The sequence below is a fragment of the Streptomyces sp. NPDC001492 genome (genome assembly GCF_053597275.1).
Window position 1 is genome coordinate 114,395 of the sequence record NZ_JBSFHW010000014.1, and the last position, 55,503, is coordinate 169,897.

Annotated in this window: 66 protein-coding genes and 2 pseudogenes (1 of these 68 running past the window's edge); 55 read left to right on the top strand and 13 right to left on the bottom strand. The window is 67.2% G+C overall.

The genetic code is table 11. From position 1 onward, the window contains the following. Positions 1 to 257: the 5' portion of a pore-forming ESAT-6 family protein gene (locus tag ACWC1K_RS19710; protein WP_351480855.1), read on the bottom strand. It extends 52 nt beyond the left edge of the window; the window shows 257 of its 309 coding nt (coding positions 1-257); it begins with the start codon at positions 255 to 257; its stop codon lies off the left edge, out of view. Between the two features lie 23 nt (positions 258 to 280). Continuing rightward, on the bottom strand, positions 281 to 610 hold the full coding sequence (locus ACWC1K_RS19715) for a hypothetical protein (protein WP_450832873.1): 330 nt from the start codon (positions 608 to 610) through the stop codon (positions 281 to 283). Between the two features lie 747 nt (positions 611 to 1,357). Here ACWC1K_RS19715 and ACWC1K_RS19720 point away from each other — a divergent pair. Then, positions 1,358 to 2,020: an HNH endonuclease family protein gene (locus tag ACWC1K_RS19720; RefSeq protein WP_450832874.1), complete on the top strand. Its 663-nt coding sequence runs from the start codon at positions 1,358 to 1,360 to the stop codon at positions 2,018 to 2,020. Between the two features lie 20 nt (positions 2,021 to 2,040). After that, positions 2,041 to 2,283, top strand: coding sequence for a hypothetical protein (locus ACWC1K_RS19725; RefSeq protein ID WP_450832876.1), 243 nt, complete (start codon positions 2,041 to 2,043; stop codon positions 2,281 to 2,283). Between the two features lie 60 nt (positions 2,284 to 2,343). On the opposite strand, the gene ACWC1K_RS19730 is transcribed toward ACWC1K_RS19725, so the two are convergent. Further along, a complete protein-coding gene (locus tag ACWC1K_RS19730) occupies positions 2,344 to 2,943 on the bottom strand; it encodes a hypothetical protein (RefSeq protein ID WP_450832877.1) in 600 nt (199 codons plus the stop codon). A gap of 650 nt (positions 2,944 to 3,593) precedes the next feature. Between ACWC1K_RS19730 and ACWC1K_RS19735 the strand changes: the two genes are divergently transcribed. From ACWC1K_RS19735 to ACWC1K_RS19745, 3 genes are read left to right on the top strand one after another with little or no spacing between them, the layout of a single operon-like run. Then, positions 3,594 to 3,794: a hypothetical protein gene (locus ACWC1K_RS19735; protein ID WP_450832879.1), complete on the top strand. Its 201-nt coding sequence runs from the start codon at positions 3,594 to 3,596 to the stop codon at positions 3,792 to 3,794. A gap of 38 nt (positions 3,795 to 3,832) precedes the next feature. Beyond that, positions 3,833 to 4,378, top strand: a complete 546-nt coding sequence (locus ACWC1K_RS19740) for an RNA polymerase sigma factor (RefSeq protein ID WP_351480862.1) — start codon at positions 3,833 to 3,835, stop codon at positions 4,376 to 4,378. 6 nt (positions 4,379 to 4,384) lie between these two features. Further along, a complete protein-coding gene (locus ACWC1K_RS19745; protein ID WP_450832880.1) occupies positions 4,385 to 5,125 on the top strand; it encodes a hypothetical protein in 741 nt (246 codons plus the stop codon). A gap of 275 nt (positions 5,126 to 5,400) precedes the next feature. Here the strand turns inward: ACWC1K_RS19745 and ACWC1K_RS19750 are convergent, their stop codons facing one another. From ACWC1K_RS19750 to ACWC1K_RS19760, 3 genes are all read right to left on the bottom strand, one after another. Further along, entirely contained in the window at positions 5,401 to 5,928 is a 528-nt protein-coding gene (locus tag ACWC1K_RS19750; RefSeq protein WP_450832882.1) for a hypothetical protein, read from the bottom strand. A 13-nt stretch (positions 5,929 to 5,941) separates the two neighbouring features. Further along, on the bottom strand, positions 5,942 to 7,228 hold the full coding sequence (locus tag ACWC1K_RS19755; RefSeq protein ID WP_450832884.1) for a NucA/NucB deoxyribonuclease domain-containing protein: 1,287 nt from the start codon (positions 7,226 to 7,228) through the stop codon (positions 5,942 to 5,944). A gap of 64 nt (positions 7,229 to 7,292) precedes the next feature. Further along, entirely contained in the window at positions 7,293 to 8,447 is a 1,155-nt protein-coding gene (locus tag ACWC1K_RS19760; protein ID WP_450832886.1) for a hypothetical protein, read from the bottom strand. A 368-nt stretch (positions 8,448 to 8,815) separates the two neighbouring features. Here ACWC1K_RS19760 and ACWC1K_RS19765 point away from each other — a divergent pair, with 368 nt between their 5' ends. Genes ACWC1K_RS19765 through ACWC1K_RS19790 form a run of 6 tightly spaced genes read left to right on the top strand, consistent with a single transcriptional unit; the run spans position 8,816 to position 11,657 of the window. After that, positions 8,816 to 9,184, top strand: a complete 369-nt coding sequence (locus tag ACWC1K_RS19765) for a hypothetical protein (protein ID WP_450832888.1) — start codon at positions 8,816 to 8,818, stop codon at positions 9,182 to 9,184. Beyond that, the gene (locus ACWC1K_RS19770) at positions 9,177 to 9,599 is read left to right on the top strand and encodes a DUF6093 family protein (RefSeq protein ID WP_351480877.1); all 423 of its coding nucleotides are present in this window, start codon (positions 9,177 to 9,179) and stop codon (positions 9,597 to 9,599) included. The genes ACWC1K_RS19765 and ACWC1K_RS19770 overlap by 8 nt, the downstream gene beginning before the upstream one ends. Next, positions 9,596 to 9,997 carry an HK97 gp10 family phage protein gene (locus ACWC1K_RS19775; RefSeq protein ID WP_450832890.1) on the top strand — a complete coding sequence of 134 codons (402 nt, stop codon included), beginning with the start codon at positions 9,596 to 9,598 and terminating at the stop codon, positions 9,995 to 9,997. Before ACWC1K_RS19770 ends, ACWC1K_RS19775 begins: the two co-directional genes overlap by 4 nt. After that, positions 9,994 to 10,233 carry a hypothetical protein gene (locus tag ACWC1K_RS19780; protein WP_450832892.1) on the top strand — a complete coding sequence of 80 codons (240 nt, stop codon included), beginning with the start codon at positions 9,994 to 9,996 and terminating at the stop codon, positions 10,231 to 10,233. The genes ACWC1K_RS19775 and ACWC1K_RS19780 overlap by 4 nt, the downstream gene beginning before the upstream one ends. Then, entirely contained in the window at positions 10,230 to 10,754 is a 525-nt protein-coding gene (locus tag ACWC1K_RS19785) for a hypothetical protein (RefSeq protein WP_450832894.1), read from the top strand. The genes ACWC1K_RS19780 and ACWC1K_RS19785 overlap by 4 nt, the downstream gene beginning before the upstream one ends. Positions 10,755 to 10,775: 21 nt before the next feature. Next, entirely contained in the window at positions 10,776 to 11,657 is an 882-nt protein-coding gene (locus ACWC1K_RS19790; RefSeq protein ID WP_450832896.1) for a GNAT family N-acetyltransferase, read from the top strand. 14 nt (positions 11,658 to 11,671) lie between these two features. Here the strand turns inward: ACWC1K_RS19790 and ACWC1K_RS19795 are convergent, their stop codons facing one another. Further along, the gene (locus tag ACWC1K_RS19795) at positions 11,672 to 12,751 is read right to left on the bottom strand and encodes a CBS domain-containing protein (RefSeq protein WP_351480887.1); all 1,080 of its coding nucleotides are present in this window, start codon (positions 12,749 to 12,751) and stop codon (positions 11,672 to 11,674) included. A 280-nt stretch (positions 12,752 to 13,031) separates the two neighbouring features. On the opposite strand from ACWC1K_RS19795, the gene ACWC1K_RS19800 reads away from it, so the two are divergent. The 9 genes from ACWC1K_RS19800 (at position 13,032) to ACWC1K_RS19840 (ending at position 26,070) form a co-directional block, all read left to right on the top strand. Beyond that, complete coding sequence (locus tag ACWC1K_RS19800; RefSeq protein WP_200682388.1) at positions 13,032 to 13,529, top strand: phage tail tube protein; 498 nt, start codon at positions 13,032 to 13,034, stop codon at positions 13,527 to 13,529. 5 nt (positions 13,530 to 13,534) lie between these two features. After that, on the top strand, positions 13,535 to 14,122 hold the full coding sequence (locus ACWC1K_RS19805; protein WP_450832898.1) for a hypothetical protein: 588 nt from the start codon (positions 13,535 to 13,537) through the stop codon (positions 14,120 to 14,122). 143 nt (positions 14,123 to 14,265) lie between these two features. Further along, a complete protein-coding gene (locus ACWC1K_RS19810) occupies positions 14,266 to 14,454 on the top strand; it encodes a hypothetical protein (protein ID WP_450832900.1) in 189 nt (62 codons plus the stop codon). 63 nt (positions 14,455 to 14,517) lie between these two features. Continuing rightward, positions 14,518 to 19,482, top strand: a complete 4,965-nt coding sequence (locus tag ACWC1K_RS19815; RefSeq protein ID WP_450832901.1) for a phage tail tape measure protein — start codon at positions 14,518 to 14,520, stop codon at positions 19,480 to 19,482. Further along, entirely contained in the window at positions 19,479 to 20,390 is a 912-nt protein-coding gene (locus ACWC1K_RS19820) for a hypothetical protein (RefSeq protein WP_450832903.1), read from the top strand. Before ACWC1K_RS19815 ends, ACWC1K_RS19820 begins: the two co-directional genes overlap by 4 nt. 62 nt (positions 20,391 to 20,452) lie before the next feature. Beyond that, positions 20,453 to 21,319, top strand: coding sequence for a hypothetical protein (locus ACWC1K_RS19825; RefSeq protein WP_450832905.1), 867 nt, complete (start codon positions 20,453 to 20,455; stop codon positions 21,317 to 21,319). 6 nt (positions 21,320 to 21,325) lie between these two features. Beyond that, complete coding sequence (locus ACWC1K_RS19830; RefSeq protein ID WP_450832907.1) at positions 21,326 to 22,420, top strand: hypothetical protein; 1,095 nt, start codon at positions 21,326 to 21,328, stop codon at positions 22,418 to 22,420. 15 nt (positions 22,421 to 22,435) lie between these two features. Beyond that, on the top strand, positions 22,436 to 24,721 hold the full coding sequence (locus ACWC1K_RS19835; RefSeq protein ID WP_450832908.1) for a hypothetical protein: 2,286 nt from the start codon (positions 22,436 to 22,438) through the stop codon (positions 24,719 to 24,721). Positions 24,722 to 24,741: 20 nt separating this feature from the next. Then, positions 24,742 to 26,070, top strand: coding sequence for a glycoside hydrolase family 6 protein (locus tag ACWC1K_RS19840; RefSeq protein WP_450832909.1), 1,329 nt, complete (start codon positions 24,742 to 24,744; stop codon positions 26,068 to 26,070). 119 nt (positions 26,071 to 26,189) lie between these two features. Here the strand turns inward: ACWC1K_RS19840 and ACWC1K_RS19845 are convergent, their stop codons facing one another. Beyond that, positions 26,190 to 26,576 (bottom strand): rodlin, encoded by a 387-nt coding sequence (locus ACWC1K_RS19845; RefSeq protein ID WP_450832911.1) that lies wholly within the window; start codon positions 26,574 to 26,576, stop codon positions 26,190 to 26,192. A gap of 360 nt (positions 26,577 to 26,936) precedes the next feature. After that, positions 26,937 to 27,614: a hypothetical protein gene (locus tag ACWC1K_RS19850; RefSeq protein ID WP_450832913.1), complete on the bottom strand. Its 678-nt coding sequence runs from the start codon at positions 27,612 to 27,614 to the stop codon at positions 26,937 to 26,939. Between the two features lie 463 nt (positions 27,615 to 28,077). Here ACWC1K_RS19850 and ACWC1K_RS19855 point away from each other — a divergent pair. Next, a pseudogene (locus ACWC1K_RS19855) lies at positions 28,078 to 28,372 on the top strand (hypothetical protein); the annotation flags it as partial. Positions 28,373 to 28,398: 26 nt separating this feature from the next. On the opposite strand, the gene ACWC1K_RS19860 reads toward ACWC1K_RS19855, so the two are convergent. Further along, entirely contained in the window at positions 28,399 to 29,082 is a 684-nt protein-coding gene (locus ACWC1K_RS19860) for an alpha/beta fold hydrolase (RefSeq protein ID WP_450832915.1), read from the bottom strand. 167 nt (positions 29,083 to 29,249) lie between these two features. Beyond that, positions 29,250 to 29,993 carry a hypothetical protein gene (locus ACWC1K_RS19865; RefSeq protein WP_450832916.1) on the bottom strand — a complete coding sequence of 248 codons (744 nt, stop codon included), beginning with the start codon at positions 29,991 to 29,993 and terminating at the stop codon, positions 29,250 to 29,252. Positions 29,994 to 30,015: 22 nt separating this feature from the next. Between ACWC1K_RS19865 and ACWC1K_RS19870 the strand changes: the two genes are divergently transcribed. The 32 genes and pseudogenes from ACWC1K_RS19870 (at position 30,016) to ACWC1K_RS20025 (ending at position 51,915) form a co-directional block, all read left to right on the top strand. Beyond that, positions 30,016 to 30,375 (top strand): hypothetical protein, encoded by a 360-nt coding sequence (locus ACWC1K_RS19870; RefSeq protein ID WP_450832918.1) that lies wholly within the window; start codon positions 30,016 to 30,018, stop codon positions 30,373 to 30,375. 57 nt (positions 30,376 to 30,432) lie between these two features. Then, a pseudogene (locus tag ACWC1K_RS19875) lies at positions 30,433 to 31,122 on the top strand (N-acetylmuramoyl-L-alanine amidase); the annotation flags it as partial. Between the two features lie 108 nt (positions 31,123 to 31,230). After that, positions 31,231 to 31,488, top strand: coding sequence for a peptidoglycan-binding domain-containing protein (locus ACWC1K_RS19880; RefSeq protein ID WP_450833022.1), 258 nt, complete (start codon positions 31,231 to 31,233; stop codon positions 31,486 to 31,488). Between the two features lie 5 nt (positions 31,489 to 31,493). Continuing rightward, a complete protein-coding gene (locus ACWC1K_RS19885; protein WP_450832919.1) occupies positions 31,494 to 31,709 on the top strand; it encodes a hypothetical protein in 216 nt (71 codons plus the stop codon). A 106-nt stretch (positions 31,710 to 31,815) separates the two neighbouring features. Continuing rightward, complete coding sequence (locus ACWC1K_RS19890) at positions 31,816 to 32,157, top strand: histone-like nucleoid-structuring protein Lsr2 (protein ID WP_450832921.1); 342 nt, start codon at positions 31,816 to 31,818, stop codon at positions 32,155 to 32,157. A 325-nt stretch (positions 32,158 to 32,482) separates the two neighbouring features. Continuing rightward, positions 32,483 to 32,983 (top strand): ATP-binding protein, encoded by a 501-nt coding sequence (locus tag ACWC1K_RS19895; RefSeq protein WP_450832922.1) that lies wholly within the window; start codon positions 32,483 to 32,485, stop codon positions 32,981 to 32,983. Positions 32,984 to 33,172: 189 nt separating this feature from the next. Further along, complete coding sequence (locus ACWC1K_RS19900; protein WP_450832924.1) at positions 33,173 to 33,736, top strand: hypothetical protein; 564 nt, start codon at positions 33,173 to 33,175, stop codon at positions 33,734 to 33,736. Positions 33,737 to 33,895: 159 nt separating this feature from the next. Continuing rightward, positions 33,896 to 34,234, top strand: a complete 339-nt coding sequence (locus tag ACWC1K_RS19905) for a hypothetical protein (RefSeq protein WP_200682368.1) — start codon at positions 33,896 to 33,898, stop codon at positions 34,232 to 34,234. A gap of 55 nt (positions 34,235 to 34,289) precedes the next feature. After that, positions 34,290 to 35,393, top strand: coding sequence for an AAA family ATPase (locus ACWC1K_RS19910; protein ID WP_450832926.1), 1,104 nt, complete (start codon positions 34,290 to 34,292; stop codon positions 35,391 to 35,393). A 149-nt stretch (positions 35,394 to 35,542) separates the two neighbouring features. Then, a complete protein-coding gene (locus ACWC1K_RS19915; RefSeq protein ID WP_450832928.1) occupies positions 35,543 to 36,604 on the top strand; it encodes a PD-(D/E)XK nuclease family protein in 1,062 nt (353 codons plus the stop codon). A 91-nt stretch (positions 36,605 to 36,695) separates the two neighbouring features. Further along, positions 36,696 to 37,580, top strand: coding sequence for a hypothetical protein (locus ACWC1K_RS19920; protein WP_450832929.1), 885 nt, complete (start codon positions 36,696 to 36,698; stop codon positions 37,578 to 37,580). A gap of 106 nt (positions 37,581 to 37,686) precedes the next feature. Then, positions 37,687 to 38,031 carry a hypothetical protein gene (locus ACWC1K_RS19925; protein ID WP_450832931.1) on the top strand — a complete coding sequence of 115 codons (345 nt, stop codon included), beginning with the start codon at positions 37,687 to 37,689 and terminating at the stop codon, positions 38,029 to 38,031. 65 nt (positions 38,032 to 38,096) lie between these two features. Beyond that, positions 38,097 to 38,525, top strand: coding sequence for a hypothetical protein (locus ACWC1K_RS19930; protein ID WP_450832932.1), 429 nt, complete (start codon positions 38,097 to 38,099; stop codon positions 38,523 to 38,525). 23 nt (positions 38,526 to 38,548) lie between these two features. Continuing rightward, the gene (locus ACWC1K_RS19935) at positions 38,549 to 39,046 is read left to right on the top strand and encodes a hypothetical protein (RefSeq protein WP_450832933.1); all 498 of its coding nucleotides are present in this window, start codon (positions 38,549 to 38,551) and stop codon (positions 39,044 to 39,046) included. A gap of 30 nt (positions 39,047 to 39,076) precedes the next feature. Then, positions 39,077 to 39,541 carry a hypothetical protein gene (locus tag ACWC1K_RS19940; protein ID WP_450832935.1) on the top strand — a complete coding sequence of 155 codons (465 nt, stop codon included), beginning with the start codon at positions 39,077 to 39,079 and terminating at the stop codon, positions 39,539 to 39,541. A gap of 146 nt (positions 39,542 to 39,687) precedes the next feature. Further along, positions 39,688 to 40,035 carry a hypothetical protein gene (locus tag ACWC1K_RS19945; protein WP_450832936.1) on the top strand — a complete coding sequence of 116 codons (348 nt, stop codon included), beginning with the start codon at positions 39,688 to 39,690 and terminating at the stop codon, positions 40,033 to 40,035. Between the two features lie 80 nt (positions 40,036 to 40,115). Beyond that, on the top strand, positions 40,116 to 40,424 hold the full coding sequence (locus ACWC1K_RS19950) for a hypothetical protein (RefSeq protein ID WP_450832937.1): 309 nt from the start codon (positions 40,116 to 40,118) through the stop codon (positions 40,422 to 40,424). A 77-nt stretch (positions 40,425 to 40,501) separates the two neighbouring features. Then, entirely contained in the window at positions 40,502 to 40,852 is a 351-nt protein-coding gene (locus ACWC1K_RS19955; protein WP_450832939.1) for a hypothetical protein, read from the top strand. A 200-nt stretch (positions 40,853 to 41,052) separates the two neighbouring features. Continuing rightward, complete coding sequence (locus ACWC1K_RS19960) at positions 41,053 to 41,730, top strand: hypothetical protein (RefSeq protein WP_450832940.1); 678 nt, start codon at positions 41,053 to 41,055, stop codon at positions 41,728 to 41,730. After that, complete coding sequence (locus tag ACWC1K_RS19965) at positions 41,727 to 41,900, top strand: hypothetical protein (RefSeq protein ID WP_450832941.1); 174 nt, start codon at positions 41,727 to 41,729, stop codon at positions 41,898 to 41,900. Before ACWC1K_RS19960 ends, ACWC1K_RS19965 begins: the two co-directional genes overlap by 4 nt. Positions 41,901 to 42,011: 111 nt before the next feature. Next, on the top strand, positions 42,012 to 42,413 hold the full coding sequence (locus ACWC1K_RS19970; protein ID WP_450832943.1) for a hypothetical protein: 402 nt from the start codon (positions 42,012 to 42,014) through the stop codon (positions 42,411 to 42,413). Positions 42,414 to 42,630: 217 nt separating this feature from the next. Then, the gene (locus ACWC1K_RS19975; protein ID WP_450832945.1) at positions 42,631 to 43,425 is read left to right on the top strand and encodes a hypothetical protein; all 795 of its coding nucleotides are present in this window, start codon (positions 42,631 to 42,633) and stop codon (positions 43,423 to 43,425) included. Beyond that, the gene (locus ACWC1K_RS19980) at positions 43,422 to 43,970 is read left to right on the top strand and encodes a hypothetical protein (protein ID WP_450832946.1); all 549 of its coding nucleotides are present in this window, start codon (positions 43,422 to 43,424) and stop codon (positions 43,968 to 43,970) included. The genes ACWC1K_RS19975 and ACWC1K_RS19980 overlap by 4 nt, the downstream gene beginning before the upstream one ends. Before the next feature lie 26 nt (positions 43,971 to 43,996). Further along, on the top strand, positions 43,997 to 44,467 hold the full coding sequence (locus ACWC1K_RS19985; protein ID WP_450832948.1) for a hypothetical protein: 471 nt from the start codon (positions 43,997 to 43,999) through the stop codon (positions 44,465 to 44,467). Between the two features lie 62 nt (positions 44,468 to 44,529). After that, complete coding sequence (locus ACWC1K_RS19990; RefSeq protein WP_450832949.1) at positions 44,530 to 45,099, top strand: hypothetical protein; 570 nt, start codon at positions 44,530 to 44,532, stop codon at positions 45,097 to 45,099. A gap of 174 nt (positions 45,100 to 45,273) precedes the next feature. Continuing rightward, positions 45,274 to 46,353 (top strand): N-6 DNA methylase, encoded by a 1,080-nt coding sequence (locus ACWC1K_RS19995; RefSeq protein WP_450832950.1) that lies wholly within the window; start codon positions 45,274 to 45,276, stop codon positions 46,351 to 46,353. A 109-nt stretch (positions 46,354 to 46,462) separates the two neighbouring features. Further along, on the top strand, positions 46,463 to 46,834 hold the full coding sequence (locus ACWC1K_RS20000; RefSeq protein ID WP_450832951.1) for a hypothetical protein: 372 nt from the start codon (positions 46,463 to 46,465) through the stop codon (positions 46,832 to 46,834). A gap of 61 nt (positions 46,835 to 46,895) precedes the next feature. Next, positions 46,896 to 47,522 carry a hypothetical protein gene (locus tag ACWC1K_RS20005; RefSeq protein ID WP_450832953.1) on the top strand — a complete coding sequence of 209 codons (627 nt, stop codon included), beginning with the start codon at positions 46,896 to 46,898 and terminating at the stop codon, positions 47,520 to 47,522. 71 nt (positions 47,523 to 47,593) lie between these two features. Next, a complete protein-coding gene (locus ACWC1K_RS20010; protein ID WP_450832954.1) occupies positions 47,594 to 49,216 on the top strand; it encodes a ParB/RepB/Spo0J family partition protein in 1,623 nt (540 codons plus the stop codon). Between the two features lie 90 nt (positions 49,217 to 49,306). Further along, a complete protein-coding gene (locus tag ACWC1K_RS20015) occupies positions 49,307 to 49,909 on the top strand; it encodes a hypothetical protein (protein ID WP_450832956.1) in 603 nt (200 codons plus the stop codon). Positions 49,910 to 49,925: 16 nt separating this feature from the next. Continuing rightward, entirely contained in the window at positions 49,926 to 50,741 is an 816-nt protein-coding gene (locus ACWC1K_RS20020; protein ID WP_450832957.1) for a hypothetical protein, read from the top strand. Between the two features lie 430 nt (positions 50,742 to 51,171). Beyond that, complete coding sequence (locus ACWC1K_RS20025) at positions 51,172 to 51,915, top strand: YgjP-like metallopeptidase domain-containing protein (RefSeq protein WP_450832959.1); 744 nt, start codon at positions 51,172 to 51,174, stop codon at positions 51,913 to 51,915. 30 nt (positions 51,916 to 51,945) lie between these two features. On the opposite strand, the gene ACWC1K_RS20030 is transcribed toward ACWC1K_RS20025, so the two are convergent. Then, complete coding sequence (locus tag ACWC1K_RS20030; protein ID WP_450832961.1) at positions 51,946 to 52,617, bottom strand: hypothetical protein; 672 nt, start codon at positions 52,615 to 52,617, stop codon at positions 51,946 to 51,948. Between the two features lie 460 nt (positions 52,618 to 53,077). On the opposite strand from ACWC1K_RS20030, the gene ACWC1K_RS20035 reads away from it, so the two are divergent. After that, on the top strand, positions 53,078 to 53,665 hold the full coding sequence (locus tag ACWC1K_RS20035) for an HNH endonuclease (RefSeq protein ID WP_450832962.1): 588 nt from the start codon (positions 53,078 to 53,080) through the stop codon (positions 53,663 to 53,665). 56 nt (positions 53,666 to 53,721) lie between these two features. Here the strand turns inward: ACWC1K_RS20035 and ACWC1K_RS20040 are convergent, their stop codons facing one another. Then, positions 53,722 to 54,615, bottom strand: a complete 894-nt coding sequence (locus ACWC1K_RS20040) for an IS982 family transposase (protein WP_450832964.1) — start codon at positions 54,613 to 54,615, stop codon at positions 53,722 to 53,724. A 63-nt stretch (positions 54,616 to 54,678) separates the two neighbouring features. Between ACWC1K_RS20040 and ACWC1K_RS20045 the strand changes: the two genes are divergently transcribed. Continuing rightward, positions 54,679 to 55,179: an N-acetyltransferase family protein gene (locus ACWC1K_RS20045; RefSeq protein ID WP_450832966.1), complete on the top strand. Its 501-nt coding sequence runs from the start codon at positions 54,679 to 54,681 to the stop codon at positions 55,177 to 55,179. Positions 55,180 to 55,503 lie beyond the last annotated feature (324 nt).

Consider the following 55,503-nt stretch of genomic DNA (forward strand, 5'->3'; position numbering starts at 1 on the left):
GTTGCGTCGTTCTGCTCCAGCGTGGTGCGCACGAGCTGAATGATGTTGCGCACCTCGTTGGCCGCCTTGTTCCAGCGGACTTCCTTGCCGTGGTACTCGTCCGAGACTCCGTCGGCCTGGAAGTCCGCCATGGCGGCCTTCACCGCACGGTCGCGCTCGCCGAGCACGGTCTCCAGCCGACCGATGATCCCCTGAAGACTGCTCTGTACGTCGGCGGAGGCGCCGGTGTCGTAGGAGCGACGGTCCAGATTGGCCATGCTGCTCACATCCCCCTTGTGGTTCAGCCGTGGAAGCGGGCCGCGTCGAAGTTCGCGGCGCTCATCGTCTTGTGCGCGTTGTCGGACTGTTCCTGATCGCCGGTGGCGAACCCTGTGTCCATCCCGGACTGGCCGCCCAGGATCGACGACAGCGACCCGTTCAACGCGGTAGTGATTTCATCTGCGTGCAGCTTGAACGAGTCGAACATGGCCTTGCCCTCGCCGTTGAACTTTCCCTCCAACGGCTGCGCCGCGGCGATCAACTGCTGGATCAGCGTGCCAAGATCGTCACTCGACCCGATCGTGCTCTTGGTCAGAGTGGCAAGCGTCGTTGACCCCATGTCGAATTTCATGGAGATGTCCCCCGCACCTGTAGTCCAGATCGTCGACATGCGAGACGTCGCAGCGCGCTCGGACGCCACTCGCGTCACATGCCCAAGTGCCCATCGTCACCTACGAGGAGTTGCTGACGCAACGCCCAACGTGTGGAGTGGCTTGATTCACAAGCCTTCGCTGCCGAACGGGCGGTGGTGATGTGGCCGTCTCTTCCGGTCGGCCGGATGAGTAGCCACACTGTGGCCAACTGCGCCGCGCAGAGTGCCCAACCATGCCGCCGCCGTTGCGTGCTCACGTGCGAACCAAGCTGAACCCGACTTGATCCGGTCGTGGGGGCGTGTCCGGGAGGAAGCCCGGCGATCCCAACCGGCGCCGTCTCTGGAGCCGGAGGATGCCGGTTCGTCTGCGGGAAGTCCTGATGGCCAGTGAAGTCGGTCCGCTGGGCGCCTGCCCGGATGCGAGGCGGAATTGGGCAGAGGAGACAACGGGCAAGGCTGTCATGTCCGGTGAAAAGGCGTTCCCAATGCTCGGGGTGGCCCACACCTGCTTGCTGGACCTCGCGGCCACAGGCCACCTGGCCTGCGGTCGGGTGTCGGATTGCAGGGCCCAGCCGATGAGCCGTGGAGGGCGTTGACCTTGCACGGGCGAGCGGCATGTCGCGGGCGGCCGGAATACCGTTTCTGCGGTGATGATGTCCCGCCATCTGGGTGGGCTCGTTGCGTTCCGGGCTGGTGGGGTGCGGGCTGACCGATATGAACGCGGGCGTGATCAAGCACCTGTCGCGCAGTACGACCGCGTTTTCCCTCGCCGTCGTCGCTCTCGCCAGCCCCGCCTCTGCCTCGCCCACTGTCCTCAGCCCACCGGCGGCGTCACTCCAGATGCCCGCGCCGCCGGCGGCAGCGGTCGCGGTCGACGAGCTACAGACCCTCACCGTCGAGGCCCCTCATCCGATGACCGGCTACAGCCGGGCCAAATTCCCGCACTGGGCGGCGCAGTTCGGTAAGTGCGACACCCGCGAGGTCGTATTGGCCCGCGATGGCGTCGACGTCAAGCAGGACGAGGAATGCCGTGCGGTCTCCGGGACCTGGCTGAGCCGGTACGACAACAAGTCGTTCGCTTCCGCCAGCCAGATCGACGTTGACCACATGGTGCCATTGGCCAACGCTTGGCGCTCCGGGGCCGACACGTGGACCACGTCCAAGCGCAAGCAGTTCGCGAACGACCTGGAGCATTCACAGCTCATCGCGGTCTCAGCGGCGTCGAACCGGTCGAAGGGCGACCAGTCGCCAGATCAGTGGGCGCCGCCGAACGGTGCCTACTGGTGCACCTACAGCCGGGCCTGGACACATGTGAAGTCGCTCTACGGTCTCTCCGTCACCGGCAAGGAGAAGTCTGCCCTGCAGAAAATGCTGGGCACCTGTCTGTGAGCCAACGGCTGGAGTCCACCGTGACGGCAGGACCGGGCGGGGCGCTGACGGTCGAGGTCGGGATCATCACCGGTGACCTCACCATCGTCACCACCGCCCTGCCGCAAGGCCGCGCGACCGTCGCGGTCCAGTACCTGGGCGCCGAGGAGTGGTACACACTCACCGGCAGCCCCACACCCCTGCCTGACGGTGGGCTGGACGCCCTGCACGCCGCAGTGCTGGACCAAGTACGCGGCGGTCAAAACGCGGAAGTACCACGCTGAACTCGACAGCCACGGCCCCGGATCAGCAGGTTGGTCCGCGGCCGTGCGCCTCCCGCCTCATCACTTCCCGCTGGCATCCCCACAATCCGGCGCCGGGGTCTCCTTCGGCGCGCCAGTCAGGGTCACCTCTACGCCGTGGTACGGAGGTTTGTACTTGTCCGTCTCCTTTGCCGTGACCAATCGGCCGTTGAAGCGGGCCCAGATGCGGCCGTCGCGGTCGCCGAACGCCAAGAACGGCTCCGTGACATACATGGGCCGACTGGGCAGCTTTAACGGCTCGTTTTGCGAATGGGTGCGTATCCGCAGTTGGCCGGTCTCGATGGTCTGGAGTGAGCACGGCGGCAGGGCGTCAAACCTGATGCCGACGCTTGCCATTGTGTCGTGCTGCGACTCTTCCTTCGCGAAGATGCGCAGTTGGAACCTGACTACGGCGCCATTAACCGGGTCGGGCGACCTGTTCATCACGTGCAGAACAGGTCTTGCGGTGCCTGCACCCTCGAACCAGAACGAGACCTGCATCGCCTGACTGCGCGCCTCCCGCTCGGAGTCCTCTCGCGACTGCTCGAGTTGATCCTGCGACGTCAGAGCGCCGTAGTACGTCGCGACGCCGGTGAATGCCAGGCTTCCGATACCGGCGACAACCGTTAGCACTGTCCCCATGGCCACCCAGGGAACCCGCTGCCACCACCGTCGCGGACGCCCTCTGCGGGCCCTGACGCGACTCAAGGTGGTTCGCTGCCTCGTGAGTCGTGACTGGACACGCCTCAATAAATGATCCGCCACAATGCTCCCTTGTCTCGGCAGGACCATAGACGCTCGGTCGGCTCAACTGCCCGTCAGGTATCACGTGCTGGTCCTCCGCCGTTACGCCGAGGCCACGCCGCCGGCCTGCGGGATGGCCTGCACGACCTACAGTCAGCTGGCGCCCCCTCTGTCCAAGGCTGGAGTGCGCTGTCGAGTTCATTGCCAAACTGGAGACCGCCGACCTGCAAGATCTGCCCGGTCGCGCTCGAATTGTGGGCTGCGTCATACCGATGAGCTCCGTGCGGTCGGGGCGTCTGCCAGGGAATCGCCAGACGCGAAGCAGGACCCTGCAGCTCAGCCGCCAGTCCCGAAGGGAAGGCGGTTTGCAGGCAGCCTGCCTCTCGAACTCGCTTTAAGTCACCGGAAGTTGACTCTCCGAGAGAATCTCGCGAAGCCGTTGCACGATCGGGCTCGTCGATCGGTTTGCTGATCCCGAGAGCGACAGGGCTCTCCGGTGCCCCACGAGGGGGACACGGCACCGCCCGCTGACGATAAGGATCATCGCCGTGAATGACGTAGCCGGCCTCTCGCTGGCCCTCTCGGTGGTCACCGCGCTGCGCGTGTTCGCCCCGGCCGCCCGGACGCTGGTGCGCCGCCTGCTCGGCGCCACGGTGCGGATCGGAGCCGAGTCCCTCGCCGAACGGCGCGCAGCTCGCATTACTCCAATCACCCCGCAGCATGTCAACGAGAACGGGGACAGCCAGTGACCGGTCCGCAGCTCCCACCGCAGCGCGTGGTCCGTGCGATGACGACCGAATTGCCCACGGCCTTCTGGGCGTTCCACAACCTCTACCACCGGCCTTATCTCGAATACGCACATATCCAGCTCGGCGATGAGCGTTCAGCCGGGGAGCTCGTCCACGCCACGTTCATGGACTTGGCCCTGAACTGGCCGGACATGATGGAGGACGCCAACCACGAGGCGTATGCGTGGGCACTGTTGCGCGAGCGCATCGCCGACGAGCTCCGTCTTCAGGGCCGTGTCCCGGCCACCGTGGAGACCGCGGTGTTCGCCCGCGTCAACCGCGCCGCACTGGAGTCCGTTCGCGATCAGCTCGCCGACATGGAGAGCGCCCTGGGCCTGTACGCGGCCATCTCACGGCTACCCGAGCGGCAATTCGACGTCATGGTGCTTCTCTACGTGCTCGGCTATCCCACCGAGCAGACTGCCCACATTCTGGGGGTGACCCCGGCGACCGTCCGCTCGCAGGCACGGCACGCCAAGAGGAAGCTGGCCAAGGACCTGGATCTGACCGTCGATCTGACGGCGGACCGCGACGACGTGGAGTGACCACCCATGCGACTAAAGTCCCTCGAAGAGGCCCTTGCCGACGCTCGTGTCCTGCGCGGCGAGTACGACGCCTACGATGCGGCCAGAGCGCGTCACCGTATCGCCAAGGAGGCCGCCCAATCGCGCTGGGAAAGGCTCCTCGAAATGAGGCTCCCGCGAGTCCTGGCGCAGCGCCGCTGCCGCGACAACCCCCTCGCACCTCGCGTCGACGACGCGGCACGACGTCGTATCCCCCGCCACGCCGAGGCTGCCCGGGACCTGCGCGAGCTTTCCCAACTCGTCATCCACGACGAGGAGGCGTCGGCCTACGTCGCCCGCTTCGTCAACGACCGCCGCATCGAACCGGACGGAGCCCTGATTTTCGCTTGCCTTCTCGATCTCGCACAGCAAGAGGAGGGGGCACAGTTCTGGTGGCAATTCGCCGCGGGCGCCGGCAGCGCCACCTCGGCATACTGCCTATACCTCATGCACCTTCGTCGGGGCGAACTGCGCGACGCCGAGCACTGGGCAGAGCAAGTCGAACAGCTCGACTCCGGCGCCAGCCAGTACCGTCCTCGCGTACTTCAACTGACGACCTGGCACACGGAGACGCCAGCCAGGGGCCTCGGACTGTCGGAACTGCCGAGTGCGGCGCTGCGGGACGCGATCGACCATCTCGGCAAGGGGTGCGACGAAGACTATGGCCTCGTGCCACAGCCTGATCCGGCACTCGCCGAACGGCTGGAGGAGTTCGCCGCGGCCAGTTGATCTGGACTCGGGAATGGATCCGAATGAGTGGGATTGCCCCGGATGCTCCGCCCCTTGTCGTACGCAGGGGCGGAGCATCGTCGAGCGATGCAGCCAGCAGCTCGGATGGGACTCGCTTCACGGTACGGCAGTGAGCGTTGGTGGTTCAGAACGCTGCTGCTGGCCAGGGGGCACCGTGGTGATCAGGGGTGTCCCCATCTGGCGGGTCGAGGACCTCGGCTGGCTGTGGCGCATGGTCTATGAAGTCCTGATGCCACGGCCATGGTGTTCATTCCTCAGATGTCTTCGTCATCAACGGGTTCGGGTTCTCGGCTGTAGGCGAGGTCGAGGACGTAGCGTTCGGTCACGGGGCAGTTGTTCCAGGCCTCGGTCAGCCAGTCGTCGGGGGATTCGTCGGTGAGCTGGTCGAGGGTGGTGTCGTAGTAGTCGGCGGCTGCCTGGCGGTTGATCCACCAGGCGTGGCCTTCGTAGACGCCGGGGCGGGGCAGAGTGATCTCGGCGGCGGGGCCGCGGTCGAGTTGGCCGATGACGAGGGTGCCGGTTTCGGACTCGAGGCTGATGTCGACGTGGCCTTCGCATTCCGTCGGCGGGGCGGGCGGGGTGTCCCAGATCCGGATGGTCACCTGCACCTTCATGTCGGGTTGCAGGCTGAGGAGGTACAGGTGGTAGCCGTTGCCGGCTACCACCTGTACCTCCGCGGCGTCCAGGGCGGCTTCGTCGCCGAGGTAGGCGTCTGCGTCGTAGACCTCCACGACCCGGCGGCCGGGGATGGCGGTGACGTTGTGTTCGGCGAGAAGCGCCATGGGGGCCTTCCTGCTAGTCGGTGATCTTCATGTAGAAGGGGTCGCCGTCCAGGATGCGGTTGAAGGTGTACATCTCAGCAAGGCGCTCCCCTCCCTTGCGGTTGTCGGTGCCGTCGATCAGCCGGACGGAGAAGCGGTTGTCGCCCTTGGTGGACCCTTCCTCGGTGGAGGCGAAGGGGTACTCGTCGCATTGCAGGCCGCTGCCGGAGTAGTCGCCCCAGACCTTCTTGCATTCGCCGATGGATTTCTGCCGGTTCTTGTCGATCTTGCTCTGGTCGACCATCCGGTGGAGAGGTTCCTTGACGCCGGGGACGGTCTTGCCGGGCCAAGAGGGGAAGGTCCGCTCCGGACGGTTCAGGGCGTCGTAGATGTGCAAGGCGCTCTCATTGACCGCTGGGTCTTTCTGGCTCATGGCGAGTTCGACCCGGGCGGCGGTGAAGACGGTGCCCTTGTACTTGCCCGCGACTTTTCCGGCGTAGTCGTAGCGGACGTTGGAGTGGTAGTTGTCGACTCCCCCGGTGTAGGGGGCGACGGTAGGTGAGCTGGCGGTCAGGTCCATGGTGACGGTGGAGTAGACGCGCTGCTGGTTGCCCTGGTCGAAGAGGGGTCCCCTGTCGGGGGAGGTGTAGGTGAGGGTCCACTGCGGGGTGCGGTCCCACACGCCGAGCAGTTCGTCGCGTTCCTTGGTCGTCGGCTCGGTCACCTGCGGGTCCGGGTCGCTGTTGGAGGCGTCGATGCTGGAACGGAAGTGCTGACCGACGCGCCACTTGGTGGCGTCCTCGGTAGGTATGGGCTGGACGCGTATGTTCTCGATGCTGGCGACGTAGTCGACGCGGCGATCACCGTCGTGGGTGAAGCCGAGGATCCACTGGTCGAACCAGAGGCGGCCGACGGTGGTTGTGCCCCTGACGTCCCGCAGGACCAGGTCGTACGGACGTTTCTGGCAGCTTTCGAAGCGGGACTTGATCCAGCCGGTGGTCGTTTTCGCCTGAGCCGCATGGCCGGCGCACTGCTGTCGGAGATCCTGCTGATCCGAAGGAGCGGGGGTGGCCGCTTTCTGCCGGGCGAGGGAGCTCGTGCCATGCGAGCGGAGATAGTCGGCGAGGGGGATGGGCTGGTTGAAGCCCCGCAACTGGTCGGCGGGGACGGAAGCAGCGTCGACGAACTCGACCACCGCGGCATCCGGTTCGGCTGTGGCTGGGACCGGGTGGGCTGCCGTGGTGAGCGCCGCCACGAGCGTGAGGGCAGCGGTCGTTACGACGCCGCGGGCGTAACGTGCCAGCGTGGTACGGGTGTTCACCGAAAGACTCCTTGCGGGCTGGTGGGGGCGGCGGGGTGACTGCGGTGGATGCGGCTGACGGCGGTCATGAGGCATCGCAGAGGTCGCCCCAGCAGGCCTCCAGCAGCGCGCCGGTGCGAGCGGAGTAGCGGGCGGTGAAGCCGTCGAAGCGGCGGTCGGTGTGCAGCAGCCCGGGGGTGGTGCTGGTGGAGGTCACCGTCCAGGCGGCGTCACTCATGCCGTCAGCCGAGCGGAGGCTCGCTTGCGGCGGGTCGAGGGCGAGGGCGTCGGCGGGGACATCGAAGGCGGCTGCGGCCCGGGAGCGGATGTCGGTGGCGGATACGTCCGCCTCGCCTGTGCTGTCGTCAGCGGTGTCTCCGGCGGCCAGAGCTGCTGCGTTGCAGACTCGTGCGGTGACTACGCACTCGGACAGTCCGGGCACGGTGGTCAGGCAGTTGTCCGGGTCGTTGTCCAGGCAGGCCTGCAGGGCCTCCTGGTCCACGCCGTTGAACGTGCCGGGCAGGTCCACGGCGGAGGGGACGTGCGACGGGGTGACGGTGTGCGGTGAGGCGAGGGCGGCGGCCTGCCGGCGCGGCTTGCTCACCGTCCACTGGGTGAAGTTCGTGCCGTCGGCCAGCTTGCTGGTGAAGCAGTTCGGCGCCGGGTGGCTGGCGCTGCAGGAGGGAAGCGTGACGGACTTGGCGACGTTGCGCGTGGCCACCTTCTCCCAGACCTTGTTCCCCGTCATGAACTGCATTCGGTTCGCGATCGAAGGGACATCGACATACTTCGGGCCGGTCACCTCCAGGCCGACGTCGATACGGTTGGTGTTGCCGCCCAGCACCTTGAGTTGGCTGGTGGTAGATCCGACCTTGTTGAAGTCGTAGAGCACATCCCACTGGTTGCCGCGGTCCTGACGCACGGTCATGTAGGTGTGGTTGCGCTTGTCCGGCTTGGTCGGGTTGACGCCGGCCGTGATGGCCTTGGTACGGCCGCCGCTGGTCGTCATCTCCGTCCAGCGTGGCCCGTAGGTGTGGGTGGTCCTTCCCGTCTTCTCCGCGTACAAGCCGATCTCGATGTTGGCGGCCAGCGGGCTACTCGACGTGTTCGGGGTGACCCTCAGATAGTTGCCCACCTGCACGGTGGCAGAGCCGGTGTCGGTCCCATCGAAGGTGATCGGTACGTTCCGCCAGGTGGCGAAGCCGCCGATCATCGGCTCGCCGGGCTGGCTGCAGGTCATCCCCCAGAAGGTGATGCGGGCGCTGTACAGGATGCTGCACGCATCGGTAGGCGCGGCGGCGCTGGCCGGCGGGGCAGCGCCAAGAACGGTCAATGCGGTCGCCCCGGCGCATGCCAGGGCCAAGAATCTCGCGCGCAGACGCGACAAGGTTCCCCCTAGAACGATCAAGAATGGTCACAGGGAACCTACAGCTAGAGATTTACAACTTGCCCTTTAATAAGACAAGTTGAATCGAACCCCAGTGATGATTCACATCACATGGCGCATTGCTGGTCTCAGGGGCGACGCGAGTACGTTTGAGGCGCCGCAGGAGTGCCTGCCGTCAATGACACAGGGAGGCTGCTCTTGGCACACCTAAGGTCGAGATCATGAGCGTGAACCAGGACTCCCACCGCGTACGGATAGCCGCTGCCCCGGGAGAGGGGGCGGTCATCGAGATCGACGGCCACGACGTGGCCCATGCGGTGGAGGCGTACCGGATCACGCAGACCGTCGACGAGGGCCCCGAGGTCACCCTGTTCGTACAACAGGGCTGGAAGGGCATGGAGTTCGACGGCCTGGCCGAGGTGGCCGTGGAGCCGGCGGATGTTCGGCATGTGGTGATCGGCTTCCTTGATGCGGTGGACTGGCAGAAGCTCGACGAGGCCGTTCTCAACCGGGACGATCTGGACGGGCGTCCCTGTGAGCTGACCCGCGGAACGCTGGCGCAGCTGAGGGAATGGGCTGCGGGTGCTTGATCAGTCCGGACTCGTCCGCTTCGCGGAGCGCCACCTGATGCCGGACAAGGTTCAGGTCAGCCGGGGCAGCGGCCAGGACATCCTCGACCCGGGAACCGGTGACCTTGTGCCAGCCCCGCCGGTGGTCGTGTACGAGGACAAGGCCGGTCTGTACGCGCACCAGGAGCGGATCCGCAGCAAGGGTTCAGGGCAGGACGGCGCGTACGTCCAGGAGGTGCGTGCCGGGTACCGGATGCTGCTGCCTCTTGGCGCTCCGGAGGTGTGGGAGAACGACACCGTGTTGATCGTTGAGGCCCGTGACGAGCAGGCCCCTGGCCGTACGTACCGGGTGTCGGCGCTGGGTGAGGTGTCGTCGTTCCCCGTGCTGCGCACGGTGTGGCTGGAGGAGCACAACCGGAAGCCTGTGGCGCGGTGAGCGGCGGCACGTTTCAGAGTCCAGCCCCGTTGGCGGCAGCGTTGAACCGAGGCAGCAAGGAAGCGGTGTCCGCGGCTGAGACCGCGATGCGACACGGGGCGAAGGCGCTGGTGGTGCAGGTGCAGCGCAATGCGTCCGGTCGGCCGGGCCCGCGGGTGATCACCGGCAAGTACCGGGCGTCGTGGCAGTCCGATGTGCACAGGGCAGGTCCTGTGATCGTTGCTGAAGTCGGCACAAGTGCTCCGCAGGGCAGGCGGCTGGAGTTCGGGTTCGTCGGCGTCGACAGCCTCGGCCGCGACTACAACCAGCCGCCGTTCCCTCACCTGGGGCCAGCCGTCAACGCCTTCGGGCCGCTCCTGGTCCGGGAGCTGCGTGGTGCAGTGTCGAGGGCTCTGTGAGCGATCTGGCCGGCAGTCTTGAGGATGCTCTGGCGGGCGTGCTCGCAGACCACGAGCGGGGACTGCTCGCCCGTGCGGTCATGGTCGCCGAGGTCCTCGACGAGGACGGTGAGCGGAGTCTGTCGATCTTGACCACGCCCGGGGTGATGGAGTGGGACGCGCTCGGCTTGTGCCGGTACGGGGTACTCAGCGTCGAGGAGCCTGCGGCCGCGTACTCCGCCGGAGGTGACCTGTGATCGAGCGCGGCCGTGTGACGGAAGCCCTGCAAGGAATGCTGGCCGCTGCTACTGGCAGGCCGTGCGGTCGTGGCCGCCTTCCGCTCCTCGACGGGCGTCCGGCACCGTTGCCATACACGGTCCTGTACCCGCAGGGCGGCACGGTCGACGGAGCGCCGCTCGCGGACAGAGCGGAGGATGCGCGTCTCGTCTACCAGGTGACAGTCGTGGCTGCGCGCACCGATCAGGCCGAGTGGCTCGCGGATCGGGTCCAGCACGCGCTGCTCGGCCGTACGACGCAAGGCACGTGGGCACATCCGATTCCGGCTGCTGATGTGGACGTGTGGGCCAGGGAGCTGCTGGTCGACGATGGCGTGGATCCTGCCAGTGCGGACGATAGTGTCGTGACGGCGGTGCAGCGGTACGAACTCTCGGCTACGGGCTGCGAGGGCGTCACCGCTATCGAGGGGGATCCTGATTCCGGTCTTTCGGGTATGCGAGCCCTGTCGTCTGTGCCGGGGAAATTCGCGGGCGAACGCTGACAGCGCGCGGGATCATGGGGCATGAACCCGGATGACTGGCATCTCAACGAAGACGTCGAGACGTTTCTCGCTCAGGCCGGAGACTTCCTGCGCTCACGTCCCGCATTACACACCGTCCCACTCACCGTGACCGAGGCTCTGCGTACCCTCGGAGCAAACGCGTACGGCACGGAAGCCCCCCTCTTCGGCTGGCTGGAGCGGGCAGGCGAGGTGCGTGCGGCCTTCTTCCGCACCCCGCCGCGCCGCCTGAGCCTCACCTCTCTGACTCCCGCCGAGGCTGACGCCCTCGCCGCTCGCCTCGCCAGCCTCGGTCTTGTCCTTCCTGGCGTCAGCGCGGATGACGACACTGCCGGCGCGTTCGCCGAGGCGTGGGCGCGGCACACGGGCGTGACGCCGACGCTCCACGAGCGGGAGCGCCTGTACCGCCTCGGCGCACTCACTCCGCCGGATCCGGCTCCCGAGGGCCGAGGCCGGGTCGTGGGCGAGCAGGACCGCGAGCAACTCATGCTGTGGCACCGCGAGTTCGTTGCTGCCATCGGAGGAACTTCCTCTTCAGATGATCGCGCCTGGGCCGACACTCGTATCGCCGAGGGACGTGTCACGTTCTGGGAGACCCCGGACGGCATCCCCGTCTCCATGGCGGGCGCGACGCCGTTGGTCGCAGGACAGATCCGGGTGGCTCCCGTGTACACCCCGGCCCATCTGCGGGGCCGCGGCTATGGGGGTGCCACGACGGTTGAGGTGAGCCGGGCGGCGCTGGCGGCGGGCGCGGCGGAGGTGCTGCTGTTCGCGGACTTGGCGAACCCCACCAGCAACGCCTTGTACCAGCGGATCGGGTATCGCCCGGTCATCGACTTCACCGTGTACAACTTCCCGGCGAGCGCCCCCAGTGTCCGCGACTGACAGATGGCCGGGCGCTAGTCCTTCGGGTGTTGCAGCCGAAGCCAGTCGAGGAACCCGACGAGCGGCGACGTGTCCGGGGGGTCAGGGTCGAAGTGCATGATGTCGTTTCGGATCTGCCGCACTTCATCGAGGGCCTTCACGAAGATCTTGCGGTCGGCTTGCCACCCGAGCCGCTCCCACATCTCCCTGGAGCCCAGGAGCGTCTGGTACTCACTGATCGTCAAGTCTGCCGCGCTCACGGCAGGATCGCGTCCCTCGCCTTGAACAGCGGCGCCCAGCTCCTCTTTTGTGAAGGACCCGTCGGCGATCTTCCTGTCGATGATCTTCCGCAAACGTCGCTCGATCTCTGCGATCAGCAGGAAGGGGCGCGTCAGCGTGTCGAACGTTCGACTCAGGTCACCTGTCGTGACAACTCCGGTGAGCACGTTCCTGCGGTCGCGGACAAACACGAACCCTGACTCGACGATCTGCGGGATGACGCTGAGCAGGTCGTCCTCCGCTTGGACTTCTTTCGCGGGCACGATCGCGTCCCGGAGCGTGGCGTGCGGGTTCACGAACTGGGCGCGGGCAATCGACCGCCAGCTGACCGCTCCTTCGAGGACTCTCCCCGCGGTGACCGGAAGCTGGTCGAGGTGGGATGCCAGCATCATGGAGCCAGCGGTGGCCAAGGACGCGTCTCGGCTCAGGCTGGGGATCTTCGGTGTACCGGAGCTGTTGTCCGGGTCCGCGCCTGCTGCCCAGATCTTCGCGGCTTCGAGGCTTCCGATCTTGATGCCGACTGGCTCGCCGGGATGGGTATCTGCTTGTGGCAGTCTCGTGATCTGAACTGATTCCCAGGAGTTTTGGGCATCCAGATCAGGTGTGGTTTGCAGACCCTCCGCGGCGAGATCAGCCACGATCATCTCGACGATGCGGCGCCCACGTTTCTGGGTGTTCCAGAACGCGAGCAGGTCGCGGATCCGTATCTCCAGCGGGGTGGGGCTGCTTGCCCGCTTCTTGGCCTCGACGAGGAAGTCGTCGTAACTCGAGCCTGCCTCGGCAAGTTCCTCCGCGGGCTCGGCCTGGTCTGCCGCTTGCTCTTCGTCGTGCGCCATTTCGTGTGTGCCCCCTCCACCGTGTGTCCTTCGGCATCGTAGGGATCAAGGTGCCGGGCTGCAGCGCCTTCGAAGGGATCAGCGATTCTGCCGCCGACGACAGTAGGGTGATCTACGTGCACCGCTCAACCGTTCTCGTCTGAGCGCGCTCGCATCCTCACCGCGGAGGCCCCTGCGCGGACGCCCAACCACCCCGTGGTGTGGGCCGGTTCCCCGACAGTCGTCGAGGGACGGGGCCTCTCGGATGTGTGGCTGCCGTCCCGGAATCGGACAGCAGACCTTGCAGGTAAAGAAGTTCTCCCGGCGCGGAGTGACCCGCGTCCTGTGGCTCAAGACCGTCGCCGACACCGGACACGTCCCCACTCGCGCCGAGCTCACGGCCGGCACCGACCTGACGGATGCGATCGCGGCGATCGACGGCTGGACACTCCAGAACCAGGCCATCGAAACCCCCGACCTCGGCTCGACGTTCGAGTCGAAGATCCCCGGCACCGATCAGGCCGACGACTCCTCCCTCGGCTTCTACGAGGACAAGGTGTCCGACGAGATCGAGCAGTTGCTGAAGAAGGACGACACCGGCTGGGTCGTCTTCCTCCGCAAGGGCGATGTCGCGGGCTCCCGCTCGATGGACGTGTTCCCGGTACGGATCGGATCGCGGTCGCCGAACTATTCGACGGACAACGAGGCCGCCAAGTTCACCGTGAACTTCTCGATCACGGAGAAGCCGACCCAGGACGCCGCTGTCCCGGCCGCCACGGCGCCGAAGGTCGAGAAGTGATGCCGGTGGCCACGGAGACCAAGACCACTCCTGCCCCGCCCGCCCGGACTGTTGCCCGTGATGCGCACTGGGCGGCCAAGCTGGCCCGGCTCCGTGCCCGCCAGCTGCCCGAGTACACGCTGGTGATCTGTGACGACCAGGACGCCAAGCGGCTCCTGGACGAGACGCTGCGAGATCTTGCCCGTTGCCGCATGGCGGATGCAGAAAACGGCCGGGAGTACAGCGATGCGACGGCGAAGGCCGAGGCTGAGGTCGAGACCGCACAGGAGATGTTCGACTGCGTCGCGGTGGAGTTGACGTTCAGGGCGCTGCCGCGGCCGATCTTGGACGGGCTGATCAAGAGGTTCCCTCCGACCGAGGCGCAGGCTGAGGACGGGGACGCGTGGAATCCGGAGACGTTCCCCGCGGCTCTGATCGCTGCCGCGCACATTGAGCGGGACGACGAACACAACACCGTGGAGGGCATGAGCGAGGAGGATGCGCAGGACCTCCTCGATTCGTGGCCGGTTGCCGAGTCGAACGCGCTGTTCGCGGCGGCGTGGCAGGCCCAGCAGATCGTGCGCACCAGCACCGTGGAGCTGGGAAAAGGCTGATCACCGACGTACAGCTTCGTACTGAGCTGGAGCTGTGCGACCGCTGGGGAATCCCGCACTCGCAGTTCCTTGGTGCGGGTGATGGCCGCTGGACGGAGCTGGACCGGGCGAAGGCCCTGGCGTTCGCGTCGTATAAGCGGACGGTGTGCGATCAGTGCGGGACCCGGGCCGCGGAGTGGCACGAGGAGCAGGGCGGTGACCGGTTCGCGTACGTCACCACGAGCGTGCGCTGCACCGGCTGTGAGCTGATCGCGCACGAGCAGGACCAGGTGCCCGACGGCCCGGATGGATACGGGGTGCGGATCGGCCTGGTGCCACGCGACGTGCCGTAGCGGGTGGTTGAGGGTGACAGGGGGCTAGGAGGAAGGGGCGCGGGGAGGTAGGGGCACCGGCAGGTGTCGTCGTACACGCTCAGCGTTCAGGCGCGAGCGGACTTCTCCCATCTCCTGTCGGAGATCCGGCAGGCCTCCTGCGCCATGCGCGGCCTTGGCCGCGACACCGCCACCCTCAACCGGCATCTCACCCAGATCGGGGCCGGTGCCCGCGGATCGTCTACCGGTCTGCGCGCGCTGACCCGTGATTCCGATCGTGCCCGTGCCGGGCTGCGCCGTGTCGGCGCGGATGGGCACGCGTCGATGCGGCAGCTCCGCCACGGGCTGCTCGGCGCCCGGCAAGAAGCGCACCACCTGCGTGGCCTTCTGGTCGGCGGCGGCATCGTCGCCGGGCTCGCGGAGATCGCGAAGGAGGGCAACGAGTACCAGCGGGCCATCAACAAGTGGGGCGCGGTCACAGGCGCGTCCGGCCTGGAGATGGTGCAGGCGGCGGCGAAGGCCCGTGAGCTCGGCGCCGACCTCAAGATCCCGGGCACGTCTGCGGCGAAGGCCGCGGACTCGATGCTGGAGCTGGCCAAGGCCGGCCAGACCAGTACGTCGTCCATCGCGAACGCGCGGGCTGCGATGCAGCTCGCCGCGGCCGACAACCTTTCGGCCGCGGACGCCGCCCGGTATCTGGGCGACGTCATGGACCAGTTCGGGCTCAGCTCGAACAATGCCGGGCGTGCCGCCGACGTGCTCGCGGCGTCGGCGAGCGCCGCCTCGGGCGGGCTGCAGGACATCTACTACGCGATGTCGTACACCGGGCCGGTCGCCGCCCAGCTCGGCATCTCCATCGAGGACACGTCGGCTGCGGTGGCGATGCTGGCCCGCTCCGGCATCCTCGGCTCCAAGGCAGGAACGTCCCTGCGCGGGATGCTCACCAACCTGTCGCGCCCGACCGCGCGAATGAAGCGGGGCCTGGCCGAGCTGGGCATCGAGGCGTGGGACGCGCAGGGCAACTTCAAGGGCCTGCGCACGGTCATCGAGGGCTTCGAGCAAGCCCAGCACCGCATGTCCCAGAAGGACTTTCTGGGTTCCCTCGCCGACGTGGTCGGCAAGCCTGCGCTCGCGGGTGCGTCGGCTCTGGCGCATCAGGGTGTCGAGTCTTTCGACCAGATGCACACGGCGATTGCCCGCACCGGCGCGGCCGGGGAGATCGCCGCCTCGCAGACCAAGGGGCTGGCGGGTGCGGTCACCCAGCTCAAGACCCAAGCCTCGAACACCGGGCAGGTCCTGTACACGGCGGCCGCACCGGGGCTGGAGAAGGTCACGCGGCTGATGACCTCTGGGATGGCCGCGGGCACGCCCGGCATGGCGGCAGCCATCGACTACGTGCACGACCTGTACACGCTGGCCCGCCCGTCCGTGTCCAAGGCCGTCTCGGCGGGCTTTGACGAGGTCGGTCATTCGCTCGGAGGTTTGGGCGGGCCGCTGAAGGACCTCGCCTTCGACACCGCGGCTGCGGGGTTCAACGTCCTCATCAACGGCGGCCGTGCCCTCATCGACATCCTGCGCAACGTCGGCTCCGCCGTCTCGCCCGTCGCTGACGCCATCGGCGATGTCGCGGAAGAGGCTGATGCGGGCGGTACCGCGCTCGGCATCGTCGTTACCGCACTGAACCTGGTCTCCGCCGCCGCGGGCACCGTGTCGGGAGCGTTGGTCCCGATCGGGCATGTTGTGGCCGGCCTGGTGCGCGGGTTCGGGGCGCTGCCGGGGCCCGTGCAGACAGCGATCATCGCCATGCTCATGGCACGTCGTGTCGCTCCCCTGATGTCGCGGCTTGGTCAGACGGTGTCCGGGCCGGTCGTGGGCGCGTACCGGTCTCTCGGTGACCAGATGCGTCTCCAGCAGCACCTTGCGGCTGCGCAAGGGCAGTCGATTGGCCGGATCGGTCAGGCCCTCGCGGTGGTGCAGACCCGCATTCCGGTGGTGGGTCAGATGGCCTCCGCGTTCCGCAACGCGAACGGGCCGATCACCGGAGTAGCGCGTGCGATCGGTACCGGAGTCGGCGGCGCGGCCCGCGGACTGATGGGTGCACTCGGCGGGCCCTGGGGTGTGGCACTCGCTGCTGCAGGTGTCGGGCTGTCGGTGCTCGCCTCTCACCAGCAGAAAGCCGCCCAGGCGGCGGCCGAGCACCAGTCGCGGATCAGCAGTCTCACCCAGGCGCTGCGCGAGTCGAACGGCGCCGTGACGGAGAGCGTCCGTACCGCAGCCGCCCAGCAGCTGATGGACACCAAGGTCCTGGACGGCAAGGAACGCCTGGTCGACGTCATGAAGAACGCCGGCGTGCCCATCAAGCAGCTCACCGACGCCTACCTCAGCCAGGACGACGGGCTCGGGAAGCTCCAAAAACGCATGGAGGACGTCGCCGCGATCAACCTGAAGCCGGTCCGCGGCGGCGGCGTCATGTACACCGACGTGGGCCAGAAGGCTCACGATGCTGCTGAGGCCCTCGGCTCCGTCAAGGGCGAGATGTCCCAGGCGGTGCAAGATGCCCGCGATCTTGCCGACGTGAACGGTGCCGCGGGCCGCTCCGCGGCCGATGCGGTGGGGCCGTTCGGCAAGTTCTCCGACGCGATGCGCCGCCTTTCGGACACGACGGCAGACGCCGACTCCCGTGCCCGGGCCCTGCATGACGCTCTGAACATCCTGGCCGGCGGCTCGGTGAACCTGTCCGCTGCGGAGGCGCGGCTGAACCGGTCCGTGTCGGACGCCGCCGAGGCGTTGAAGGGCGGCGTCGATAATGCCCAGGGATACGGAAAGTCCCTGCTGAACATGGATGGCTCGCTGTCCACGGTCACCCGCAACGGGCAGAAGCTGTACGACCTGCTGCAGGGCCTGTCGACGAACTCCGCGGACGCCGCGCTCGCCGCCTACCAGTACGCGGAGGCGAGCGGGAAGTCCGTTCCCGAGGCGCTGCAGGCCGCGCAGAAGCAGATGGAGACGGCCCGGGATTCGGCGATCTCCACGGCCGAGGGCTTCGGCCTGTCCGCCGAGCAGGCGGCGAAGCTCGCCGACAATGCCGGTCTGGTCCCCTCGCAGGTGTCGATCCTGCTGCAGACGGCCGGCATGGATGAGGCGATTGCTGAACTCATGGCGGTTCAGCAGGCGTTGAAGGCTCAGCCGGACAAGAAGACCATCACGATCTCCACTCTGTCGAACGATGCTCGCGAGGATCTGGAGAAGCTCGGCTTCAAGATCAAGGACTTGAAGGACCGCCGTGTGGAGGTCACTGCCCCGACTGATCTGGCGCGCACGGATCTGGATGCGCTGATCTCGAAGATCGCTCAGACTCCGGGCGGCAAGCACGTCAACGTCACTGCTTCGACGCAAGCGACGATCGACAGCCTGGAGGCGGTCAAGCAGAAGATCGCCGGGGTACCCGGCGGCAAGACCGTGACGCTCAGCGCGCCCACTGGCGAGGCTCGGCAGCAGCTCGAAGCTCTGGGCATCAAGGTCGCCGACATCCCGGGCAGCAAGAACGTCACCGTCACGGTGCCCACCAGCGGGCCCGTCGCGGCGGCGGGGAGTATTCAGAGCGCGATCAACGGGATCACGGGCCGGACCATCGGCGTCGGCGTGTCCCTCAGAGCCACGAGCTGGGATCGGGACGGCAACGGTGTCCCGGACGCGATCCAGGCCCCACAGGCGCGCGGGTCGGTGATCGACTACTACGCGAACGGTGGCGTCCGCGAGAACCACATCGCGCAAATCGCACCGGCCGGATCGTGGCGTGTGTGGGGTGAGCCCGAGACGCACGGCGAGGGCTATGTGCCTCTTCGCAGGTCGAAGCGGCCCCGGTCGAGGGCGATCACCGAGGAGATCGTGCGGCGGCTGGGCGGTGACCCGTCCGGCATCGAGTGGTACGCGGATGGCGGTCTGTCGAACTGGTCGTACCAGCCACTCGGCGGCTCCGGGTTCTCGGTGTCCGATGTCGTCTCCAAGTCGCAGCGCAAGGGCAAGGGCGGCAAGGAGCACTTCGACCTCGGCATGTTCGAACGGAACCTGCGTAAGTCCGTCCGCACCGCCTCGGCCTGGCGCAACGACTTGGCGACCGTATCGCGGCGGGCTGGCACCGATGTCGCCAAGGCATTGGAGGAGATGGGCGAAGACGGTGTCGCGCTCACCCGCAAGATGGCCCGCGGCTCCAATAAGTACGTGCAGTCGATGGCTGCGCAGCTCACGAAGCTCGCCGGCACCGCGAAGGCCACGCTGTCCGATTACACGGGCCAGTTGAAGAACGCGGTCAAGGACTCCACGGCGTTCCAGAACAACCTCGCCAAGCTGGCCTCCAGCGGGTACGGGGCTTTGGCCACGCGGCTGGCGGAGCATGGCGATGAGAACGCTGAGGCGCTCGCCGCCCAGGCCGTACGCGACAAGAAGAAGGCGAAGCAGGCCAACAGCGCGGCCCAGTCAGCGGGCAAAACCCTCGACTCGGATCAGCTCGGCGACTTCGTGAAGCTCATCGGCGCCCTGGCCAAGGGTCGCGGCATTCACGCGGTGGCCGAGAGGGCAGGGCTCGACGAGGACCGGGTCATCGAGATCGCCAACCGCGGCAAGGGCCAGATCAAGGCCACGGGCAGTAAGGCGGACCGGTTCCTCGCCGACCTGGTGAAGGCGAATGCTGGGAAGGCGTACGCGAACGGCGGCATCTGGGAGCCGGGGGTGTACTCCTCGAGGAACGGGCTGATCAAGTTCGCCGAGCCGGAGACTCGCGCCGAGTCGTACATCCCGCACGCGGTGGCGAAACGCGGCCGGGCAACCGCAGTGCTGTCCGAGACCGCGGACCGTTTCGGATACGGGCTCACCCCCAAGCGCCTGGTGGATGCCGGGGCGGGTCGGGCGCAGGTCGTGGTGGTGCATCAGGCGCCGGCGATCGGCCAGCAGACCATCCACGTCACCCGTGCCGGGGCAACCGCGAACGACATCGCCTCCGCTGTCTCGTATCAGATGCGCCGGGCCCACCGCGGAGGTGTTCTGCGGTGAGCACGGAACTCAAGGATTTCCAGCTGGAGTTCGCCGGGATACGACTCGGCCACGGCACCAGCATCCCCATCGCCCGGATCGAAGGCCTCGCCCGGCCCGGTGTGCGTGGGGAGGTCGTCGATCGTCCCGCCGCGGATGGCGTGTGGCTGAGCCCGGACTGGTACGAGGCCCGCACCCTGCGCATCGACTGCGGCGTGAAGACGCCCGGTGATCCGGCTGCTGCGGCCCGCGTCGTGGCCCAGATCGAGGATGCCGCAGACGATCCTCGGGTGCGCACGGTCGGCGGGGCAGTGATGCCGTTGCGGATCAAGTGGCCTGGCGGCCCGGTCCGTGTCCTGTACGGGCGGCTCCGTAAGGCCGAGGCGTCGTGGGAGGAGGCGGTCTTCGGGTGGGTGCCGCTCGACGTCGAGTTCACTGCTGATCCGCGCTACTACGCGGACGCCGAGCAGAGCATGGAGCTGAAACTCGGGTGGCTGTCCGGTGGCGGCTTCACCGCCCCGGTGCAGGCCCCCATCCACGTGAGCGATGGCAGCCTGTCCGGTCAGAACCGGCCGGGCTGGGTCACCAACGGCGGGAACATCGACGCCCACCCGGTGATCACCATCTACGGGCCGTGCGCGAACCCGGTGATCACGCACGTGGAGACCGGCCGGCAGATCAATCTCGGCATCACCATCCCCGCCGGCGAGCACGTCACGGTCGACACCCGCCCCGGCCAGCGAACCGTGACCGGGAAGAACGGCGGCACCTTCGCCACCACGTCCCCGCTGGGCGACTTCCGTCTGCCCCCAGGACGTTCGGAAATCCGCTGGACCGCTTCCGATCCGACCGCATCCGCCCGCCTGAAGGTGGCGTGGCGTGACGCCTTCAAGACTCTGGTTGACCCGAAGGAGACCCCCGTCCGATGACGCTTGCCCAGGCCCCGCTGCTCGTGAACGGTGCCACCCACTCCGCCCAGACGTTCCGGCAGATGATCAAGGATCTGTCGCATGGTTCTGAAGGCGTCACCGAAGCCACGGACCTGAAGGTGACACCTCTGCCGGTGCCCGGCGGCGGTGTGCAGATCGCTGACGGGTCCGCTGTGATCCGGGGCAGGGCGTCGACGTGGCAGGGTTCGTACACGGCGTACAACATTGGCGCCGCGACCGTCCCGATCGCTCCCACCGGCGCGACGCCGCGATCCGATCTGATCGTGCTGCGGGTGCAGGACCCCGAGTTCGAGGGCGGACTGGATCCGGCGGCGGATGCGATCAACTTCTTCGACGTCATCCCCAACGTGTCCTCCACCGTGTCGTCGGCGCCCAAGGGTGTGACGGGAGTGGCGTTGGCCCGCGTCGACCTGCCGGCGAGCACGGGCACGGTGACGGCCGGGATGATCCGCGACGTGCGGCGGGTGGCGAACCCTCGCCGTGAGCGCACCTTGTACACGGCGTATCCGTCGAAGCTGACGAAGGCGTGGAAGGACGACGACAAGTGGCACGACTGGCCGTCTGAGGCGCGCTGGCAGATGCCGGTGCCGGACTGGGCGACGAAGCTGATCCTTACGATCACGCTCGCTGGTCTGCGGATGGACTTCGATTCGCTGTACGGCAGGCTGCAGCCGGTGTTCGGCACGATCGAGGGTCAGGACACTGTCGTTGACGACAATCAGGGCAAGGTGGTGCGGCGCTCGACTGCTGTGGTTGCCGACACGATCACGCTGCCGTCCTCGTACCGGGGCACGACGCAGACGCTGTTCATGCAGGCGAAGATGTCGAAGGACTGGAAGGGCGACCTCGGCGTCGACGGCGGTACGTCGATCATCGCGGACATCGAGTTCACCGAAGGCCCGGTGTGACCTGCTGTGGCGTACCGGTACCTGATCCAGCACGCCCTCACGGGGCAGTGGCTGTCGCACGATCTCCCGTTGAAGAACGTCGAGTTCGGGCCCGAGCTGAATGGGCCGGGAGAGCTGCGCGGCACGCTGTCGCCGCGGCTCGCGTCGTCGTTGCCCGAGCTCACCCAGAACCCTGGCAACGCCCTGCTGTACGTGGAGCGGGACGGGTTGCTGCGGTGGGGCGGGCTCATCTGGCAGGCCGAGCCCGAGGGCAACAAGCTGCCGGTGGAGGCCGCTGGTTGGAGCTCGTACCTGCACAAGCGCCACGACCTGGACGGTGAGCTCGGTGGCCGCGGGCCGTACGTGAACACCGACCCGTGCCGGGTGATGCGGGACATCGTGTCGTACGCGCAGTCGATCCCCGACGGCAGCCTCGGCATCACTGTGGACGCCACCACGTCGAAGAGCACGGTGGGCACACCCGCGGAGCCGTGGCACTCGCACTGGTGGGAAACCCCGGTCCTCGGTCACCTGCTCGATGATCTGGTGAAGGCCCCGGACTCCCCGGACTACACCTGCACCACCTGGTGGGATGCGAATCGGCGCCCTGTGCGCCGCATCCGGGTCGGCTATCCCCGCCTTGGAGCACGCCGTACGGACATCGCGTTCTCCACCGACACCAACATCACCGAATCCACCCCCATCACGTACAGCGCCGACGAGTACGCGCAGGTCGTCATCGCCACCGGAGCCGGTGAAGGCCGAGCCCAGCAGCGCGCCATCGACGCCGTACGCAACAAGCGCCTCCGCCTGGAGCACGTCCTCGAGCTTCCCGACGTACGCGGCCGTGACGTTCTCGCACAGCGGGCGCGCGCCGAGCGGGCGTGGCGGCAGAACCTCGGCCACGTCGAAGAGATCACCGTCCGCAATCATCCGGCCGCACCGATCGGGTCGTGGCAGATCGGCGACGACGTCCACGTCTTCGTACGCGATGAGTGGGGCACGTGGTCCGGCTGGTGCCGCATCACCGGCTACACCATCCGCCCCGACACCGACGCCGGGGAGACCGCCACCCTCCGACTCGAACCGTCCGGCGCCCACCAGTACGCCACCGCCGCCTGAACAAGGACCCATCTCTTGCCCACCGACATAGGCACTCGTCTCGCCCGCCTGGAGAAGCTGCTCCGCACCGCGATCCGCGCCCCGAAGCTGGCGAACGCCAGCTTGGAGAACGGCTCCGTCGACGTGTACGACGAGAGCGGCTCCCTGCGCGCGGTCATCGGCCAGCAGCCAGACGGCACCAGCGGCGTCATCGCGGTGAACGGCCCTCGTCCGCCTGCCCCATCCGTGCCGGAGGTGGAACCGGTGCTCGGAGGGCTCAGGGTCACCTGGGACGGCGCCTTTACTGATGCGGAAGCGGCCCCGTTGGATCTGTCGCGCGTGCAGGTTCATGTGCTGACGTCTGCGAGCATGCAGGCGGATCCGCGATGGCCGACCGCAACGATCGAGGCCGCATCCGGTGCCTCGGTCACCATCTCGGTGAACCACTACGGGCCGCTGTGGGTGCGGCTGGTCGCGGTGAACACCTCCGGCATACCCAGCGTCGCCTCGGATGCCGTGCGTACGTCGGCCCGGCGCGCGGTGTCGGGGGATCTCGGGCAGCAGGTCATTCAGCAGGGGCACATCGCGGTCGGCGCCATCGCGACCCCGCACCTGGCCGTTGGCTCCGTCACCCCCGACCACATTGCGGTCGGCCAGGGCACGAACTTGGTGCCGGATCCTGGGTTCGAGGGCGCGGCCACGGCGAACACTGTCGCAGCGGGCGGCACGGCGTGGTCGTTCGCTCCCGGTAACCGGACGGGGGTCGGGATCCGTCTCGACTGCACTGCCGCAGCCGAAACGTACTGGACGCTGCCGTTGGCGACTGTGCCGGTACTGGCCGCCTCTCAGCTGTTCCTCGGCATCGATGTGCTGGTGTCCGACGATCTTGCCGCGAAGGCCGTGAAGATCCTCGCCCGCTGGGAGAACAGCACCGGCGAGATCCTCGGCTACGGAGTCGCCGAAGCCACCAGCTACGTGCCGGGGGTGTGGCAGCGAGTCACGGGGCAGGTGGCCGCACCGCAGGGCACGACCCGCGCAGTGCTGTGCCTGGAGGCATCCGCCGCGACCGCGGGGTGGGTGGTGTTCGACAACGCGCAGGCCCACACGATCTTCGGGGATGTCACCGGCGGGGCCCGGGCTGAACTCGGGCCGCAGGGACTGAGGTTGTACGACGAGGACGGGGAAGAGGTCGTTTCGCTCGTCTCCGGGCAGGCCAACTACCTAACCCTGAGGGACGGCACCACCAGGGTCGCGGCGATCGGCTCGACCGGAGACGCCTCATTCCAGGACCTGAACGTCGCGGGGAAGGTCACTATCGGCGGCGACGACCTCACCGACCTGTATGACGGGCCGCGCGGCATCGTCGCCATGGACTGGATGGCCACCGGCGTGAAGACCACCACCGGTACCGAGATGGGCTACGTCGAGTTGGCCTTCGACGCCGAAGAGGGACGCATGTACCGCGTGGTCTACAACGGCACCGCGGAATGTTCCCAGACCGGCGGCTCCCTGGTGCTTCGGCTGCGCAGCGGCTACGCCTCTGCACCGTTGATCAGTTCCACGCAGTTGCAAGAGGCCCGCCATCCGCTCACGTCGACGCGCCGCGAAGCACGGCTGGAGTTGATCGGTCCGTGCGCACCGAATGATCTGATCCGGCCCGGGCGGAATCGGCTGCTGCTCACGTTCACCAGCGACAGCGGCGCTCCCGCAGGCCAGCAGATCACCCTCACTGGCGCGAAGGGCCGCATGGGGCACCTGAGCGTGGAGGACATCGGCGAGCAGGCACCGGACACCGGCGTTTACAACACAGGTGGCGCTGTCGTCCCTGACCCTCCGGTGAAGGTGAAGCGCGAGTACAACGCGTCCTGGTCGGGGAGCTACGCGAACCGGTCCGGATACAACTCGTACTACGGAAACCGCATGGTGGCCGGCTACTACTCGGCGAACAACGGCACCCAGGCCGCGCTCGTGGGGTTCGGCGGGAGCCTCGCCAAGGACCTCGCCGACGCGAAGCTCCTCAAGGTCGAGGTGTATCTCTACGCCAACCACTGGTACTACGCCTCCGGCGGCACCGCCGTCCTCAAGGTCCACGGCCACGCTTCACGTCCGAGCAAGTTCTCGGCGGACCAGACCGGCTCGAAGACCGTCACCAAGTGGGCGCGCGCAAGCGGCCAGTGGGTGGACATCACCTCGATCTTCGATTCAACGAAGTTCCGGGGCATTGCGATCGACCCGAACACCACCAACAAGACCTCGTACGGCATGTTCGACGGCATCGGCCAAGGCCATCCGCCGCGACTGCGCGTCACCTACATCAAGTAACCCAAGGAGCACAGCTACTCGTGACCGCACTGTACGGAGACCTCGTCACCAACGGCACCTTCACCGACGGCACCACCGGCTGGTGGTCCGGCGACCCGGCCATGGTCACCCTGGCCGCGCCCGGCAACGGCCTGGAGGCCACCGCCACCACTGATGCCGCCAATCTCTGGGACGCCCCCTTCGGGCAGGACAACATCATCCTGCGGTCCGGCTGTACGTACACGCTGAGTTTCACCGCCCGCGCCAGCCAGTCCGGCACTACCCTCCGGGCGCAGGTCGGGCTCGGCGCAGACCCGTGGAACGCTGCCCTGGACAGGACCGTGACGCTGCCCGCGGTCGACACTCATGTCGTGTTCTCCTTCACCTCGAGAATCGACACCACGGCCGGGCAGGTGAGTTTCCAGTTCGGCCAGGGGACAGCGGTCACCGTGCACCTCAGCGACGTGCGGCTCACCTCGTCCACGGCCCGTGAGGGCTTCTACGTTGATCCGGACTCCAATGCCGCGAAGTGGGTGGCCGCCAACTCGAACGATCCGCGGGCGGTGAAGATCACCCAGGCCCTGGTGCGACGTCCTGCCGCGAAGTGGTTCGGCGACTGGAACAAGGATGTCCAGGGTGATGTCGACGCCTATGTGACTGCGGCCGCCGCTGTGGGGCGGCCGCCCCTCCTGACGGCGTACAACATGTTCAACCGGGACAACGGCGGCCACTCCAGCGGCGGCGCCAAGTCTCCGGAGGAATACCGGGCTTGGGTTGACGGCTTCGTCGCCGGCATCGGCGACCGGCCTGCTCTCGTCATCGTGGAACCTGACTCGCTCAGCCAGATCGGCAGCCTTCCGACTGAGGCAATGCGCGCCGAGCGCACGCAGTTGGTCGCCTACGCTGCGGACGCCCTGGCCTCGCGCCCACTGGTGCGCTCCTATCTCGATGGCGGCAACGCCACGTGGATCCGGGCCGACGAGATGGCGGCCCGGCTCGCCGCAGCAGGGGTAGCCCGTACGGCAGGCTTCGCGATCGGGGTGGCGAACTACGACTCCACGGACGTCTCCTGCACCTACGGGCATCAGGTTGCCCAGGAGCTGGCAGCACGCGGCGCTCCGGGCGTCCGCTTCGTCATCGATACCTCACGCAACGGCAACGGCGCGATGGACGGAAGCGGGCAGCACGTCGACTACTGCAACCCGGGCGGGCGTCGCCTCGGTGTCCCCTCCTCGATCGGCGTCGGCGGCGCCGAATACCTGCTGTGGATCAAAGTCCCCGGTGACTCCGACGGCATGTGCGGCGTGGCCCGCGACGTTCCTGCCGGCGCTTTCTCCCCTTTCCTCGCCGAGCACCTCATCGACGGCTAGAAGGCTGATGAAGATCTTGAGGCTGGGTGGTGCGGAACCCGGAAGGCTTCAGGGCTCAGCTGCTCATCGCGGCTGAGCGCAGGAGTGATGTGTCGTCCAGGGCGAGCGGACCAGACGTGTCAGCCGTTGGCGGATCCGTTGCCGGACACTACGGGGATCTCGTCGAGGATGTGGGACAGGGGGTCGTCGCCGTCGTTGATGGTGCTGTTGTCGGTGCATTGCTGCTGTTGCTGGGAGCTGAGGATGGGGACGTCCTGCACGCCGACATTGATCAAGGCGATGAGGGACTGGACGCCGAGCTTCCCAATACCGAGGCAGGGCTTGTTCAGGGTTCCCTGGATGAGGCTCATCTGCGGGCTCTCCTGGCCGCCGGTCTTTGTGTTGCCGTAGCCAGTTTTGGAGCCGTTGGCGCTGGCGCCGTCCGGGCCGTCGGCAGCGACAGCGGCTGGGGCCGCTGCAAGCAGGGCGAAGACGACGCACGCGCCCACGGCGATCTTACGGATCATGATTCCCCTCCCACTGAGGCCAGCCCAATGCCGACCCCCCGTGATCACCATGCGGTAGCCGGTGTCGAGGCCCCATGTGAATGGTCGGAGCACTACTCAAACGAGTGATGTGTCGTCGCCCCCAAGTAACCCGCGTTGGGTCGCGCGGAGTCCACCTGGGGAACAGTCGTTGGGACGGTCGTTAGGGACTCGACCACCGCAACAGAACCTGGGCGGCCTTCCCCCGGCCGCACCCTAACGAGAAGAGGCTGCCCTGCCACACAGGATGCGCCCCCTCCCTAGATCCTCATCAGTCTTCTAGGGGGTGTCCGATGGGTCAGCCACCTCCCGTCGCACACCTCCTCCGGGCGCGGCAACCCGTCACCCAAGGCCCAGCGATTGCAACGCCGTCGTCCAGTCCGTAGCGATCGCCTTCTGCGCTGCGGCCAGCGTGACCTTGCCGGAGCAGACAGCGGTGTGCAGCCTCGTCTCCACCGGGTCCTTCTTGTTGTTGATGCCGCCGCCGGCCCTGTGGCCCGGATCTGCAGGCTCGATCCACAAGTTGCGGGCGTCATTTGGATCACCACCGAGCTGAAGCGAAATATCATGATCGAATTCGGCGTCACTCAGGCTGCCCGCGTAGCCGTAGGACGCCGCATTCAGTGTCTTCTCTCGCCCCGTGATCGAAACCGGCGGCCGGATCCCCTTGGTGTAGCCGCCCTTCCGGCAGATCGTCTGTGCCAGGTTCGCCTGCGTGACCGCCGGCGAGGTCGCGCCCGGCGTGCACTTCAGATCCGGCAGCGGCTCCCCATCCTTGGTGTGCCGGTAGTGGCAGCTGCCCGCCGGGGGCTGCTGTTGCACCGTGTAGGTCTTCTGCGGGCCAGCACCCACCGGAATCGTCCCCGCCGAACCCGAAGGTACCGACGAACCCGTTGTCCCCGAGGGCTCCGCCGAGGCAACGTTCTTCCCGCTGTCCCCACCGGAATGGGGCCCGGAGGACGAACACCCCGCCAACACCAGACAGGACAGCACCAGCGGCACGGCGCGACGCAATGACATGACGACCCCTCACGCAGCGGAACAGACCGAGCAGATACTGCCCCACCGAAGTCGCCGAACCACACCAGGGGTCCGGCGCACGGGAGCACATGGGCACATACGGCGAAAAGCCTGCTCCGAGGCTTCGGGGCGATTCACGCTGAGCCCGCCCGAGGCTCGCGAGGTGGACCGGCACCGCCCTTTCAGGGGTGAACTAGTGAAGTCTGGGCGGCCTCGCGGGCGAGCGCCTCACTCTGGTCTTTCAGCTCCGCCCGGTTCTTTCAGCTCTGCCCGGTCCACCTGGTGGTCTTTGTGCTGCGCATTGTTCGACATCAACTTCGCGATGAGGACAAGTAGCCCCGTCCCCGTCCTGGGCTGGTTCGGCGCCTCGGCTGACCCCCACCCCTGACTCGGAGAGGAGTCCCGGCAGGAAGAAGTACGGTCCCTGCCTGGTGGCCGGTGCCCTGTTTGCCTGGGTCACCAGTGCTTCACCCCGACCTACGCGTCCTGGGCCAACCCGATCGAGGCGCACTTCGGCCCGCTGCGGCAGTTCACCCTGGCCAACTCCAATCACCGCAGCCATCCCGCGCTGTCGGCGTCGGCTGAACTCGTTCGGCCGTCGCCGAGACGCGCAGACCCGGGCCCTGCACGCCTATCTGCGCTGGCGCAACGCCAACGCCCGCCACGCCGATGTCCTCGCCGCCCAGCGCAAGGAAGGCACCCGTATCCGCAGCGAGAAGCGCATCCGCTGGGGCGGGAGATCACTCAAAGTCGCGTGATGAAGCGGTACTGGACCATGACGCCCTCAATGAGTCTGCTGCTGTTCGGGGGCAAGGAATCCCCGGGTGATGGCATTGAATGCATGCGGCGCCGTCATGGGGAACAGATGCCCGGCGTGCGGAACCACGGACAGGTGGGCTTCTGGGATGGCTGCCGCGATCCGTCGGGCATCCGGAAGGCTGGCGCGATCCCGCTTCCCGCACAGCACAAGCGTGGGCGCAGCGATCTGTGGAAGTACAGCGGAGAGGTCGCTCGTTTCCAGAGCGTCCAGTACGTCGATCCACCCGGCGCGATCGGGAAGGTCGGAAATCGCGCGCACGAGCCAGCCGGGGCGATGCCGTTCGATCCGAAGCCGCCGCAGCGACGTCCTTCCTGGCGCGATCTCAGGTCCACCGGACAGGACCAACCGGCCAACCAGCTCCGGGCTCTCGGCTGCAACCCGCGCCACGACGATCGCTCCAAGAGAGTGGCCGCACAGGTGAACCGGCCGTAGCTGTCGGGCGATCTCGCTGACGGATTCGACTGCCGTCGTCAAGCTGAACGGGCCCGGCGCGCCGCCGAACCCCGGCAGATCAAGGGCAACAACGTGAAAGCTGTCGGACAACGATCCCAGTTGCCGTCGCCACATCCGCGCGCCTTGGCCGGCACCGTGCACCAAGACCAGCGCCGGACGATCGATCTCGCCAGCCTCCAGAACATGCCTCCTCATGATCACAAGATGGCAGCCTCACAGGTACCAGACCAGCCCCGGCCCCAGCCCGGCGAACGTATCCGGTCAGAGCACGTAGAGCCCAGTACGAGGGTGGCTCCGTGCCAATTCCCGCTACAGGCACACCCGCGTCCACCGAGCATGGCGATGCATCTGTGGGCTGGGGTTCATCCCATCCAGCCAAAGCTCAGAGGATGGCGGCGGGCCCGGAGATCCGCGCGCATCCGAGTAACCCACTGCTCCAGTTCGGCGACGCAGTTCTGTCTGTCACGGTCCGTGGTGTCGAGGATGTGGGTCTGCCACCGCGGATCGTTGGCCGTCCACGACGTCCACCGATGCCAAGCCATATTGGGTGCGCCCGTGTCGATGATGACCCCGGGGCGGTGCTCGGGATCGTGTGCGTGCCCCCGATGCCAGGCCGCCCAATTGATGTACGCATCGATGGCGGCTCCCGACCAGCGTCCCGGGTCACGATCATCCAGACGCCTACGCCGTTCAGCATCGGCCACGTCGACCAGGCACATCGCGATCCCGTCCAGCAGAGGCGCGGACGGCGAGGCCAGGATCTCGCCGAGCGGAGTCTGGGCAGTCAGCAAGAGGTCCATGCCGTCGGCCTGGTACTCGAGCGCGCGCTGAATCCACTCCTCGGTGATGTGGTTTCGCCAGTACGGGGGAGGGTCTTGCGGGACCCCGCTCTCATCCATCTCGTGGACAGCGAGCCGGTCAAACCGTTTCCCGGCGGGGAAGGCGAGCGTGGACTTACCCGAGCAGCTCGATCCCGTAAGTATCAGCAGCATCCAGACAAGCTGGCAGGAAGGCGGCGTGCGCTGCCACCGGATTTCGTCGCTGGCGATCACCTCGGCGTAAGAATCGCAGGCCTTCTTGGGCCCCGTACGATCGAAGTAGGGCACGGGGCCGCCGGGAGTAGTTGCAGTGTCCGTGCCGCCGAGTGCCGAGCCCACGCTGTGGGAGCTGCACCGTGCCGTCTCGCAGCTGCGTGAGGACCTTCGCGGCGACCTCGCACAGCTGGCCGCGCGGCTCGATCAGGTCGTCACCCAAGACGTGTATCGGGCAGACCAGCGGGCGGTCGATCAGCGCATCAGCCAGGTCGAAGCAGGTCTGGCCGGCTTGCGCAGTGAACATGACCAGAGCCTGGAGCGTGCGGAGTTGCAGCGGCGCGAGGACCAGGCGCAGGCCGCCGCGACGAGGCGGCTGGTGATCTCGTCCTTCGTGGCCCCGCTGCTCCTCATGGCCTTGCAGCTTTGGATCGTCTCGCGCGGGGCATCGCCGTAGCCGAGGGCTAGCGGGTTCAACATCAAGTTCGGGCGCGGGGAGATTTCGAGCGCCGAGTTGGCAACACCTCTTACTCCTGACCGGCTGGTCGCGGCACTGCACGCTGAGGGCGTACGTGTCGTCGAGCGTTCTGGCTGGCGGTCCCACAATCGAAACCACAAGGGTCCCTGGGGGCCTGCCCGTGGCGTGATGATCCACCACACGGTGACGTCCGGTACGAGCAACACCGTCAGCATCTGCGAGCGCGGATACTCGGGGCTGCCGGGCCCGCTCTGCCATGGCGTGATCGCGAAGGACGGTACGGTCCATCTGGTCGGGAACGGCCGCGCCAACCATGCCGGCCGTGGCGACGGGGACGTGCTCCGTGCAGTCACCGCGGAGCGATCCCTTCCTTCGCCGAACCAGGCCGACACCGACGGCAACACGTCGTTTTACGGCTTCGAGTGCGAGAACCTCGGCGACGGCCATGACCCTTGGCCTGCCGCCCAGTTGGAGGCAATCGAGCGAGTCTCGGCCGCACTGTGCCGCGCGCACGGCTGGGGCTCGGCGAGCGTGATCGGGCACAAGGAGTGGCAGCCCGGAAAGGTCGACCCCAAGGGCTTCACCATGGGCTGGCTCCGCGGTCGGGTCGCCGCACGTCTGAAGTCGAAGCCCTCGGGCGGCAGTTCAGATACGGGATCGAAGGATGGCGGGGCAGCAACGTACGCCGTCAAGAGCGGCGACACGCTCTCCAGCATCGGGAAGAAGTTCGGTGTCAGCTGGGAGCACCTTGCCCAGGTCAACAACATCACGGCGCCGTACGTCATCAAGGCCGGGCAGAAGCTCACGATCCCCGGGAAGCCCGCCGGCGGGACCATCACGCCGCCTCCGTTTCCGAACGGTCTTGCTCCGGACTGCTCGTCACCGTCTGCGAAGGGCCTTCAGCAGGCGCTGAAGGACACTGGCTGGCTCGACCGCTCGGTGCCACTCTCCGACAACTACGGCCCGCAGACCCAGAAGTCCGTGGCCGACTTCAACCGCAAGCACAACCTCTTCACCACAGGCCGCCCCAACGATCCTTCGATCGGCCGCCGCGGCTGGGACCTCCTGCACCGACTCGCCTACGGGAACTGATCACCTTGATCGACTTCATTCACGCCCACAGCACCCGCCTGTACGCCATCGCCGCTGCGGCACTGTCCCTGATCGCCCATTACGTTCAGGACCTGCCGACCGGACTGATCCTCGCCATGGTCGCCGCAGTCCTTGGCACCGGCGAAGCCGTTCAGCGCGTCGAGGACCGGAAGACCTACCAAGCTCTACTGCTCGATCCTCCCTGCGCCGACAAGGGCTGAAGCCTGAGCGCCTCGATGCCTTCGTTCCGGGGCGGAGAGATAGCAGTACCGGAGCCCGCGGCTTGCGATTGCAGGATGTGCCTGAACGTGTCCTACGATCCCCTTCATGGCCCAGAAGGTAGTCACAACATATTTCGACGATTTGACTGGCGAGGAATCGTCGGACATCGCCACCCACAGCATCCTCATCGACGGGGCTGGGGTCGATATCGACCTCACTGATGAGAACTACGAGAAGCTCCTGGAGATCTTGAACCCCTATCTCCAAGCTGAGGGCGCTCGAAGGATTCGCGGCGCAGCGAGGGCAAAGGGGAAGTCCAAGGCATCACCTGCCAGCGGGGCTGACTCGTCGGCAATCCGGGCTTGGGCGAAGGAGAACAACATCGAGGTAAACGACCGCGGTCGCGTTCCGGCCGCCGTCCGTGAGGCTTACGACAAGGCTCGCTGATACTTGCCGAATAGTCGGTGACCCCCGCTGCTGCGGGGGTCACTGTGCATTCCACCGTCATTGCACAGCCGCACGCCCAGTTCGGAAAGCAACCTCCCGCCGCCCGGCGGTGGCACTGGAGGCATAGCTCGCTGCACGCGAGTAATCACGCATGACCGGGCCGCCCCACCCCGGAGTGGATCACGGGAGTGATATCACCGCCGAAATGGTACGTCCTCTCCCAGGCTGCCAAATTGAGGTCCCGCCACCGGCTGACCACACTCGGCCGGTCACGGAGCCCGCGCGGCCAGACACCAAGGAGGCCGCGGCCACTCCGAGGAGTCTCATGACGCTGCGCCTCACCCTTCGCAAGCTGCCCTACGCGTTCAAGGTCGCGGCCGACGCTCAGGCTGTGGGGCCAGCGCGTCGCCTCGTACGCGAGGGAGTGGAGAGCCTGGACCTGGGGCAGCAGGCTCCGTCCCTGGACGACCTTGAGTTGCTCACTGCCGAGCTGGTCACCAATGCTGTGGTGCACACGCGGGCGCCGTGCGTGGTGTGCATTCGGTGGACGGGCCACCGGATTCGCGTTGAGGTGACGGACGCCGACACGACAGACGTGGAGGCCAAGGTCCCGCCGCCGGGCGACGAACACGGACGCGGTCTGTTCCTCGTTGACGTCTTGGCGGCCGCTTGGGGTAGTTACCGGGAGCCGGCAGGCAAGACGACCTGGTTCGAGTTGGCTGCGGATTCGGAAGATCCTTTGCCACCTGGTGCCGCACTTCCATCTGCTGGTTGCCGAGACCGGCAGGTGACCGTAGGCGCAGTGAAGGCCACCTGCTCCGGGTGAAGCTGGCTTCTCTCGTGATCTGGTGCTCGCCGCGCTCTGCGCTGACGAGCCGCCGCGGGCAGAACGGAATGCGCGGCGACGCATGAGCAAGTGAGTGCGTCATCAGCGTCGCCCTCTCGCGTGCAAGATTCGCCACCTTAGCGGTTATTCTGCTATGCCCAGGTTGTGGATAGAGGATAGGAGGCCGTCGTGGCGAAGCCGCTCATTGTGGGCCGCAAGGAGTTCGCGAAGATCTACAGCGTTGCGCCGACGGCGGTCAGCGACCGGTGGATCCCGGCCGGGATCGTCTCCTACGAGGATGCCGTGGTCGTCTCGGGTAAGCCGTACTGGCCCGGTGGTCTGGCTGTGGACTTCGCACTGCCGCCGGGCAGTCGCGGCCGGCAATTGGACGAGTCGCTCCTTGCCCAGTTGGAGGAGGAGCAGCAGGCGACGGTCCGTCCGATGAAGAAGGGCGAGCTGCCGCCGCTGGTGGGGCTGCAGGAGTATGCGGCGCTGTTCGGTGTCAGCCAGCATGTGGCGGCGAATGCCCGCAATCGGGGCGGCGGGATGCTGCCGGCGGAGGATTACCTTCTGGGCGGCTCTCCTGTGTGGCTGTTGTCGACCGTCCTCGAGGGCGCGGAGCACACGATGGCGCAGAGCCGTGGCGGCGTGTGGCAGCTGCAGGAGGATGTTGCTGCGGCTTTGCGGGAGGGCCGCTACGACGGGCCCGGGTCGGCGATCGCCGCGCGAGGCAAGGCCGCAGCGGGGTCGTAGCGTCGTCGCGTCCGCCGGATTCGCTGTCTTGGAGCGGTTCGGCGGAGTTGCCCACCTCTCGATGCATAGTAGAATTAACCTCATCCACTAAAGGTGCATGCGCGAGCGGCGGCGGCCGCATGCAAAATAGGCTGCGATACATCGAACGAGGAGGGGTAAGTGACCGTGCAGCTAGAGCTGCCCATCGCGGCCATACAGCAACCCGAGAATCCAGGCGGCAAGCTGACGATCCAAGAGCGGTTCGAGGCATTCGACCAGCTCAACCCCTGGATCCTCAAGCACCTGGAGAGCCTCACCGCCGACTGCGTCGAGCGCGGACTCAGGCGCATCGGCATCGGGATGCTGTTCGAGGTCCTGCGCTGGCAGTACGGACTCGCCACCCGCGGGGAGCCCTGGAAGCTCAACAATGACTTCCGGAGCCGTTACGTGAGACGCCTCATCGACCTGCACCCTGAGTGGTCGCCCCTGTTCGAGATCAGGAAGATCCACACAGCTTAGAAATAGGCCGGTGTCTAACTTCCTGTGAGTCTCTTGGAGATGTTCTGTGTCCAGCATGACCGTGCCACACCTGCGCACCCGCAAGCCCACCGGCGTCATCCCCTGGCCGATCGTCCTGATCGAAGGCGAAGAGAAGAGCGGCAAAAGCCATCAGGCTGCGGCGTTCACAGGCTCCGAGCAGACCGGCCAGGCGTACTGGCTGGAGCTCGGCGAAGACACGGCCGATGAGTACGCGAACGTGCCGGGTGCGGACTACCTGCTCATCGAGCACAACGGCAGCTACCGCGACATCCTCGGCCAGATCGAAGCCGTGCACGCCGAGGCCAGGCGCGCTGCCGCGGCGGAGGAGAAGCCTGTCGTCCTGGTGATCGACTCGGTGTCGATGCTGTGGCGGATGCTCGTGAACTGGACCAACGAGCGCGCCCACCGCACTCCGAAGAACGAGGCGAAGCTTCGCCAGGACCCGGATGCCGAGATCAGGCCCTCCATGAACCTGTGGAACGACGCGTCCGAACGGTGGCAGCGGGTGATGTATCTCGTGCGCACTATGCCGGGCATCGTGATCCTGCTCGCTCGTGGCAAGGAAGTGGCTGCCGTGGACGGCAACGGCGATCCGATCCCGAAGACGAAGGACTGGCGGGTGGAGGGCCACAAGTCCCTCGCCTATGACGCGACGGTGTGGGTGCGGCTGCAGCGCGACAGCGATCCGCAGATCATCGGCGCCCGGTCGCTGAAGTTCGAGGTGCCGCGCAGCGGCAAGCCCAAGACGCTGCCGGGCTTCTCCATCGAGAGGCTGGTGTTCGGCCTGATGGGCTGCTCGATCCACAACCAGCCCAAGGTCGCCCCGGAGCTGACCGGGGATCTGGCGCAGCAGTGGATGCCGAAGGTCCACAGGGCGGCCGAGCAAGGCGTTGACGGCTTGAAGAAGTTGTGGCGGCAGGTCGAATCAGACGAGGACCTCAGCCGCAACGAGGTCCTCGTGGTGCGCGCTGCCATCGAGCGCACGGCCGCAGAGGTCAAGAACCCGAAGAAGTTCAGCGACCCCACGAGCGATGACGTGGCGCGGCTGCGGGCGGCTGCAGCTGAGCAGCAGGACCAGGCCGCCGAGGACCCGGGCGACTTCGAGGAGTTGCCGCCCGACGAGTTCGCCGCCGCCTGACCTTCGCACCCTGCCGGGGCCCGCTGTGACGGGTCGGGCCCCGGCGTGGCCTCTTGGAGACTGCTGTGACTGCCACCACCTTGAGTGCGCCTGCTTCCTTGTCGATCTGGGATGCCGCGCACTCCGCTGATGCCCGCCGACCTCGTTCTGTGCAGACACAGTTGGGGGCGTCGGACACGATCTGCTCACGCCGTGCTGGATACATCCTGGCCGGCACGGAGCGGACGAACGCCGGGGACAAGCGCGCCGCGATCCTTGGCACGTACATCCACCAGGGGCTGCTCGAAGATGCCCGCCGCGAGTACGGGTGGCTCATAGAGCGGACCGTCGCGGACGGGACCCTGCGCGGGCACATCGACGTCGTACAGCTCGATGCCGCCACGGCGGCGCGGCTGCCCAAGCGGCATCGTCCTGCCGAGCCTGCCGCGCACCTGACGGTGGAGGACGTGAAGACGAAGTCGAGCCGCGTCTGGGATCGGGTCGTGAGGTTCGGGCCGACAGCAGCAGAGATGCGGCAAGTCCTGCTGTACGCCGACCTGTTGCGCACGGTCGGGTTCGCGGATGTTCCTGGCCAGCGGTACCTGCACAGGCTGGGCCCGATCGACGTGCAGCGCATCCGGTTCCGCTTCGTATGCCGGGATACGGGCGAGGAGCACATCGAGGAGTTCGTCTTCGACGAGTGGCTGGCTGCTCAGGCTCGTTGGTGGGTGGACCGTGTTGTGGAGGCGGACTCTCCGGAGGAGCTGCGGCGCGACCATGACGGTCCGGGCCTGTCGGTGATCTGCGACAACTGCCCGTTTGTTCATGCCTGCTGGCCGGGTGTGCCGCCGGGGCGGCCCGCGCAGACGATTCTCGTCCACGACGACGACGACCGCGCGAAGGCGCTCGCCGACTACGTGCGCGCTCACGAGCGATTCCGGGAGGCCAAGCGGGTCAAGGAGATGGCGAGGGCGATGCTCGACGACTCCCCGGAGGGCAACTACGGGGAGAACCACCTGGGGTGGGGCGGCGGCAACGACAAGGAAGAGTCGGATGTCGCTGCGATGGTCGAGCTGTTCGAGGACGCCGACTTGGTCGTGCCGATGGTCCCGGACGAGAAGGCCATGATCCAGATTCTGCGCCGGGCCGGCATGGTCGTGCCCCGGCGTAAGGCGGCCGGTCAGAAGACTGCCCGCACCATCAAGGTCAGCCGGGCCCGTAAGACCTCCTGACGGTCTCTGTGGCGGCCCCGCACGGACGGTGTGGGGTTCGCCCTCTCTTTTGATCTTTCGAAGTCTTATTACCGCCTTGGAGGCATGCTCCGTGTCGATTCTGCGCCGCCACCTCAGCACCGGGTTCACCGTGCTGCCGACGGCCACCCTTGAGGATTCCCGTCTGTCGTTTCGGGCTCGGGGCGTGCTGGCGTTCCTGATCTCGAAGCCGGATGCGTGGAGGGTGCGTGCCGAGTCGATCGCGAGCGCGGGCAAGGAGGGCAAGGAGGCGATCAAGACGGCACTGCGCGAGCTGAAGGACTTCGGCTACTACCGGGTGGTGACCGAGCGACTGGCGGACGGGACGCTGAGCCGGATCACCGAGGTGTACGACACGGCACAGGAGTGGGCGGCCGAGGAGTACCGCAAGTTGGAGGCGCGGCGCGTGGCGCGCAGGCTCAAGAAGCAGCTGGATCAGGGCGATACGGCCGTCGACAAGGAGTTGCCCGAGGGGGGACGTGGCAGTGATGGGGAGGAGGCCTGTGGCACCGAAGGCGGGTTTTCGGGCGCCGGTTTTCCGGACGCCGGTTCACCGGACGCCGGATCTTCGGGCGTTCTAGTTAGTAACCAGAGCCAATATCCAGAGAAGAACCCCCCTACCCCCACAGCTGACGCTGCAGGGGAGCCGGGTGACGCTCCGCTCGACGAGACAGAGGAGGGTTCGTGCCCGACGCATCCGGATAAGCCGGGCCGTTCGTGCCGGGGCTGCGGCACGAGTCCGAGGCAGCTGCGGGCGTCGCAGCAACGGGCAGAGAAGGAGCGGTTCAAGGCTCGTGAGCGGGAGGCGAATGAGCGGGTGTTGGCGCAGGTGCGGCGTAAGCCGGGGGTGGAGGGGTTGTCGGAGGTTGCGCGGCAGCAGCTTGCTGCCATGCGGAGCAGAAGGCGGGAGGCTGCGGCTGGTGGCGGGGAGGTAGAGTCGCCGCCAGAAATAGGCTGATGTATAAATGTGCAGCGGTTGCCGCTCGGGGGATTTGCCACCCCTGCCGCACATAGTAGAATTAACCCTATGAGCAGGAAGGGTCCGTTCACCTTGGGAGGCACACATGAAGTACGGCTCCATCTGCCGCGGGATCGCTTACATGCCCGACGACGAACTCATTGACGCTTTCACCAGGGCGAGGATGTTCCAGGTGGCCTGCCGGGGCGACGAGGTGCGCGTGATCGCCTATCACGGGCAGAGCTCCGTTGAGGCTCAGTGCCGGCCGGGCGGCAAGGGGTGGGAGGCTCTGGCGCTCACGCAGCAGCCCAAGGGCGATCTGCCGTTGACGGGGGTGCTCTTCACCGACATCCCGCAGTGCGCATGGAGCACGCTGGACCTGGCGGTCAGTGTGCTGCGGAGCCGGCTTGGTGACCACTTCACGAAGCGCGTGGCGCTGAAGGTCAAGTAATCGCAGATGATTGTGCACTGGGCAAAAATAGGCCAGTGCACAACCAGCGTGGAGGATGGATAGACATGCTTGATGTGACTGCCGAGGTGGCCGCGATCCGTGCCGACTACGGGCCGGACGAGCATCGCGCTCTCGCCGTGTACAGCGACGTGCACGTTGCCCTGGAAGAGGCCGGGCTGCACCCGTACGTAGAGACCCGCGGCGGTTTGGCCATCTGCGCCTTCGCCGACGACGGCATGCTGTTCGTGGTCGCCTGCGAAGACGCCCTGCCGTTCAACCGCTGGGCACCCGGGGCGCTCGCGGGCTGGCACCTGAGTCACGTGCCCGAGGACGGGCCGGCGCCCGCCTGGCGGTGCGTGGTCTACGACAGCCTGCCCCCTCATCCGTGCCACTACGAGGTAGGAGACCTGGACCTTAGGCCCCTCGTCGAGGCCCCGACGGCCCACCTCGCCGCCTGCTCACATCTCCGCAACCTCGGCGGGGCCAGGGCGTGAACCTCAACGAGGACGACCTTCAGATGGCGGTGCGTGACTTCTTCTCACCAGCGTTGCTCCTGGAGTTCATCGACCTGCCGGATCTTCGCGCCCGCATCCGGTGGGGCGAGAAGCAGTTCGATGAGGGGCAGCGCGACCGCAGCGTCCGGCGCCTCGAGGGAGAGCCGGATGCCGGATGCCTGACGCACTGGGCGGCTATGCCCAGCGGGTGCGGGTTTCGCTACGACGTCGATGCTCGTGGCGGTGCGCGGTCCGGATTCGTGTACTGGCATGACGTACATCGGACGGTGAACTCCCGCCTGACGCCCGTCCGTTACGGGTTCCTACGCGCGGCGGTCGAGGCCGTAGCGGCGCACGAATCCGCATACATTCCGGGCCCGGTCCCCTTCCGCACGCCCGAGTTGTGGACGTCCCTGTTCTACCGCCCGTGGGCACGCCGGGCCAGCGGCCTGGAGCTGAAGGCGTCGGCCGCCCTGGATGCCATCTGCCCGCCCGCCAAGGCGCAGCCCGCCTTGTTCTGATTCCACGCGACAACGAAAAGGCCCTTCCCCGTGATCACCTCCACCACTTCCGCAGCCTGGACTGCCGCCGCGCCGTGCGCCGGCCTCGACGGGTACGTGCCCAGCGAGGAACTGGTCCGCAGCAAACCCAGCGACGTCATGAAGGCCTGCGGGCCGCTCATGGAGGGCTGCGCGCAGCTGTGCCCGTTCGTGCTGGAGTGCTACGAGCGGGTGCGGCCGGAGGCGAACCGGTTCGACGGGGTGTGCGCGGCGCGTACGTGGGTCAACGGACGGCCCGTCGCCGTGGCCGCAGGTGCACCTGCTCTGTCGAAACTCGCCTCGCAGGCGGGTACGTGCGGGACGAGCAGCGGGGTGAAGGCGCACCAGCGGCTCGGGGAGCCGTTGTGCGGGCTGTGCCGGGTGACGTCACAGCGGGCGGAGGTGCGGCGCGCGGGCGCGGCGAGCATCCGCAAGCGCGCCTCCCGCACCGGCCGTGAGGCGCGCGCGGCAGCGTAGAAGCGCGCGCAACGAGGCACCCTTCATGGCTCTGAACTGCGCAAACGCAATTGACACCCCCTCTAGAGATAGTAGAATTAATCCTAGTTGGGAGGGGGGAATACGCCCGGCTCCCGCTTGGAACACGAGAAAAGGAAGCACCCCTGATGCGCACGATGACGCCGGACCCGCTCGCCGTTCTGCAGGTCGCCACCATGCACAACATCACCGAGGAGCAGGCCGCGACCGCCATCACCTGGGCCGCGCACATGACCGTGCACGCCTGGGAGGCATACGCGGACACGCTGGGCCTGGTGAAGAAGGACGGCGCCGCAATGGAGGCATGGTTCAGCACGCTCGGCCCGGACCTGCGCAGCTCCGTACTCGAGGACGCGGTCACCGCGGTGGTCGGCGCCGACCGTGTGCTCACCGAGATCTACAGCAAGCAGGACGGTCAGCAGCCCACCCGCGTACGAGTCATGCGCACCAACCGGCCTCGCGTTCACATCCACTGACGCTCCGCGACTTCGGCCCGCCTCGTACCGGGGCGGGCCGCGCCATGCCGCCATCCCAATTCAACGGAAGGAGCCGCCTCATGGGCGCTCTCGACTTCTACACCACCGCCACCGGCACCGACGTACACACGGCCTTCAACACTGCCCGCGAGCAGGCCGAATGGGAGTACGGGACTTCCGGCTACACCGGCACCATCGCCGAGAAGAACGAGGTGACGCTGCTCGACGAGCCGAAGCGCAGCGAGCCGGACGCCGTGGCACGCGCAAAGGAGCTGCTCGACGGCGACGATCCGCGGGTCAGCGGCAAGTACGGGCCCGCCGGCGCACTGCCGATCACGGCGGTCGACGGCTCAGGCGCCTGGTTGTTCTTCGGCGTGGCCGCCCACTGATGCCCGCCCCGGGGCTGCGACACAGCGGAGCCCCGGCCCGCCACGCCTGTCCGGATCCCCGAAAGACGATGACCACCGTGCTCGACAAGCACCTGCCGCTTGAGGCGGCCGCCGAGATCATCAGCAACCTCGGTCTCAACAGCACCCAGACCCGCCGGGCCAATCGCACGATGCAGCGCATCGTCTACCGCGCCTGGACCCGACGCGGCCGGGCCAAACAGGCGGTGACGTTCGAGGAGTTCGCCGATGAGGTTCCCGCCTGTGACTGGCCGTTGATGTTCGAAGTGTGCGGGCTGGTCCTGCTCGGCCGCGACACGGATGCCTGCGTGCTGATCACCGCGGCCCGACGTCTACGTGCAGCACACGAATGCCGGGCGAGCGACAGCACCACTGATCGACGCCCATCCGACGAGGAGGAACTCCTGTGATCCTCAGCCCTCGCGAGATCGCCCGTGTCGGGCTCCGCGACATGTACCCCGAAGACGACTTCCCCAACCGGCAGATAGCCCTGCGCGTCCGGCGTGCCCTAAAGCGCCGAGACCGCCAGCGCACGCGGACCGACATCGCTGCCTTCTTCGCGCGCTCATCTGTCCCCGACGAGGCCGACCACTCATGACCCACCACCCCCTTGCCGATCGGCACGCGGGTCTCCCACATCAACCAGCAGTGGGCCCGCAGTCTTCCCGCCGGCACCGCCACGGTCATCGACCGCAAGGGCCCCTGGACGGACGGCTCGTGGGAGTACCACGTGCGCGCCGCCTGCGACTTCTCGCGCCAACCCGGCCCCGACAATCCCGAATCCCGCACCACGTGGTGGCCGTCCTGGGCCACCACACCGTCACTCACGAAAGAGAAGCCCGTGCACAACGCCACCAGCAACAGCGAGACCGAGGACGGCGAGCAGGAGATCCGCTCGCTCCACCGTCTCCTTGCCCGGGCCATAGCTGCTGTGGACAACAACGTGAAGGAAGCGTTCGTCGTCTTCGGCCTGCCCAACCTGTGGTCTCTGACCCGCCCGGAAGTGCGACGGCAGGTACTTCTCCTCGCCGCCTGGGAAGCCCGCTCCGCCACAGCGGCCGAGCTCGAATCTCCGACGTCCGCAGGCCAGTACGCGTGGGCGTTCACGCAGTACGCGTCCTCGTGGGCCGAGCAGCACCCGGACGGTGACGCGGAAGGTTTCTGCGCCGGGCCGCACGCGGCACGCCATGCCGCGTCGTCCCTCACCTTCGACCGCGACGACCTCCTGGTGTCCCTGGAGGCGGCGCTCCTCCTGTGCTCCCGCGCGGATACGCCGGAGGAGTCGTGAAGGTCGGCGGATACGTGTGGCTACGCGGCCACGGCAGCCAGCCGTTGCGCGACACGCACGGTGAGGCGATTGCCTTCCGGGTCACTGCGTCCAAAACCCTTGCTGGCCACGGCACTTGGTATCAGCTACGCACCGCTCACCGTGCGGCGCAGGGCATCTTCGGCGGCTGACACACCGGCCTGGCCCTCATCCCCATCCCCCTGACCAACCACACCTGAAGGAGCGCCATGGCTGCCGTATGGGACCCGCCACCGACACTTCCACTACACGACGGTCTGACCGTGACTGGCCACGCCCACGGCCCGACGCACGCCCCATGGTCCGGAAAGCCGCAGAACCGGACCCGGTACAGCGTCCACGCTGTCGACACCACCCGGAACAAGCTGCTCGTCTCGATCAGCAGCATCGTCATCGCGGGAGGAGCCACCGAGTGCCCGCACCCCAGGCGAGGCGTCACCGGCTGGGCCAACGTCGCGTACTTCGACCTGGTCCTCCTCGCTCACCTGCGCTCCAGTGGCCCGTACGACGGATACCGGTGCCACCACCACCTCTCCACCTACCCCGGAGCCCGGGACTGCTGGCACTGCAAAGCCCGCCCGCCCGAGTCCGAGTGCGGTCACTTCACCGTCTCCCGGCAGCCCACTGAACTCGCAAGATTCCTCGGCGTCGACCGGACGCCGTAGCGCCGAGCAGATGGAAGCCGCGCTCGCCGCCTCCACCACCGAGCAACCCCCCTCCTGGCCTGGCCTTTCGCAGTTGACCCCACCCCTAACCGTAGTAGAATAATCATTAGCAAGGGGGTGCTGGACAGGTTTCACCAGCACCCCCTTCACCACGCCCACAGCCGTCCGCTCACCGCAATCGCCGGATACGGAACGGCACTTACGAAGAGAGCACTCCATGCCCTACGACACTCAGCTCGTCGCTCCAGACCTGCTCACGCTCGCCGAGCAGACCGCCGCCGCGCTCGGATCGGAATGGGCCGTGACCGGGCTGCTCGGCACGGCGATCGTGACCCACCCCCTCGGCCTACGCTGCAGCCTCCGAACCCGTGACGGCCTGCTCAGCGTCAGCGCCTTCGTCTCCCAGGACAGCGGGCCTCGCCAGCCCGCCAAGCCGTTCACCGCGACCACTCCGATGGAGAACGCGAACGGCGGGAAGGTCGCCGAGCTGATCCACAGCCACGTTCTGCCGCACTTCGGGCGCCGCGATGCCCTCGCGGCACTGCGGCTGCTGAGCCTCCCGCTGCGTGATGCCCGGCTGCCCGCCATGGCGGAGGGAACAGCCGCACGCTCGGAGCTCGTACTGGAGGGCGGGGACAGCACCAACCCGGCCCTCCGCATCCATATCCGCTCACCACGCCCCGGCGCCGTGAGCGTGAACGTTCAGATGAACCGGCTCACCGCGGAGCAGGCCATCCGGTGCGGGCGCACTGCGCTGACTAGGCCCCCGTCCCATCTCGAAGGCGAAGCAGACCCCTTCCCGCCGGAGGTACGGGCAGTCCTCGATGCCCTCCCTGAAGTCAACGGTGCACAGCCGCGGGCCGGATTCACGAGCCTCTACCCGACACACGGGCCGCTCGAGATCCTCCACGATGCGAACGCCGCCGAGCCGAGCGCGCCGTTTGCGCTGCGCACCAGCGACACTTCGATCACCGCCTCGTACGCCGTCCTGCGCTCCTACACCGCCGCATGATCCGGCCCGAGGACACCGCGACCGTGATCAGCAAGACACTCCTGGCGGGCACCGTCGACGGAGCCACAGGTGATGAGGTCGGCGCGTATCTTTCCGGGCTGGGGCCCACGCTCCGCAACGTCACCTCCGCCGCCCTCGCTGTCGCCCGCATCGACGAACTCGGGTGGGCGCCGCTCGGCGGGTATCCGGGCAGCGACGTGTTGTGGCCCGTCGCCTGTCTGATGTGCGGCAAGCCCGTCCTGCGCTTCTACAGCCATCTGCGCCGTGCGCGCCCCGCGATGCGCCATCGCGGCTGCGTCCCGCAGGACCAGCACGCGTATCTGCTCACGGCGCTGTCCGCGTACATCGCAGACACCTGCCCGTGCCGGCGGGGACACGCCACGACCGTGGACGAGGTGGCGCAGGCCTTCGAGGGCCTGCAGCGCGCCGTCCGCAGGGACGACCACGGCCAGGTTGCCGCCCACGTGAGGGCTCTCACCGGCCCCTGCCCCGCCACAGCAGCCCGCGCTGGCGCCATCCGCGTCCTCCAGAGCGCATCGAAGTAACCGCTACAGAACAGGAGTTGCCTCCCATGAGTGAGTACGAGCGCGGTGATCGCGTCGCCGTCCTCTATCTGTCGAAGTCGAACGGAACGTGCCTGGCCTACAACCGCACCGTCATCGACGTCGAACCGCACGCTGAGCACGGCCAGCGCGTGTGGGTGAACATGCCGCACGACGCCTCGGTCGGCAGTCCGCACGACTTCTTCGCCGACGACGGCGAGGGCATCTGGCCCATGGAGGACGAGCCGGTCGAAGACCAGCTGCCCGTGCGGCTGGCCGCGAACCTCGACTGGTACATCGCGGCCGCCGCACCCGACTCCAGCCGCCTGACGTGGCCGTCAGGCCGGGGGCACCTGCCGGCCCGGGTTCCGTTCACCGACAAGGCCCGCGCCCTGCACGCCCGCATGGCCTGCCACTACCTCCACCAACTGCGCGCCGTCGACCCGCGCGCTTTCGAGAACTGGGTGGCCCAGCACAAGGCCACGCCGGTGGCCCAGTAGACGTGCCGTCCGAACACCGGCACCAGCCAGAACAGCGCGACCAGCAAGGAGAACGAACGCACATGCGGGGCCTATGGAAGGTGACGTACACACACCCGGAGCACACCCGGACGACGTGGAACTACCTGATTCCCGTGTGGGACGCCCGGACCGAGAACGCGGCACGGGAGCGCGCCCAGGCGAAGCACGATGCGAATGCAGCCCACTTCGGGGCGCGGATACGGGCGGATGACACCTCTGAACTTGAGGTGCTGAACGTGATGTTCAAGCCTGCGGTGCTCTCGCGTGAGCGGGCGGCGGCCTGGATCGCGCTACAGCAGAACGGGGCGATCACCGAGCGGGGATGGCCGCTGTCGTACGAGCGCGGGGAGCGCCGTCGTGACGAGGCATGGCGCACCGAGGTTGGCGAGCTGCACATGAGTCTGCGTGAACGCGTCCACGGGTTCGGGGAGTCGGTCGCCGAGATCCTGCAGGCGCCGGAGGCGGCAGCATCGGCGGCCTGGGCTGTCGAGGCACACACCGACCGCTTCGGGCGGGTGTGGTGGGACAGGGCCCGGGCGGAGATCCACAAGGCGGGGCTGTCCTGGCTGTGGCAGACCCCGTACGGCATGACCTGGATCGATCAGGCCTAACCCCCTCCTGAGCTGGTCTTTCGCATTTGCCCCCACCCCTAACCATAGTAGAATTAACTATCGAGGGGGTGAGGGAAAGCCCAGACCCCCCGCCCGAAGCACCCTCAGCGCCGCGACCCGCCCCACCCGGGGCGGGTCGCCTCATATCCAACTCCCACGAAAGGCGGCTCCGCCGTGACCCAGCAACTCGACCTGTTCGCAGACATCGCCGCCGACCCCGAGCCGATACCCGCCACCTTCACCGCCGCACCGAAGCCCGCACCCTCCACCCCCTCGACAGCACCACCGAAGCTGGCGCCGCCGGCCGCACCTTCTGCCCCGCCCGCCCGGCGGCCGCCTCGCCCGCACCTCGTGCGCGATCCGCACCGGCGCGCCCTGGAGATCGGCGAAGCGGTGGCCGAGCGGTGGCACAACCGGCATGGCGGCACGGCTATCGAGGTGCCGATCGGCGTCGTTGCCGCCCTCTCGCTCATTCGCGAGAAGGACCCGAACGGCCCGGACCTCAAGACGCAGATCCTCGCCCAGGACGGCCCGCAGCTGATCGAGATGCTGCGCGAGATCTGGTCGGTGCACTGGATGCACCGCCCCGACCTGATCGAACGTGCACGGATCCTCCATGAGTGGCTGAACGACGAGGTCGACGAATACCGCATGCACGCGGTGCGCGCCGTCGCCGAAACAGCCCTGAAGCGCGGCCTGTTCGACCTGACCGCCCACGAGGATCCGTTCCTGCGCTCGGCGACGGACGTCCTGTCGCCCGTGATGATGTGCCTGCGCTCCCACGGCGCCCGACAGGGGCTCGGCGAGTATCACACCCCGGCGCCGGTGGCAGACGCCATGGCCGACATGCTTGCCGCCGGGCAGGTCATGGACATCAGCCTCGCGGTCGACGCTCCGCGCGGCGGCGAGCACATCCACGATCCGTGCGCCGGCAGTGGCGGGCTGCTGCGCTCGGCCGCCCAGCACCTTCGCGAACGTGGGCACGATCCGGCGGACTTCCAGTGGTCGATGGTCGACATCGACCCGATCGCCGCCGCGTGTTGCGCGGTGAACGCGATGGTCTGGGAGCTCGGCCCGCGGGTGACCGTGGCGTGCGCGGACACGCTGGCCAATCCGAACGCCGTCGCGGATGCGATGAAGGAGGCGCGGGCCGTCTTCGAGCACCGCGACGAGGTGGTGGGCAAGGCGCGGATCATTGCCGCCCTGCGTCAGGCCGAGCATCTGATGGAGCAGGCCCTCTCACCTGCGGCGTAGCCCCCCCTTCTGACCTGCACAGACACAGTTGACCCACCCTCTATAGATAGTAGAATTAACTTAAGAGTTGAGGGGGTCACCTCACCGACCACACGCCAGAAAGGCCGTCATGCCCGACACCGTTCACGCCCTGCTCGTCGCCGTCGACGGCACGATCACCGACCTTCACCTGAGCGTCAACGACACCGCCCAGCGCAGGCAGATTCAACAGGCGCTCGGCGACTACGCCGAGGCGCTGCGCTACGTACGCCGCCCGGACGGCTCGCGCACCGTCGCCCTCGCCGCCGAATCCCGCGACGGTCAGCCCCCGAACCTGTGCGCGGCCATCGCCATGCACTTCCTCCTCGGCGAGGGCCTGATCGCCGACATTCAAGGTCCCGTGATCTTCGCGGGATTCAACCAGGAAGGCGCGCTCACCAGCCTGACCGAGGACGCCGTGCGCACCATCCGCACCGCCTCCGTCATCCCAGCCGTCCGCTGAATCCCTGCGCGTCATTCCGCAATTCCCTTTATTCCAGCACCACTTGAAGCAGGAGCCCCCCTTGAGCAGCACACCCATCGCCGAGCCCGACACCGTAGACCTCACCGACCCTGAGTCGGCGGGCTCCGAGGCACCGGAGCCGGCCGTCCTCAGCGAGGCCGACCTCTACCTGCTGGGCAAGCCCATCGCCGAGGCCCTCGCCGACGGATGGAGCGAGGACCCTGAGGACCACCCGGCGGGCTTCGCGGACAGGTCGATCCGCCTCGTCCACCCCGACGGCCGGTCCATCGGCATCCGGCACCTGTGGCAGGGCCGGGCCGTGCAGACCTTCGCCGTCGGCGGTCCCGCCCCCGAGCAGGCGGCAGACTCCGACAGTGCGGCCGGTGAGAACACCCGGCTGCCCAAGGGGGTGCGGTACAGCACCGGGGTCCGGTTCACCACGGCCTCGCCGCTGGAGGAGATCCTCACCGCAATCCGCACCGTGCTGCTGCCCGCCTTCGACGGGACTCGGCTGCGCCTGCGCGCCAACGGCACGCCGATCCCTCCCGCCGTCCAGCCTGCTGCCGAGGACGGCACCGACGCCCCGGCCGACCCCGCCGCGAAAACCAAGACCAAGCCGAAGAGCACAGCACGCCGCTCCGCCTCGGGCAAGCGCACGACCAGGCGCCGCACCCCAGCAGCCGCCTGAGCCCGGCCCCGCACCACACCAGGCGGGCGCACTTCATGCCGCGCCGCCCTATCACTTGAAGGACCACCACCATGAGCACCACCACCGACGCACGCCCGGAAGCCGTCGAGGGATTCGCCGGCCGCTTCGTCTGGGTCGATCCCCACGACCTTGTTGTCGACCCGTACAACCACCGCAAGGATCGCGCCGAGACGGACGGCGAGGACACCACCCAGCCCGACCCTGAACTCCAGGCCAGCGTCGATGAACTCGGCGTGCTCACCCCACTCGTGCTGCGCCCGCAGGAAGGCGAGAACGAAGGCAAGCTCGGGATCATCTTCGGCCAGCGCCGCAACAACGCGGCCCTGGCAGCCGCGAAGAAGGCCCGGGCGAAGAAGAAGCCGTACCGGCTCGTTCCCGCGATCGTCCGAGACGACCTTGCCGGGGTTGACGATGCGGCACTGACGGTGTCGTTCATCGAGAACAAGCACCGCCGCCAGGCCACCGTCCGCGACGACATCGAAGCCGCCCGTCAGCTCTCCCTCATGAACATCCCCAAGGCCCGCAAGGTGCGCAACGCACGCGCCATGGGCTTCAAGCCTGCCGAGCTCGGCGCCGCCAGCAAGGCCGCCCAACTCTCCGACGCGTCACTCGCCGAGGCGATCGAGGAAGACTTCAACCTCATCGAACTGGCCGAGTTCCAGGAAGTCGAAAGCGTCGAGGACGCCCTGTGGACCCTGACGCGGGCCAAGGCGCGTGACCAGCGGGAGAACAACACCAAGCGCGGCCACTGGAAGCACGCCCTTGCCGGCCTGCGCGCCGAGAAGGAACTCACCGACAAGTGCGCCCAGCAGGCCGCCGAGCTGACCGCCGTGGAGATCACGGTCGTCGACTGGCGCTGGAACTGGTCCGCCACCACGACGAGGCCGCTCACCGACCTCCTCACCAAGGACGGCGCCCCGCAGACCTCTCAGACCCACCACGCCTGCCCCGGTCACGCTGCGTGCGTCTCCCCGAACGACGCCGAGGTGATCTGGCTGTGCACCGCCTGGCACCGCCACGGTCACCCGCTCACCACCGAGGCCGCCCAGAAGGACACCGCCCAGGCAGGCCCCGACAAGGAGGCGGCCAAAGCGGAGCGGCGCCTGGTCATCGCGAACAACAAGGCGTGGAGGCAGGCCCGCGAGGTCCGCGCGGACTTCATCAAGGACCTGTGCCAGCAGCCCGAGGCCAGCACCCGCGTATGGCCGCTGATCCTCTCGATGATCACCGGTACCAGCTACGCGTACGAGAACTACGTCAGCCGTAAGAGGACCGATCTGACCGCACGCTTCCTCGGCGTCGAGGACCCCAACGAGGGCAACAGCCAGTGGACTCGGGTGGACGACCCGTTCGGCGCGGTCATCTCACGCACCAGCCCGGCGCGCTCCTGGAGGGTCCTGCTCGCCCATATCGCTGGCGCCTACGAGGTGGAACACATGGACGACGCCGCCTGGCGCAACCGCATCAATGAGCAGACCGTCGCGTGGCTGACGTTCCTGCAAGCGGAGGGCTACGCGCTGAGCACCGTCGAAGCGGAGACCGTGGCCAAGGGCCGCGCCCAGCAGGAGGAAGAGAAGGCGGACGCTCGGGGGGACGACGAGCCGGAGCACGACGAGGACTCCAAGGACCTTGAGGACAGCCAGGAGCACGAGCCGATTGCGGCCGCAGCCTGACGCCCTCCGGCGGGAGGCTCCCACCACCAGCCTCCCGCCGGCCGCTAGCCCGCAATCACCCTCTGCCCACCGCTTCGAAGGAACCGCTCCATGCGCACTGCTCGCTCCGCGCTCGACTACACCCGCAGCCTGGCTGCCCTGCTGGGACCCGACTGGACAGCAGACAGCTGCCGGCACAGCGATCTCTCCCTCCTCAACGGCCCCGCCATGTCACTGGAAGTTGCCACCCTGCCGCCGGTACGCGCGTCCGGCGCCGTCAAGGTTTCCCTGTCTCATACGCACGCCTTCGTCTGGCCCCGCCGCAGCGACCCCCGCCACGAAGTGACCGGCACGATCGGGGATCCGCAGGCCGTCGCCGACGCCATCCTCACCACGGGCCTGCCCGCGTGGACCAGGCTCCTCGCCGACCTCAGCGTGCGCACCGACCGTACGCTCAGCGCACTCAAGGCGTTCATGACCATGGCTGAGCAAATGGCTGGCCCCGAGGCGCAGGTGGCCTACGGGTCGGTGCCCGGCGTCGCAGATCTGCGCTGGCCCGGCGGCAGGGCCACCATCCACGCCGACGACGAAGGCAGCATCCGCATCGCCCACCTCGACCTCTCCGACCTGACCGCCAGCGGCTTCGTGAACGTGCTCCGCACCGTGACCGGCACCGAAGTCCTCGCCAACACTGCCAGCACCACCGCTTCCTGAACGGCACAAGACACCCATGAAGATCAACCGCCGCAAGGCCACCTGGTACCCGAAAGTCTCCAAGCACCTCTCGCAGACCGTCACGACCAGCGGCGCCTGGACCGTACGCACCGAAGGGGACGAGCTGATCCCCACTGAATTCGCCCAGCGCAACCCGCACATCGTCGACCCCCTGCCCGACGAGCAGGATTACGTGCGCTACCTCCGTCTGCACACCGTCCACGACGGCCGTGAACTGATCACCGAAATGACTCCCGGCTACGCCGAGGACCTGGGATACGCGCTCATCGACAAGGGCGCACGGACCAGGGTGGCCAACTATGAGCAGCAGGACGGCTTCACCACCGACCGAGAGCCGTGGGAGGCGGCGGTCGCCTCGCACAAGAGGGCACAGACCGCTGCCGTCGACCGGGCTGTGGAACTGATCCAGATGGTGTGGCCCGCACTGCAGGCCCGCTACGGCAACATCCTCAGCTTCGACAGCGAGGTGCTCGGCCGCTGGTGCATCGTGGTCGACAACGAGGGGGCGACCGCGAGGGTCGAAGCCGCACGCGTGCCCGGCCGCGCTTGGGGCACGTTCGTCGAGGCGGCCATGGATCGCACCTGGTTTCAGACGGGGCGCTTTCACGGCGCCGAGGACTGGGCACGTGCCAGGCCAGGGCACTACGAGGCGAAGCCGCTGCGGGCCCAGTACAGCGACCGCCTTCATGTCGGCACTGACGGGCAGGCCGTCGAGCTCGTTCTGTACAGCAGCGAAGTCCGCAAGGTCGCCCGAGGGTTCGCTCTGATGCTCGCCACCATCGAGCGGTATCCCGACAGCGCGACGGTCTGACCGGAAGCCGCATCCCACCCCTGTGACCTGCATGAACGGGTTTGACGCCCCCTTCATGCATAGTAGACTTAACCTAACGGGGAGAGGGTGCCACATTTCACGCCTACGCGACCGCCGGCCATCCCCGCCACTGCCCTCAAAGAAGGCGACACCTTCGCCCTCATCGGCAACGACAGCTCGCTGACCATCCGCGCGAAGCAGCGGCACCTTCAGCCGCTATGCCCCCTCGACCTCGAAGGCCACGATTCGCGACGACGAGCCGATACGCCCACTGCGCATGCTGCGCGCCTTCGACCTCGCCTGCCAGCTCTGCACCCGCACCCGCCGACACGTCCTCGACCTTCCCGTCCACGGCATCCCGCAGACCTGGGTCTGCGACCAGCACTAGCTGTCAGCCAGCCAATCCGGCACGCCTCAAGGACCCACGACCATGCCCACCAGCGACCGCACCATACGCGTCGGCACCATCGACGTCACCGTTCGCACCAGCAACAGAACCACGCTGACCGTCACCGTCACCCAGAGCGGCAACATCATCGTCCGCGGCCCGCACTCCACCACCGACACCGACGCCGCCACCCTCGTCGAACGACGCCGTTCATGGATCTACCGCCAGCTCTCACGCCTCACCGAGACCACACCCGACAACCCTCGAAGGGAACTCATCCGCGGCGCAGGATTCGACGCTCTCGGCCGACCGCACCGCCTGCACATCGCCCCCGATGACGACCAGGACGAACCCCTCATCCAGTACCGGAGCACCCCTACCGACGGTTGGCTCCACATTCGCCGCAGCACAACACTGAAACCGGATGAAGCCATACGAACCATCATAAAATTCTACGCCGAAACCGGGCACGAATGGCTGAAACTCAACTATCCACAGATCGCTAGATATACACTAAATAGTTCCATGCCGGTCACCGTCACCTGTGGTTTTGGCCGGTCGTGGGAGTGTCAACCTAGATTTACACTCCCCCCGGGTCCTCGCCACCTGCGAAGATGTGCGTCTTCGATGCGAACGCGGTGGGGATACATCGTTCCCGCCTACGGGAAGTTGTGGGACAGACCGGTAGCCCACGGTCATGCGAGGTGCCTCCGGTTTCATCATGAAGGCAGGGGGAAAGGAGCGACCGCGCGTCTTTGGCGAGATAGGGCGGTCTTTCCGGGGTAAAGAGGTTGCAGGCTGCGGCTGTGTGGCGTTCTACCTGCGGTGTCCGGTGCGGGGACGCAAGGTCCAGTTCCGGCCGTTGGAGACACCTTGGCGCTCGTACCAGATTGTGTTCATGCCGTACATGAGCATGGTTAGGCCGCTGCCGTTGAACAGAGTCAGGTAGCCGACGTTGTATTGGCCGAGCAGGCCGTCCACGAAGTGGCCCACGTCGTCCACGCCGTCGCCGGGGAGGTTACGGTTGCGGACAAAGGGGTCGGGACACATGAAGACAGGTAGGCGCCCATAGCCCGCCCAGTCGACCATCGAGTAGTCGATGGCCTGGGCAACCCAGCCGATCTGGTCCTTCCTGCTCGCGTCCGCGACGTGCGAGTCCCAGGACTTGAATTCAACACCGAGCGCCACCTGCGGGTTCTTCCAGACCTGCGCGTCACGCGGCCTGAGCACTGCGTCGATCCGGCACGGGCGCCCGGTGGGGTGTCTGCCGGGCACCTCGCGCTGAATGTGGAACCAGGGAGCCAGCCGACGTAGAACGGCGTTGGCCAGCGCGGCCTCGTCGGCGAAGCCCGCCAGGGCTACCTGTTCGCCAGCGAGCGGGTAACCGACGGGCGGTCCGAAAGGGGAAGGCTCCCCCGCAAGCGGCTGGAAGGAAGCAGCTGCCCGCTGAAGGAGTATGGCCGTATCTTCGCTGGCGTCTGTGGTCACTGAAGGGTCCTCCCAAGTCGTTGCAGCCCAGGCTGCGGAAAGACGACTGCAACATGGAGGAAGGGATGCCCCGCCATGTTGCATCCGGTTAGCGCAGCCAACCGAGTCAACTACCCACATGTCGAGTGCATTTGGCAGCCACATGGAGCCTTGATGGGATCTTGGAACGTACTTCGAATTCGCTCCGACCACTACCACCTCTGACTAGGACTCACCGGGTGACGGAAAGCTGGAGCTCGGTCACCTGGCCGGGCGTCCAATGCGGGTTCATCGGCGCTCGCTCCGTGGGGATCCGCGATCGGATATGGCGGCGTCGGCATTGACTCGAATCATGGGCTATCCCCTTCGCACCAATATGGATCCATGGGCAGGCGGCCCGCGTCCCAGTGACGACTTCTCCTCGGCGCCATCAGGATGGGGGTGTTGTCGACAGCGAGGGGGAACAATGCAGGACCGTCGCATGTACCTGGAAGCGATGCGTGCCCGCGACCAGGGCGAGGAGTACGAGTCTGCCCTAGCACATGCTCTGGGCTTGTCGCTGGACGAGGTCACCGCGTTCCGGGACGTCACCGCGTACAACGCCGCACTGAAGTCGGGCAACGCGGACACCCAGGAGATTCAGGCCCGGCAGGCGGTGATCCGCTTTCACAGGCTGGAGCGGCGCACCGAGGAGCGCCAGGCAATGCGGACCGCGCTGAAGCGTGCGCAGGACGACCGCCGCCGGGAGCGGATCGCGTCGCGTCCACAGGAGCGGTACACACGGGAGGAGATCGGTGAGCGGGATGGGTGGGAGTGCGGGCACTGCCTGACGCTCGTGCCGCGCGAGGCCAACCCGCGCGATCCGCGGGCGCCCCAGGTGGACCACATCACGCCCATCGCGAAAGGTGGCGCGGACACACGGGACAACGTGACGATCTCCCACCGGTACTGCAATGCGGACCGGTGGGGTTTGGGGCGGAGGTGTTCGCCGGAACAGGCGGCAGCGCGGCTGGCGCGGGCGGTGCTGGAGTATGAGGCCCGATGCACCCCTGACTGTCGTCCGGAGTGATCGGCTACGCCGCCGAGCCGGCTCCCCATGGACCTAGACGATTCATTCCGAAGTGATCAGTGGTCGTAGGCGATCAGGGATCGTGTGACGTGCTGTCCGGTCTTGTGGTTGTGCCAGACCGCTGCGGCCAGCGCGAGAACGCGCTGAGCGACGCGGACAGCGACGCCCTCGAAGGTCCGGCCGCCGTGTTGTTCCAAGTTGAGCTGGCCCTTGAGGGTGTCGTTCACCGACTCGATCAGTTGCCGCACAGATTTCAGCAGGGACTCGCCCTTGCGGCGTCTCTCCCGTTTGAACGACGGCCGCATCAGCTCTGCCCCACGCAAGGCCAGGTCCGCCTCGAACTCCTTGGAAGCGAAGCCCTTGTCTGCGATCAACAGCAGGCCGGGCTGGCCGGAGACCGCGTCAGGCTCACGATCCAGCATGGCCGTCAGCACGTCACGCTCGTCGAGCTTCGGGTTCGCCAGTGCCCACAGGATCGGCATCCCGGTCGGGGTGCACACCAGATACAGCCGCAAGCCCCAGAAGTATCGGGAGTGGCTGGCGCAGTATCCGTATCCGGCCCAGCCGGCCAGGTCCGACCTCTGCGCGGTGGGGCGTGACCGGCCGCATTCGACCGGGGTGGAGTCGATGATCCAGTGACTGTCGAACCAGAAGTCGCTGTCTGCCGCCAGGAGCCGTATCGCCCGCTTGACCAGCGGCAGCGCGGCCCTGAGCCGCTTGTTCCAGCCGGGCTGCTTCGGTATGTACGGGAACATCGCGCCGAGGCGGGAATGGACGAACCGCAGCCACCTGGACTCCGAGGTGAAGCCAAGCCTCGCCTGGGCGACAGCGAGGCAGACAAGCTCGGAGTCGGTCAGCCTGGGAGGACGCCCCAGCCATCGAGCACCCCCGAGCTCGTCGTCGATCTTCACATACAGGGCGGTGATCAGGGTGTCCAGGTCGGTCTCCACCGCCCGATCTTGGACTCCATATTCGCGAGCCGGACAGTGACGGGACTGGTTACTGTTGCCCGCATGTCGCCACTGTCCCTTTCCCCGCTCCGACTCGCTCCGGACGATATCGCCGAGGTTGTCAGCATCTACACGTCCAACCCCGAATACGGCCGTACCTCCGGCGAGTACGACCCCGCGCGCATTCAAGCCCAGCAGGTGGAAGCCGAGCTGCGAGAGGACACGGGCACCGGTGGGTTCGAGGTCCTACTCGCCCGAGATGCTGAAGGCCAGGTGATAGGCCTGGTCTCCATTCTCCGCCAACATCCCAGGGACGGGTATCCATGGATCGGACTGCTGATGGTCCACGGGAACCAACACCGCAAAGGTCACGGCCGACTGCTGGCAAATCTGGCCGAGGAACGCTTGCGCTTCGAGGGCCGGAACGACGTCCGCCTCGCGGTTCTGGAGAACAACCCGGTGGCCCTGGCCTTCTGGAGCTCGCTGGGCTGGCAGGAGATCGATCGCCGTCCCGATGCCCAGTACGGTCGACCTTGCATCGTCATGCACAAGCAACTGACCTGATCACTTCGGAATGACTCGTCTAGTGGCGCTCGTCATCGCCGTGGCGGCCGAATCACCTGGCCGTCAGCCGTCGGCGGAGCTCGATGCATGCGATCCCCCCATACATCGCGAACTCAAAGCGGTAGTCAATCAAATCCCTCACATTCGCTACCTGCGGCTGCGGGCACGCCCCAGGCTCGACTCGTATGACGGCTGGTCCCGGGGGATGTCCGGGGGACAGGAGGGGGACAGAACGCCGAGGACGATCAAGGACGGAGACGGAAAGGCAGGTAACAAATCCGTCCAGACTGGCGGCAATGTCTCGGCCGCCAGGCGCCGGTTCAC

Excerpts from the sequence above, each read along its gene's own strand:
- ACWC1K_RS19890 (WP_450832921.1), top strand. The coding sequence starts at position 31,816 with ATGGCCCAGAAGGTAGTCACAACATATTTCGACGATTTGACTGGCGAG.
- ACWC1K_RS20025 (WP_450832959.1), top strand. The coding sequence starts at position 51,172 with ATGCCCACCAGCGACCGCACCATACGCGTCGGCACCATCGACGTCACC.
- ACWC1K_RS19740 (WP_351480862.1), top strand. The coding sequence starts at position 3,833 with ATGACGACCGAATTGCCCACGGCCTTCTGGGCGTTCCACAACCTCTAC.
- ACWC1K_RS19945 (WP_450832936.1), top strand. The coding sequence starts at position 39,688 with ATGCGCACGATGACGCCGGACCCGCTCGCCGTTCTGCAGGTCGCCACC.
- ACWC1K_RS20015 (WP_450832956.1), top strand. The coding sequence starts at position 49,307 with ATGCGCACTGCTCGCTCCGCGCTCGACTACACCCGCAGCCTGGCTGCC.
- ACWC1K_RS19750 (WP_450832882.1), bottom strand. The coding sequence starts at position 5,928 with ATGGCGCTTCTCGCCGAACACAACGTCACCGCCATCCCCGGCCGCCGG.
- ACWC1K_RS19745 (WP_450832880.1), top strand. The coding sequence starts at position 4,385 with ATGCGACTAAAGTCCCTCGAAGAGGCCCTTGCCGACGCTCGTGTCCTG.
- ACWC1K_RS19910 (WP_450832926.1), top strand. The coding sequence starts at position 34,290 with ATGACCGTGCCACACCTGCGCACCCGCAAGCCCACCGGCGTCATCCCC.
- ACWC1K_RS19930 (WP_450832932.1), top strand. The coding sequence starts at position 38,097 with ATGCTTGATGTGACTGCCGAGGTGGCCGCGATCCGTGCCGACTACGGG.
- ACWC1K_RS19730 (WP_450832877.1), bottom strand. The coding sequence starts at position 2,943 with ATGGGGACAGTGCTAACGGTTGTCGCCGGTATCGGAAGCCTGGCATTC.
- ACWC1K_RS19790 (WP_450832896.1), top strand. The coding sequence starts at position 10,776 with ATGAACCCGGATGACTGGCATCTCAACGAAGACGTCGAGACGTTTCTC.
- ACWC1K_RS19860 (WP_450832915.1), bottom strand. The coding sequence starts at position 29,082 with ATGAGGAGGCATGTTCTGGAGGCTGGCGAGATCGATCGTCCGGCGCTG.
- ACWC1K_RS19850 (WP_450832913.1), bottom strand. The coding sequence starts at position 27,614 with ATGTCATTGCGTCGCGCCGTGCCGCTGGTGCTGTCCTGTCTGGTGTTG.
- ACWC1K_RS19935 (WP_450832933.1), top strand. The coding sequence starts at position 38,549 with ATGGCGGTGCGTGACTTCTTCTCACCAGCGTTGCTCCTGGAGTTCATC.
- ACWC1K_RS19715 (WP_450832873.1), bottom strand. The coding sequence starts at position 610 with ATGAAATTCGACATGGGGTCAACGACGCTTGCCACTCTGACCAAGAGC.
- ACWC1K_RS20020 (WP_450832957.1), top strand. The coding sequence starts at position 49,926 with ATGAAGATCAACCGCCGCAAGGCCACCTGGTACCCGAAAGTCTCCAAG.
- ACWC1K_RS19760 (WP_450832886.1), bottom strand. The coding sequence starts at position 8,447 with ATGACCTGCAGCCAGCCCGGCGAGCCGATGATCGGCGGCTTCGCCACC.
- ACWC1K_RS19845 (WP_450832911.1), bottom strand. The coding sequence starts at position 26,576 with ATGATCCGTAAGATCGCCGTGGGCGCGTGCGTCGTCTTCGCCCTGCTT.
- ACWC1K_RS19980 (WP_450832946.1), top strand. The coding sequence starts at position 43,422 with ATGATCCGGCCCGAGGACACCGCGACCGTGATCAGCAAGACACTCCTG.
- ACWC1K_RS20000 (WP_450832951.1), top strand. The coding sequence starts at position 46,463 with ATGCCCGACACCGTTCACGCCCTGCTCGTCGCCGTCGACGGCACGATC.
- ACWC1K_RS19795 (WP_351480887.1), bottom strand. The coding sequence starts at position 12,751 with ATGGCGCACGACGAAGAGCAAGCGGCAGACCAGGCCGAGCCCGCGGAG.
- ACWC1K_RS19825 (WP_450832905.1), top strand. The coding sequence starts at position 20,453 with ATGATCAAGGATCTGTCGCATGGTTCTGAAGGCGTCACCGAAGCCACG.
- ACWC1K_RS19975 (WP_450832945.1), top strand. The coding sequence starts at position 42,631 with ATGCCCTACGACACTCAGCTCGTCGCTCCAGACCTGCTCACGCTCGCC.
- ACWC1K_RS19765 (WP_450832888.1), top strand. The coding sequence starts at position 8,816 with ATGAGCGTGAACCAGGACTCCCACCGCGTACGGATAGCCGCTGCCCCG.
- ACWC1K_RS20045 (WP_450832966.1), top strand. The coding sequence starts at position 54,679 with ATGTCGCCACTGTCCCTTTCCCCGCTCCGACTCGCTCCGGACGATATC.
- ACWC1K_RS19950 (WP_450832937.1), top strand. The coding sequence starts at position 40,116 with ATGGGCGCTCTCGACTTCTACACCACCGCCACCGGCACCGACGTACAC.
- ACWC1K_RS20010 (WP_450832954.1), top strand. The coding sequence starts at position 47,594 with ATGAGCACCACCACCGACGCACGCCCGGAAGCCGTCGAGGGATTCGCC.
- ACWC1K_RS19925 (WP_450832931.1), top strand. The coding sequence starts at position 37,687 with ATGAAGTACGGCTCCATCTGCCGCGGGATCGCTTACATGCCCGACGAC.
- ACWC1K_RS20035 (WP_450832962.1), top strand. The coding sequence starts at position 53,078 with ATGTACCTGGAAGCGATGCGTGCCCGCGACCAGGGCGAGGAGTACGAG.
- ACWC1K_RS19990 (WP_450832949.1), top strand. The coding sequence starts at position 44,530 with ATGCGGGGCCTATGGAAGGTGACGTACACACACCCGGAGCACACCCGG.
- ACWC1K_RS19985 (WP_450832948.1), top strand. The coding sequence starts at position 43,997 with ATGAGTGAGTACGAGCGCGGTGATCGCGTCGCCGTCCTCTATCTGTCG.
- ACWC1K_RS19895 (WP_450832922.1), top strand. The coding sequence starts at position 32,483 with ATGACGCTGCGCCTCACCCTTCGCAAGCTGCCCTACGCGTTCAAGGTC.